General features: G+C 57.2%; 44 protein-coding genes and 1 tRNA gene (1 of these 45 only partly in view). 13 read left to right on the top strand and 32 right to left on the bottom strand.

Annotated elements, in window-relative coordinates; all coding sequences use genetic code 11:
* Nucleotides 1-142, top strand: a 142-nt coding sequence (locus ACN0VD_RS11880; protein WP_417594495.1) for a LexA family protein, incomplete at its 5' end; no start/stop codon positions are given.
* Here the strand turns inward: ACN0VD_RS11880 and ACN0VD_RS11875 are convergent.
* Complete coding sequence (locus ACN0VD_RS11875) at nucleotides 136-2,358, bottom strand: ComEC/Rec2 family competence protein (protein ID WP_417594482.1); 2,223 nt, start codon at nucleotides 2,356-2,358, stop codon at nucleotides 136-138. The two genes, ACN0VD_RS11880 and ACN0VD_RS11875, sit on opposite strands and share 7 nt — an antisense overlap.
* Before the next feature lie 70 nt (nucleotides 2,359-2,428).
* On the opposite strand from ACN0VD_RS11875, the gene gltX reads away from it, so the two are divergent.
* Nucleotides 2,429-3,832, top strand: coding sequence for a glutamate--tRNA ligase (gltX, locus tag ACN0VD_RS11870; protein WP_417594480.1), 1,404 nt, complete (start codon nucleotides 2,429-2,431; stop codon nucleotides 3,830-3,832).
* A 27-nt stretch (nucleotides 3,833-3,859) separates the two neighbouring features.
* Complete coding sequence (locus ACN0VD_RS11865; RefSeq protein WP_417594478.1) at nucleotides 3,860-5,143, top strand: citrate synthase; 1,284 nt, start codon at nucleotides 3,860-3,862, stop codon at nucleotides 5,141-5,143.
* Between the two features lie 51 nt (nucleotides 5,144-5,194).
* On the opposite strand, the gene ACN0VD_RS11860 is transcribed toward ACN0VD_RS11865, so the two are convergent.
* From ACN0VD_RS11860 to ACN0VD_RS11845, 4 genes are all read right to left on the bottom strand, one after another.
* On the bottom strand, nucleotides 5,195-6,577 hold the full coding sequence (locus ACN0VD_RS11860; protein WP_417594476.1) for a sensor histidine kinase: 1,383 nt from the start codon (nucleotides 6,575-6,577) through the stop codon (nucleotides 5,195-5,197).
* Nucleotides 6,574-7,614, bottom strand: coding sequence for a hypothetical protein (locus ACN0VD_RS11855; protein ID WP_417594474.1), 1,041 nt, complete (start codon nucleotides 7,612-7,614; stop codon nucleotides 6,574-6,576). Before ACN0VD_RS11855 ends, ACN0VD_RS11860 begins: the two co-directional genes overlap by 4 nt.
* A 71-nt stretch (nucleotides 7,615-7,685) precedes the next feature.
* Nucleotides 7,686-8,891, bottom strand: a complete 1,206-nt coding sequence (locus tag ACN0VD_RS11850; protein WP_417594472.1) for a hypothetical protein — start codon at nucleotides 8,889-8,891, stop codon at nucleotides 7,686-7,688.
* A 120-nt stretch (nucleotides 8,892-9,011) separates the two neighbouring features.
* Nucleotides 9,012-9,320 carry an Hpt domain-containing protein gene (locus ACN0VD_RS11845; RefSeq protein WP_417594470.1) on the bottom strand — a complete coding sequence of 103 codons (309 nt, stop codon included), beginning with the start codon at nucleotides 9,318-9,320 and terminating at the stop codon, nucleotides 9,012-9,014.
* A 68-nt stretch (nucleotides 9,321-9,388) separates the two neighbouring features.
* Between ACN0VD_RS11845 and ACN0VD_RS11840 the strand changes: the two genes are divergently transcribed.
* Complete coding sequence (locus ACN0VD_RS11840; protein WP_417594468.1) at nucleotides 9,389-11,725, top strand: hypothetical protein; 2,337 nt, start codon at nucleotides 9,389-9,391, stop codon at nucleotides 11,723-11,725.
* Nucleotides 11,726-11,727: 2 nt separating this feature from the next.
* On the opposite strand, the gene ACN0VD_RS11835 is transcribed toward ACN0VD_RS11840, so the two are convergent.
* The 20 genes from ACN0VD_RS11835 to efp all read right to left on the bottom strand — a co-directional run bounded on the left by ACN0VD_RS11835 (nucleotide 11,728) and on the right by efp (nucleotide 32,332).
* On the bottom strand, nucleotides 11,728-12,012 hold the full coding sequence (locus ACN0VD_RS11835; RefSeq protein WP_417594466.1) for a DUF1467 family protein: 285 nt from the start codon (nucleotides 12,010-12,012) through the stop codon (nucleotides 11,728-11,730).
* Between the two features lie 6 nt (nucleotides 12,013-12,018).
* Nucleotides 12,019-13,659, bottom strand: a complete 1,641-nt coding sequence (locus ACN0VD_RS11830; RefSeq protein ID WP_417594464.1) for a ribonuclease J — start codon at nucleotides 13,657-13,659, stop codon at nucleotides 12,019-12,021.
* The gene (locus ACN0VD_RS11825) at nucleotides 13,656-14,438 is read right to left on the bottom strand and encodes a type III pantothenate kinase (RefSeq protein WP_417594462.1); all 783 of its coding nucleotides are present in this window, start codon (nucleotides 14,436-14,438) and stop codon (nucleotides 13,656-13,658) included. The genes ACN0VD_RS11830 and ACN0VD_RS11825 overlap by 4 nt, the downstream gene beginning before the upstream one ends.
* A 15-nt stretch (nucleotides 14,439-14,453) precedes the next feature.
* Nucleotides 14,454-15,155 (bottom strand): biotin--[acetyl-CoA-carboxylase] ligase, encoded by a 702-nt coding sequence (locus tag ACN0VD_RS11820; RefSeq protein WP_417594493.1) that lies wholly within the window; start codon nucleotides 15,153-15,155, stop codon nucleotides 14,454-14,456.
* Between the two features lie 8 nt (nucleotides 15,156-15,163).
* Nucleotides 15,164-16,618 (bottom strand): NADH-quinone oxidoreductase subunit NuoN, encoded by a 1,455-nt coding sequence (gene nuoN / locus ACN0VD_RS11815; RefSeq protein WP_417594460.1) that lies wholly within the window; start codon nucleotides 16,616-16,618, stop codon nucleotides 15,164-15,166.
* Entirely contained in the window at nucleotides 16,618-18,159 is a 1,542-nt protein-coding gene (locus tag ACN0VD_RS11810; RefSeq protein ID WP_417594458.1) for an NADH-quinone oxidoreductase subunit M, read from the bottom strand. The genes nuoN and ACN0VD_RS11810 overlap by 1 nt, the downstream gene beginning before the upstream one ends.
* The gene (gene nuoL, locus ACN0VD_RS11805; protein ID WP_417594456.1) at nucleotides 18,159-20,162 is read right to left on the bottom strand and encodes an NADH-quinone oxidoreductase subunit L; all 2,004 of its coding nucleotides are present in this window, start codon (nucleotides 20,160-20,162) and stop codon (nucleotides 18,159-18,161) included. Before nuoL ends, ACN0VD_RS11810 begins: the two co-directional genes overlap by 1 nt.
* A gap of 115 nt (nucleotides 20,163-20,277) precedes the next feature.
* A complete protein-coding gene (gene nuoK / locus ACN0VD_RS11800) occupies nucleotides 20,278-20,583 on the bottom strand; it encodes an NADH-quinone oxidoreductase subunit NuoK (protein ID WP_417594454.1) in 306 nt (101 codons plus the stop codon).
* The gene (locus tag ACN0VD_RS11795; protein WP_417594491.1) at nucleotides 20,580-21,194 is read right to left on the bottom strand and encodes an NADH-quinone oxidoreductase subunit J; all 615 of its coding nucleotides are present in this window, start codon (nucleotides 21,192-21,194) and stop codon (nucleotides 20,580-20,582) included. Before ACN0VD_RS11795 ends, nuoK begins: the two co-directional genes overlap by 4 nt.
* Nucleotides 21,195-21,341: 147 nt before the next feature.
* Nucleotides 21,342-21,827, bottom strand: a complete 486-nt coding sequence (gene nuoI / locus ACN0VD_RS11790; RefSeq protein ID WP_417594452.1) for an NADH-quinone oxidoreductase subunit NuoI — start codon at nucleotides 21,825-21,827, stop codon at nucleotides 21,342-21,344.
* Nucleotides 21,824-22,873 (bottom strand): NADH-quinone oxidoreductase subunit NuoH, encoded by a 1,050-nt coding sequence (gene nuoH / locus ACN0VD_RS11785; RefSeq protein ID WP_417594450.1) that lies wholly within the window; start codon nucleotides 22,871-22,873, stop codon nucleotides 21,824-21,826. Before nuoH ends, nuoI begins: the two co-directional genes overlap by 4 nt.
* 154 nt (nucleotides 22,874-23,027) lie before the next feature.
* Nucleotides 23,028-25,043, bottom strand: coding sequence for an NADH-quinone oxidoreductase subunit NuoG (gene nuoG / locus ACN0VD_RS11780; RefSeq protein ID WP_417594448.1), 2,016 nt, complete (start codon nucleotides 25,041-25,043; stop codon nucleotides 23,028-23,030).
* A gap of 228 nt (nucleotides 25,044-25,271) precedes the next feature.
* Nucleotides 25,272-26,594 carry an NADH-quinone oxidoreductase subunit NuoF gene (gene nuoF, locus ACN0VD_RS11775; RefSeq protein WP_417594446.1) on the bottom strand — a complete coding sequence of 441 codons (1,323 nt, stop codon included), beginning with the start codon at nucleotides 26,592-26,594 and terminating at the stop codon, nucleotides 25,272-25,274.
* Between the two features lie 209 nt (nucleotides 26,595-26,803).
* Nucleotides 26,804-27,469, bottom strand: a complete 666-nt coding sequence (locus ACN0VD_RS11770) for a complex I 24 kDa subunit family protein (protein ID WP_417594444.1) — start codon at nucleotides 27,467-27,469, stop codon at nucleotides 26,804-26,806.
* Nucleotides 27,469-28,701 (bottom strand): NADH-quinone oxidoreductase subunit D, encoded by a 1,233-nt coding sequence (locus tag ACN0VD_RS11765; protein ID WP_417594442.1) that lies wholly within the window; start codon nucleotides 28,699-28,701, stop codon nucleotides 27,469-27,471. The genes ACN0VD_RS11770 and ACN0VD_RS11765 overlap by 1 nt, the downstream gene beginning before the upstream one ends.
* A gap of 154 nt (nucleotides 28,702-28,855) precedes the next feature.
* Nucleotides 28,856-29,638: an NADH-quinone oxidoreductase subunit C gene (locus ACN0VD_RS11760; protein WP_417594440.1), complete on the bottom strand. Its 783-nt coding sequence runs from the start codon at nucleotides 29,636-29,638 to the stop codon at nucleotides 28,856-28,858.
* Between the two features lie 142 nt (nucleotides 29,639-29,780).
* Nucleotides 29,781-30,296, bottom strand: a complete 516-nt coding sequence (locus ACN0VD_RS11755) for a NuoB/complex I 20 kDa subunit family protein (protein WP_100095721.1) — start codon at nucleotides 30,294-30,296, stop codon at nucleotides 29,781-29,783.
* Nucleotides 30,297-30,343: 47 nt separating this feature from the next.
* Entirely contained in the window at nucleotides 30,344-30,718 is a 375-nt protein-coding gene (gene ndhC, locus ACN0VD_RS11750; protein ID WP_417594438.1) for an NADH-quinone oxidoreductase subunit A, read from the bottom strand.
* Between the two features lie 105 nt (nucleotides 30,719-30,823).
* A complete protein-coding gene (locus tag ACN0VD_RS11745) occupies nucleotides 30,824-31,642 on the bottom strand; it encodes an inositol monophosphatase family protein (protein ID WP_417594436.1) in 819 nt (272 codons plus the stop codon).
* Nucleotides 31,643-31,768: 126 nt separating this feature from the next.
* Nucleotides 31,769-32,332 carry an elongation factor P gene (gene efp / locus ACN0VD_RS11740; protein WP_417594434.1) on the bottom strand — a complete coding sequence of 188 codons (564 nt, stop codon included), beginning with the start codon at nucleotides 32,330-32,332 and terminating at the stop codon, nucleotides 31,769-31,771.
* A 71-nt stretch (nucleotides 32,333-32,403) separates the two neighbouring features.
* Here efp and ACN0VD_RS11735 point away from each other — a divergent pair, with 71 nt between their 5' ends.
* Entirely contained in the window at nucleotides 32,404-32,730 is a 327-nt protein-coding gene (locus ACN0VD_RS11735; protein ID WP_417594432.1) for a hypothetical protein, read from the top strand.
* A 6-nt stretch (nucleotides 32,731-32,736) separates the two neighbouring features.
* Here ACN0VD_RS11735 and thiE read toward each other — a convergent pair whose 3' ends face one another.
* Genes thiE through tkt form a run of 5 tightly spaced genes read right to left on the bottom strand, consistent with a single transcriptional unit; the run spans nucleotide 32,737 to nucleotide 38,537 of the window.
* Nucleotides 32,737-33,369: a thiamine phosphate synthase gene (gene thiE / locus ACN0VD_RS11730; RefSeq protein WP_417594430.1), complete on the bottom strand. Its 633-nt coding sequence runs from the start codon at nucleotides 33,367-33,369 to the stop codon at nucleotides 32,737-32,739.
* Nucleotides 33,370-33,390: 21 nt separating this feature from the next.
* Nucleotides 33,391-34,278, bottom strand: a complete 888-nt coding sequence (locus ACN0VD_RS11725; RefSeq protein ID WP_417594428.1) for a fructose bisphosphate aldolase — start codon at nucleotides 34,276-34,278, stop codon at nucleotides 33,391-33,393.
* Between the two features lie 20 nt (nucleotides 34,279-34,298).
* A complete protein-coding gene (locus tag ACN0VD_RS11720; protein WP_417594426.1) occupies nucleotides 34,299-35,507 on the bottom strand; it encodes a phosphoglycerate kinase in 1,209 nt (402 codons plus the stop codon).
* A 19-nt stretch (nucleotides 35,508-35,526) separates the two neighbouring features.
* The gene (gap, locus tag ACN0VD_RS11715) at nucleotides 35,527-36,531 is read right to left on the bottom strand and encodes a type I glyceraldehyde-3-phosphate dehydrogenase (protein ID WP_417594424.1); all 1,005 of its coding nucleotides are present in this window, start codon (nucleotides 36,529-36,531) and stop codon (nucleotides 35,527-35,529) included.
* Between the two features lie 38 nt (nucleotides 36,532-36,569).
* Nucleotides 36,570-38,537, bottom strand: coding sequence for a transketolase (gene tkt, locus ACN0VD_RS11710; protein WP_417594423.1), 1,968 nt, complete (start codon nucleotides 38,535-38,537; stop codon nucleotides 36,570-36,572).
* Nucleotides 38,538-38,737: 200 nt separating this feature from the next.
* On the opposite strand from tkt, the gene ACN0VD_RS11705 reads away from it, so the two are divergent.
* The 4 genes from ACN0VD_RS11705 to ACN0VD_RS11690 all read left to right on the top strand — a co-directional run bounded on the left by ACN0VD_RS11705 (nucleotide 38,738) and on the right by ACN0VD_RS11690 (nucleotide 40,339).
* Nucleotides 38,738-38,926 (top strand): hypothetical protein, encoded by a 189-nt coding sequence (locus tag ACN0VD_RS11705; protein ID WP_417594422.1) that lies wholly within the window; start codon nucleotides 38,738-38,740, stop codon nucleotides 38,924-38,926.
* Nucleotide 38,927: 1 nt separating this feature from the next.
* Nucleotides 38,928-39,251: a cell division protein ZapA gene (locus tag ACN0VD_RS11700; RefSeq protein WP_417594420.1), complete on the top strand. Its 324-nt coding sequence runs from the start codon at nucleotides 38,928-38,930 to the stop codon at nucleotides 39,249-39,251.
* Between the two features lie 228 nt (nucleotides 39,252-39,479).
* A complete protein-coding gene (locus ACN0VD_RS11695; RefSeq protein ID WP_417594418.1) occupies nucleotides 39,480-40,046 on the top strand; it encodes a 5-formyltetrahydrofolate cyclo-ligase in 567 nt (188 codons plus the stop codon).
* A gap of 14 nt (nucleotides 40,047-40,060) precedes the next feature.
* On the top strand, nucleotides 40,061-40,339 hold the full coding sequence (locus ACN0VD_RS11690; RefSeq protein ID WP_417594417.1) for a DUF2842 domain-containing protein: 279 nt from the start codon (nucleotides 40,061-40,063) through the stop codon (nucleotides 40,337-40,339).
* Here the strand turns inward: ACN0VD_RS11690 and ACN0VD_RS11685 are convergent.
* A tRNA-Asp gene (locus ACN0VD_RS11685) sits at nucleotides 40,318-40,394 on the bottom strand. The two genes, ACN0VD_RS11690 and ACN0VD_RS11685, sit on opposite strands and share 22 nt — an antisense overlap.
* Before the next feature lie 359 nt (nucleotides 40,395-40,753).
* On the opposite strand from ACN0VD_RS11685, the gene ACN0VD_RS11680 reads away from it, so the two are divergent.
* From ACN0VD_RS11680 to ACN0VD_RS11665, 4 genes are all read left to right on the top strand, one after another.
* The gene (locus ACN0VD_RS11680) at nucleotides 40,754-41,794 is read left to right on the top strand and encodes a hypothetical protein (protein ID WP_417594415.1); all 1,041 of its coding nucleotides are present in this window, start codon (nucleotides 40,754-40,756) and stop codon (nucleotides 41,792-41,794) included.
* A 22-nt stretch (nucleotides 41,795-41,816) separates the two neighbouring features.
* Nucleotides 41,817-42,281, top strand: coding sequence for a hypothetical protein (locus ACN0VD_RS11675; protein ID WP_417594413.1), 465 nt, complete (start codon nucleotides 41,817-41,819; stop codon nucleotides 42,279-42,281).
* A gap of 62 nt (nucleotides 42,282-42,343) precedes the next feature.
* Nucleotides 42,344-43,414, top strand: a complete 1,071-nt coding sequence (locus ACN0VD_RS11670) for a hypothetical protein (RefSeq protein WP_417594411.1) — start codon at nucleotides 42,344-42,346, stop codon at nucleotides 43,412-43,414.
* A 63-nt stretch (nucleotides 43,415-43,477) separates the two neighbouring features.
* Nucleotides 43,478-48,592 carry a hypothetical protein gene (locus tag ACN0VD_RS11665; protein ID WP_417594409.1) on the top strand — a complete coding sequence of 1,705 codons (5,115 nt, stop codon included), beginning with the start codon at nucleotides 43,478-43,480 and terminating at the stop codon, nucleotides 48,590-48,592.
* 148 nt (nucleotides 48,593-48,740) lie between these two features.
* Here ACN0VD_RS11665 and ACN0VD_RS11660 read toward each other — a convergent pair whose 3' ends face one another.
* On the bottom strand, nucleotides 48,741-49,145 hold the 3' portion of the coding sequence (locus ACN0VD_RS11660) for a dihydrolipoamide acetyltransferase family protein (RefSeq protein WP_417594407.1). The gene runs 915 nt beyond the window's last position; 405 of the gene's 1,320 nt are visible here — the last part of the coding sequence; the start codon falls outside the window, past its right edge — the gene reads right to left on this strand; the stop codon is at nucleotides 48,741-48,743.

Here is a 49,145-nt window from a genome sequence, read left to right as displayed (position 1 = left end):
AGAAGCGACGCTGAAATATCTGCACAAAAACGGCGGTGGCGTGCGGCTTGATCCCGCCAACGCGGCCTATGAACCACAGATATATGGTCCGGGCGAAGTGCGCATTCAGGGCAAAATGGCCGGACTGCTGCGGCGCTACTGATTTTTGTTGCGGGGGACGCGTTCCCTCGCAACCGCCTCCCGAGGCCGATAGCGGGTCCAGTCATGCCGGCCTGTCCATGCAACCGCTGTAGCTACCCTCTGCCTTTCCAGATCGATGGTCATTCCGCCTACCTGCGATAACAAATCCCGATCCGCCTTGAGCCAGCGCGGCTGACAGCTGGTCGGCAGGCGCCGGTCACTGACGACAATATCCACACGGCGACATGCTGCTGATAGCGCCAATGCGGAAATATAGTGCGAGCTGCGGGTGGCCAGCACCTGCCATTGGCGGTCCTTTCCGGCCAAAGTTACAAGACAGGAATCGGGGTTGCAATCAGCATTGGGCCAATCCTCCAGCGCCAGCACCTCTCCTTCGACCCCGGCATTTTCCAATATCATGCTCCGAATGAAGTCACCGCTGCGGGTACGCAGCATAGCCAATTCTCCCCGATCGTTGCGGATGCCGACATGGCGACCATCGCCGGTGATATAGATATCGGGCGCGCGGGTGGTGAAGATCAGCAAGCCCCCGATGGCGGCGGGGATCAGGCCCCAATAGCGCCAACGCTCCCGCCACAGACAGAGCCAAAGCCCGCCCGCGATGACCAGAGCAAAGGCGGCAACCGGCATCGTCGGCAACATGGTTACCGCGCCCGGCTGGCCGGAGACGAAATGAGCCAGCGCGATCAGGCTGGTCAACGCCTTTTCGCACAGCCACCAAAAGGGCGCTCCCAGTCCGGCGCTATCGAATATGAGGGCCAATGCCTCCAGCGGCATGATCACGAATGTTGTCAGCGGGATAGCGATGATATTGGCGAGCGCCCCATAGATTCCGGCCTTGTGAAAATGGTAGAGGGCTATCGGCATCAGCGCGATTTCAACCACCAGACCGGTCAGAAACAGCGAAAATATGAAACGGCCGATACGGCGCAACAGGCTTTCGTCGCGCAACATCACCAGCGCCTTTATCCGCGGATGTTCGTGCAGCGCGATAATCGCGGTGACCGCCGCAAAACTGAGCTGGAAGCTCGGGCCGACCAGCGACTCCGGCCAGAAGACCAGCACAAACAGCGCCCCCGCCGCGACCATCCGCAGGGTGATCGCGCTGCGCCCCATCATCAGCGCCGCCAGCACCAGCAGGGCCGCGACGCAGGCCCGGATCGTTGGCACCTGCGCTCCCGTCATCAGCGTATAGGCGACCGCAGCCAGCGCCGCGCATCCCGCTGCCACGATCGGCAAACGAAAGCGCAGAGCGAGCGCGGGCGACAAGGCGAGCGACTTGAGCACCAGCAGATAGATTGCGCCGACCACCGCGGTGACGTGGAGGCCGCTGATCGACAGCAGATGCGCCAGCCCGCTGCGCCGCATTGCCTCGGCATCCGCCTCATCAATCGCGCCCCGGTCCCCGGTGGCCAGGGTTGCGCCAATCGCACCGGCAGCGCCGGACATTTGCGACTGGACATGGGCCGACAGCTGCTGGCGATAGCGCGACAGCGCGAAGAGCGGATCGGCGGGACGCAATATCCGGATATCCCCCAGCGCCTGCCCGGTCGCGCCGAGCCCCTGAAACCAGGCGCGCTCGGAAAAATCATAGGCACCGGGCAGTGCCGGCATCGCCGGCGGCATCAAGCGGGCCCGCAACTGGATCAGCGCGCCTTTTTGTAAAGCGGGACCAGCATGATCAAAGGGCACGTTTACCCTGACACGCGGCGGCAGGTGCTGATCTTGTCCGGTTATCAGCGTAAGCCGGACCATATCCCGGGCCAGAACCGGCTCGACCCGCTCGATTTCGGCGTTGAACAGGATGACCAAGGGCCGCTCGAGCACCGGCGCGGCGACTTGCCACGACCGAAACCAGATCAGGCCACAGCCGACAGCGGCGCACAGACAAAACCAGAAAAGCGCATTTTCTGTACGACGTGCGTTGCCGCGCATGACGGCGAGACACGCGAATGCGCCGCAAAGACAGATAAAGCCAAGCCACATGGCTGGAGACGCAAGATCGAACCAGACGGCGATCCCGAAGCCGAGCGCGACCGGCAACCACAGGGGCAATTGATCTCGCTCCCTTTCCAGCAGCGATTCAAGCTTTTCCACCAGCCTTTGCCAATGTATCAATTCAATGAATTGTCGCGGATGAAACAGCATGCTAAGGCCGAGCCTGATCGAACCGGAACCGGTGCCTCTGGTGCCATTCGGGCTCAATCCATCCCGCATTTCCCACGTCTATCACAGGGGCCAAGCAAGCGTGAATTCAAATGAGGCAAATCAGCCGAAACAGACAAATATGGTCGTAACCCGTTTTGCGCCCTCCCCGACCGGCTTTCTCCACATCGGTGGGGCTCGTACCGCAATGTTCAACTGGCTGTTTGCCCGTCATCACGGCGGCAAGGCGCTGCTCCGTATAGAAGATACCGACAAGGCCCGCTCAACCCAGGAGGCGATTGACGCAATTATCGAAGGTCTCGACTGGCTGGGCCTCGACTGGGACGATAAACCGGTTTTCCAGTCCGCGCGCGCTGCGCGCCATGCCGAAGTCGCCCATGAATTGCTGGCCTCGGGCAATGCCTATAAATGTTTCGCCACTCAGGAAGAACTGGCCGCCATGCGCGAGCAGCAACGCGCCGAGAAAAAGCCGATGCGCTACGATGGACGCTGGCGCGATCGCGATCCCTCTGAAGCACCGGAAGGCGCGCCTTATGCGATCCGGCTGAAAACCGAAATGGCCGGCAAGGTCACGATATCCGATATGGTGCAAGGCAATGTTTCGGTCCAGAATAGTGAGATTGATGACTTCATATTGCTGCGTTCGGACGGCACGCCGACCTATATGCTCGCGGTGGTGGTCGATGATCATGATATGGGGGTCACCCATCTGATTCGTGGTGACGATCATCTCAACAACGCCTTCCGGCAGCTTGCGCTGATCAGGGCGATGGGCTGGGCCGAACCGGAATATGCGCATATCCCGCTGATCCACGGAAACGACGGCGCAAAATTGTCGAAGCGCCACGGCGCGCTGGGCGTCGAGGCCTATCGCGACATGGGCATATTGTCCGACGCGATGTTCAACTATCTTCTGCGTTTGGGCTGGGGCCATGGCGATGACGAGATCATCTCCCGCGAACAGGCGATCGAATGGTTTGACCTGTCGGGCATTGGCAAATCCCCGTCGCGTTTTGATACCAAGAAGCTGCAAAATCTGAATGGCCTTTATATGCGCGCTGCCGCCGACGCGGATCTGGTTCGGCTCGCAGCCCCCTGGATCGAGCAGGAATTGGGCACAACAATTTCCGCTTCGGACCGGGATTTGCTGGCCCAGGCCATGCCCGTTTTGAAAAGTCGGGCGAAAAATCTGATTGAATTGGCCGGATCCAGTCTTTTTCTCTTTAAAAAACGTCCACTTGACCTCGACGAACGGGCAGAAAGCCTGCTAGACGCCGATGCACGGACACTGCTGAAATCGATTCACCTTGGCTTGGCTGATCTGGAAAACTGGACACTCGAGACAACGGAAGAAGTCATAAAAGCGATCGCAGAGTCTGCCGAATTGGGGCTGGGGAAGCTCGCACAACCTATGCGCGCCGCCTTAACAGGAAGCACCAGTTCACCCGGAATTTTTGACGTCCTGGTCCTTCTTGGCAAAGAAGAATCGCTGGGACGTCTTGCAGATCAAATAGAAAAAACCTGAGTTTTCAGGAGCAGAAAGGACAATATCGTGGGCGATAACGCAAAATTCAGCATCAACGGCGAAAATTACGAATATCCGGTTCTGAAGGGTACTGTCGGCCCGGATGTCGTCGATATCCGCAAATTATACGGCCAGACCGGTGCCTTCACCTATGACCCCGGTTTCACCTCGACCGCCAGTTGCGAATCAGAGCTGACGTTCATCGACGGCGGCGAAGGCGTCCTGCTGCACCGCGGCTATCCGATTGAACAGCTCGCCGAGAACAGCAGTTTCATGGAAGTGGCGCATCTGCTGCTTCGCGGCGAACTGCCGACGGCGGACGAATATTCGGACTTCACCAACACGATCACCCGCCACACCATGGTGCACGAGCAGCTGCGCGGTTTCTATCAGGGTTTTCGCCGCGACGCGCACCCGATGGCGATCATGTGCGGTGTTGTAGGAGCGCTGTCGGCTTTCTATCATGACAGCACCGACATCAACGATCCCGCCCAGCGAATGATCGCCAGCCACCGTCTGGTCGCCAAGATGCCCACCATTGCCGCCATGGCCTATAAATATTCGATCGGCCAGCCGTTCGTCTATCCCGACAATGAACTGTCCTACACCGGCAATTTCCTGCGCATGACCTTTGGTGTTCCTGCCGAGGAATATGAAGTGCACCCGGCGATTGAAAAGGCGATGGACCGGATTTTCATCCTCCACGCTGATCACGAACAAAATGCGTCGACCTCGACCGTCCGGCTCGCCGGTTCTTCGGGCGCCAACCCGTTTGCCTGCATCGCGGCCGGCATTGCCTGCCTCTGGGGTCCTGCCCATGGCGGCGCCAATGAAGCGGCGCTCAACATGCTCCACGAAATCGGTCATCCCGACCGTATTCCTGAATATATCAAGCGTGCGAAGGACAAGGACGACCCGTTCCGCCTGATGGGCTTTGGCCACCGCGTCTATAAAAACTACGATCCGCGAGCATCTGTGATGCAGGAAACAGTTCGGGAAGTGTTTGACACGCTGAAGGTCAAGGATCCGGTCTTTGACGTTGCATTGCAGCTCGAAGAAATGGCGCTCAACGATCCCTATTTCATCGACAAGAAGCTGTTCCCGAACGTCGATTTCTACTCGGGCATCATTCTGTCAGCGATTGGTTTCCCGACGTCGATGTTCACGGTGCTGTTCGCCCTCGCCCGTACCGTCGGCTGGGTTGCGCAGTGGAACGAGATGATTTCCGATCCCGGCCAGCGCATCGGTCGCCCGCGCCAGTTGTACACGGGTCCGGCCAAACGCGATTATGTGCCGATCGACAAACGCTAAAGGCTATAGACATTGATGAAAGAGGGGAGCTTTACGCTCCCCTTTTTTTGGCTATTCCCGGTATGGGAGTGACAGGATGAAGGTAGAACCTTTGCCGGCGGCACTCTCCACGATCAGACTGCCGCCCATTGCATGCGCCAGTCGGCGAGAGATAAACAGCCCCAAACCGCTGCCGCCGTCGCCCGACCGCCCCAGTCGCTCGAACTTCTCAAAAATCCTGGCCTGATCTTCCGCAGCGATACCATCACCTTGATCGGTCACCGAAATCCGGGCAAATTCCTCGTCGGCAGCAACACGCACCTTGATAACCGAGCCATCGGGTGAATAGCGAATTGCATTGCCAATCAGATTGACGAGAATCTGCAAAGACCTGCGAAATTCGCCGCGAGCTGGCAGTTTCCCGCCCTCGTCGGGAAGATCGATCCGTATCTGGTGATCGGAAGCCTTGACCGCCAGCAGGCCCGCCGCGCGGTGGGCCAGATCAACAAGATCAATATCGTCCGCCGCGACCGTAAATTCTGGACGCTCGATCGCCTCGAGATCGGAAAGATCATTGACCAGATCGAGCAAATGGCGACCCGCCGAGGCGATATCCTTGGCATAGCTGGCATAGTCTCCCCGCAGCGGCCCTTGCAATTTGCTGCTGATCGTTTCGGCATTGGCGATGATTTTGCCCAGTGGCTGGCGCAGGGCTGGACCGAGCTGGAAACCGAACAGATTGTCGCTAATCAGTTTCCCGGTCATAGGCTTCGCATCCTGGCCGCTTGCTTCCGGACCGTCAGGCACAGCCGTAAAACGGTAGCCGGCAAAAATGCCTACTTTGTCTATCAGCGGTTGCCCCTGAAACAGAAACAAACGCTGGCTTCCGCTTTTCTCCCGCATCCGCTGGTTCCGGATCGGTTGCCGTTCGGCCACCGCTTCGAGCAACCGTGAGTGAGCTGAGGGAGGGAAGACGTCATATATCTCAAGCAGAGACTGCCCGATGGCATCGGACAGATGTCCGGACTCGACAGGCATTTGCAGCGAAATGATCCGCAACGCCGCATCGGTCCTGATCGCACCGCGCCCTTCCAGACGGTCAAAATCCCGCTCGCGCGCCGGGTCTACTTTATCGGAGTCATCATACAGCCGTTCTTTCCAGTCGATAATCGCAAGACTGACCTGCGGTTCCTTGTCCGACGCGACAAAACGTGTTTCCACCCACATATCGATCCGGCAGTCATCGTCGGACGCCTGCACCGCTCGCGACAGATTCATCCTCAACCGCCTGCTTATCCGGCAAATTTCTGCCAATTCGGGAACGGCCAATGGCCCCCCTTCTGCACCACCGCTGCGCAAGTGAAGGCGCATCAGCAAAGGATCCGCCGACAAAAGCATACCGTCGGCGTCCACCTGTCCTCGGACCGGTTCGGCCAGTTTGCCCGATGCCGTCATTTTCCTCGATCATCCAGGCTGTCGTCGGCCAAAATCCGCTTGGCATTTTGATAGGTATCGGGGGCGGTCCAGCTTGACACCAACGCCAGCGCCCGGTCGCGATCAGTCTCCCGATAGGTTGCGGCGGTCAAAATATGGTCGCCGCCATCCAGCGCTGAAAAGACTGACAATGCCTCCTGGACGGGGAAATCTGCTGCGCGCATCGCGACAACGAAGCGTGCCATATTCGGCTCGGCCGTAAAGCTCACGATCTGATCACTGGTCAATCCGGTTTGTCGCGCCAGTCGCGCAATGAACAGCGACAGGCCATCTCTCATCGGATGCGGGATATTGTCTTCTGCTGTGCCTGACTGCTCGACCAGCTGGGCAAGACGGCTGGCCTTGCGCGCGACCCCGGCGCTCTCGTCATGCGAAGCAAGAAATCGTTCCGTTGCCTGTTGCAGTTGTGGACCGGACAAGCCGGAGAGCCTGACAAGCGAAGCCGTCACCGGCCAGGCGAAAGCATAGGCAATTTCAGCAGACAAATCTGCGAGGCTCGCAGAAATCTCTCCCGCGGCACCCGTCGTTTTGGATTGGGCGACCAGCAATCCCATGGCGGCTTCGGCAACAACGGGGTCTTGATGATCGAGATGACGCGTCAGAGTCGCTTCGAGATCCTGCTGCGAAATCTTTTGCAGCAATCGTGCCGCCAGTTCGCTTTGCTGTGCTTTGATAAACAGGTGCTGGACGATCTCCACCGTGTTGAGCAAACCGGAATCCGCCAGCAGTCGATAGCTCCGGCCTTCTCCGCCATTCGCTATCTTCTGGAGCACGTCCTGCGCGACGCCAAATTCACGGACTGCGATCACACATATCTGCTGTTCGAGCTGACCGACGACACTGCGCAGATATTGCAGCGCATTGGACCGCATACGATCGTTGAAAATGACGCTGGTTTTGGGAAACAGGACCTGAGCAAAATCCTCAGCAATGAACGAGGTTTTGTCTGCCATTGCCGATGCAAATCGGATGATATCCATATTCATCATTTCGTTCATCTGAATATCTTGCTGTGCCATAGATTGGCCGTACCCTAATGTGGTTAACAAGCCACTAAGCGAGATATCCGCTATTCATCCGACGTGGCCGGTTTTCCCGGCGAATCCTTCGCCAGATAGCGATCAAGAACGAGGAATAAGCCGGAGTAAAGCGCTGCGCCATAGAGGCCATACGCAAAATGTCCGAAAACAGTTCCCAGCAGCAAGCCAAGCACAACCAGTCGCAAGTCCGGTCGGGCCAGCGCCAGCGGTCTGTTGACCGGTTTCCTGCTCGACAGCAACAGATGGGCGAGCAACAACACTCCAATCACGATATTTGGCACCAGTGTCCCGGCGTCGGACGCATGGAAGAGCAATATCCCCACTCCGGTTGCGGCAAGCAAATCCAGCACCAATGCGGTCCAGTCCCGGATTGGCAGAATAGCGTCAAACTGTACCATCGCTATCCGGGCAAATTGCGCCGTGCTGCCGATGAAAAGCAGCGACAGCGATGCAACAGGATAGCCGAGTACCGCTGTCAGAATCGCCGCGATCCCAGCTGTCAGGGAAAAAATCCCCAGATATTGCGGCGCCGCCTTCTTTTTCCACAGCCGGGGCAGGCTGCGCTTGGTCAGGGGGTGCAGCATAAACCGGTTCAGGAAATTGTCCCGTTTTACAGGCATTTCTCTCAACTTGCGTCGGGTGAACTGCTCCGCGCTGATTTCGCTTTGCACATGGGCGATCGCGCCAGAACCCATTTTGCGATCAGATATTATCGCACGCGGACAATCGGCCTGAACGGCGGTTCTGAGCAAGGCCGAACCGACTTCCCAGTCATCTGGGATATCGATCATTGCGCTCAGACGGGATGTCTTCAGAGAGACGATCCCGAGCCAGCGCTGGTTGAGGTCGATACGCTCAAACTCCTGATATTCATCGGCATGGAGCACGGTGAAGAGCAATTCCTGTGGTGTTCCACTCAACTGCTCGACAACCTCGGCATTCGGCAATATGCCATCGGCTATATAGACCACGTGATCCTGGTCGCTTGCATATTGTACCAGATCACTGGGGCTGCGGACATATTCGGCATCCAGTCCCTGCTGCTTCATCGCATCGATCTTCTGCAGCAGCGCACCATGGGTTACCGGACAGAGGAATATATATTTTTCGCAGCCAAAGCGTTGCGCCGCGCTAATCTGCAAATCGAGCAGAGTTCCGCCGAACAATGGCAGCAACGCAATTGGTCCGTTTCCGTCGAGATCGTCTTTCGCCAGAGAAATCAGTGCCAGTTTCACGGATATTGGGGTCCCGATCAATGAATAGGAAGGTCATTTCCGTCCATAGATGGTGCCGCCCAGACATGCCAAGCGATAATCTGGAGAAGACGGCGCGTTCTGTGCACCGGAAAGGCAGAGTCAGTCCCGGTGGCGCTCGACCTCGGCAACAGCGCTCTGCAATTTACGCAATATTACCGGATCGCCCGGTGCCGAATGGGCTGCCTCGTCCGCGAGTTTCAGAATTTTGGTTGCTGAAAAACTGGCCGCCAGTCCTTTTAGACGCCATGCGGCATATTCCCAATTGGCATCGCAACGCGATCTGCCCAAAAGGTCGACCTGCCGTCTTGCACTTTCCAGGAATGCCTCTCGCAACTCGACGACAAGCGACTGGTCGTCCCCTACTGCAGCCGTCAAAGCGGCATCCAAAGCTCCGTAATCAAAAGACATTTGGCCGGTTTACATCCGACATGGTTAACTTATGGTTTATATGATTCCATTTTGTGTTAAATAGCCTCATGGCAGGTGAAAACAAGATTATCGGGATGTGGCGTGATCGGGACGAAACCCCCGATGACAACCATGCAGAATCAACCGCAGGTATCGAAAGCGAAGCGCTCGATCCGGAAATCGAGCGACAGGATTTTTCCGAAGAAACTCCGCAAAATAGCGGCGGTTCTTCAGATGACGGCTGGAGTCATTATGCCGCAGATGAACCGGCCTCGGCCGCGCGCTCCCTCTATATACCCCCGCTGTTGCTGGCCCTTTCCATAGCCAGCTGGACCGCATTTTACCTATGGGCAAACCGCGACATTTTTACGACAATGCCGACAGCGAAATATGGAATAGACCTGCTCACCCAATGGTGCCTGCCTGTCGTCACCCTAGGTATTTTCTATCTGCTCTATATGCGCAACAGCACCAAAGAGGCACATCGCTTTGCCGATGTATCATCATCACTGCGCACCGAGTCCGAACTATTGGAAACACGGCTGAAAACCATCAACAATGAGCTCAGCGTTGCGCGTGAATTTCTCGGTCAGGAAAGCCGGGAACTGGAATTTCTCGGGGATCAGTCTTCGGTCAAGCTGACCAATGCTGCCGAATTGATCAAGAGTTCGCTGGCAGATGGTCTCGGAAAAATGCAGAAGCTCGATAAGGTCGGTGACGCGGCCTACAAGAATCTTGAGCAGTTGCGCGAACATCTTCCGGTCATCATCAACACCGCCAAGGACGTCACCAATCAGATCGGCAATGCAGGACGCACCGCCCAGACCGAAATGGCAGCCATGGTCTCAACCCTCAGAAGAATCGCGGAAGTCGGCGCAGCAGCCAAAAAGAGTCTTGATGATCTGACCGACAAGTCAGCCCTGTCGGTAGAAAGTCTCGCGGGCGAAGCCGAAAGAATCAAATCCAGTCTGATGAAACAGCTTGACGATGCGGGCACCGGATCGAGCCAGCTGGCGGACTTGTTGAAAACGACGACTGCGGAAACGATCGAAGCCCTCCGCCAGACACGCACCGAGCTGGCGACGGAAACATCGGAATCGGCGCAGGCAATGCGCGCGGAGCTGGACGATCTGGAAGCCGCCTTGGCGTCAGCCGGACAGGTTGCTGACAACGAAGAAGCGCGCCTGAAAGTGCTGGCAGAAACGCTGAACCGGACGGTTTCGGACATCTCCGACCATATCAAACAGCTCGACAATCAGAGCGGTGACAAAACCGCGAAACTGGCCTTTGCGATGACCGCAATGGAACAGAATAGCGCCGCCCTCCAGCAGTCACTGGAAAACGGACATGGCCTCGCCGATGGCATGATCGAAAGGATGGAACGCCTGCTCGTTGCGCTTGACAGCAGCGCGCGGGAAATGGACGAGACCTTACCCAATGCTTTCGAACGGGTTTCCGAAAAGTCCAGGGAAAGCCTCTCCCTTTATAATCAGATCGCCAGCGAAGCGCACAAGGCGCAGGAAGATGCTGCCCAAATAGCGGCACAAATTGCCCAAACGGACCTGTCCATCAGCCAGCAACAGGAACAGATCAAAAAATTGCAGGAAGATGGAGGCGTGGCGAGCCAGTCCATTGTCGAACAGATATCCGATATTTCCCGAGCGATCGACGAAGTGCGGGAGCAGAATGAATCTCTTGCCGAAAGCGCCGGCGAGAAGCTGATCAGCGCGCTCCTCCGCGTGAAGGAAACAGCCAAACAGGCTTCCGAACATTCTCGGGAAGTTCTGGAAAATTCCATTACTGGTTCGACCCAAGCCTTTGAAAAGGTAAGCGAAGAAGCGCTGAATCGGATCATCGACGACAAGATCGCCTCGATAGCGCCGAAACTGGAGCAGGCCGTATCGGGTGCCGTCGCCACGACCCAGTCCACCGCCGCACATCTCACCGATCAACTGGCTGCTATCGAGGATATGACCACGAAACTCGAGCAACGCATCCTGTTTGCAAAAGAAAAAGCGGAACAAAGCAACGACGAGAATTTCACCCGACGAGTGGCGCAGTTGACCGAGTCTCTCAATTCCATCTCGATTGATGTCGGAAAAATCCTGTCAAACGATGTCACCGACACCGAATGGGCGGCCTATCTGAAGGGTGATCGCGGTATCTTCACGCGGCGTGCCGTTCGCTTGCTCGACAATCGTGAAGTGCGCGAAATCCTGGCCCAATATTCTGGCAATGACGAATTCCGCGAGCATGTTAACCGCTACATCCATGATTTCGAAGCGATGTTGCGCGGTGTGCTCGCCACCCGTGATGGCAGCGCTATCAGCGTGACCCTGCTGTCATCGGATGTCGGCAAGCTTTATGTCGCTCTGGCCCAGGCGATCGAACGCTTACGCAGCTAGGATCAGATGTCTTTCATCCGTTCCCGGCTATCGAAGAAATCAATCGTATCTATGCTGATCCAGCCATAGACATAGTTGAGATAGAATAGGCCAAACATCGCCGTCGCCAGCAGGGTGGTCAGCAACAATACCCGCCAGGGCCGAAAATTGGCCGGAGCACCGTCCGCCTGCCCTTTCACCATTTTTTCGCCGGTTTCATGATGGCTGCGGATGCCGATAGGCAGGATGATGAATGCGGCTGTCACCCAGAATAATATATAGATCGCGAAAACGGAGTAGAGTTCCATGGTCGGCTAAGCCTCCACAGTGAGCACCGAAACGACCGGTTTCTTGCCAGTCCACTCGGTCGCTGCCCGCCGGACAAGTAGGCGGATCGCTTCATTGAACTTGTCGATGTCGCCAACCGGCTTGGAATATTTGCCGACGATCTTGTCGACCACTTCATCAAGGAAATCTTCCTCGTCTTCTTCCAGCGGAACACCGTGCATTTTCAGCACCGGTTGTCCGAAGATCTTGCCTTTCTGGTCCAGACCGATAGCGACCGATATCATCCCGTTATGCGCCGTCTTACGCCTTTCGTTCAGCGTTTTTCCGTCCGCCGGGATGATCACGTCGCCATCAAGGACGAGCCGGCCGGTGCGTTCCTGTCCCACTATTTTTGGTCCGTCGGGAGCCAGTCGCACGACATCGCCATTCTGCTGGAATATCGCTTTCGGAATACCCTGTTCGAGGCCGAACCGAACCTGCGTTTTCATATGCCGGATTTCGCCATGGACCGGCACCAGAATTTCCGGCTTGATCCATTTGTACATCTGCGCCAGCTCCGGCTGTCCAGGATGACCCGAAACGTGGATATGTTCCTGACGCTCGGTGATCATCACGACTCCCTTGGCCGCAAGCTGGTTCTGGATCCGGCCAATCGCGATTTCGTTGCCCGGGATCTGTTTGGACGAAAAGAGCACATGATCGCCTTCGGAAAGTTTGATCTGGTGGCTATCACTGGCAATCCGGCCCAGCGCAGCTCTCGCCTCCCCCTGACCGCCGGTTGCAATGATCATGACCTTGTCGCGTGGCAGGCTCATCGCCTCCTGAAAGTCCACGGTCGGCGGAAAATCCTTGAGATAGCCGTTTTCGCGGCAATTATCGATAATCCGGTCGAGCGAGCGGCCAGCGACACAGAGCTTACGCCCGGCATGGATGGCGACTTCACCGAGCGTCTGGAGCCTCGCAGCGTTGGATGCAAAGGTCGTCACCACGATCCTTGTATCAATCTCTTCGACGACCCGCATAAGGTTGCGACGCACTTCGCCTTCCGAACCGGATGCGCTTTCATTGAATACATTGGTCGAATCGCACACCATCGCCAATATGCCCTCATCACCGATTTTGGTATAATCTTCGGGAGTTGATGGAACACCAAGCACTGGTTCGGCATCCAGCTTCCAGTCACCGGTATGAAAAATACGGCCATAAGGCGTGTCGATCAGCATCGCATTACCCTCGGCAATAGAGTGCGCGATCGGCAGATAGCGAAACCCGAATGGACCAAGATCAAAACTGCCCTCATTGGGGATGATGTTGAGCTTGACTTGTTTTTCCAGTCCGACCTCTTCTAGCTTGCGACGGATCAGGCCTGCCGTGAAAGGCGTGGCGAACAGCGGAACATCGAGGTCGGCGGCGAAATAGGGTACCGCGCCAATATGATCTTCATGGCCATGGGTCAGCACGATACCGAGCAGATCCTTGCGGTTCTTCTCGATAAATTCAAGATCGGGCAGAATCAGGTCGATCCCCGGATAGCTGGGGTCGGCAAAGGTCATGCCGAGATCGACCATCACCCATTTGCCGTCACAGCCGTACAGGTTGACATTCATGCCGATTTCACCCGAACCGCCAAGGGCCAGGAAGAGAAGTTCTTTTTTAGATTTTGTCATGAAGCGTTTGTTGCTCGCTGATAGAGGAAATGCAGGCCCTGAAGAGTCAGATCTGCTTCCAGATGATCGAAAATATCTGTGTGTTCGTCAAAAAGTACGGCTAATCCGCCGGTAGCAATGATCTTGGTCGGTCGGCCGATTTGCGCCTTGGTGCGAGCCACCAGCCCTTCGATCATCGCGACATAGCCCCAGAAAATGCCAATCAGCATCTGGCTTTCGGTCGTTGTTCCGATGACATTGTCGCTTTCGGGCGATTCCAGCGCGATACGCGGCAATTGCGCGGTTTTTCCGACCAGTGCATCAAGCGAAAGATTGATCCCGGGGGCAATGATGCCGCCCTTATAGGCGCCTTCATAATCAGCAACGTCGAAGGTCGTCGCCGTACCAAAATCGATGATGACAATATCCTGATTATATTTCTGATGCGCTGCGATCACATTGAGCACACGATCGGCACCGACGCTGTCGGGTTGTTCGACATCCAGCGCGACACCCCAGTCTGCCGCTCCCCGGCCCGCAACCAACGGGACCACGCCGAAATATTTCTCCGACAGGACCGTCAGATTATGCAGGGCACGCGGAACCACCGTACCGATGATCACAGCGTCAACGTCGCCAATCGCAAGGCCTTCCAGTTCCAGAAGCTGCCGCAGCCAGACGACATATTCATCCGCGGTGCGGCGAGCATCGGTGGCGATGCGCCAGCGCGCGCGAATGTCGTCGCCGTCGAACAGCGCGAACACAACATTGGTGTTACCAGCATCTATGGCCAATAGCATGAGCGACTCTTCTTTCTATCCGATGGAAATATCACCGGCGCGTATTTCGATAAGCGTTCCGTCGCCTTTTCTCAAGCAAAGTGCGCCATCAGCGGTAAGGCCGGCATATTCGCCGCTGGTTGTTTCACCCCGTTCATCGCTGGTCGTGATGATACTACCGACCGGATGGGCCAGTTTCTGCCATTCGGTCAATATATACGGAAATCCCTGATCACGCCATTCATTCATGACAACGGCAAAGGTCTCGGACAGGCGAGCGAGGAAACCGGGAGCGTCGATCGTCGCCCCTTCCGCCGCCAGACTGGTCACCGCCCTGCCCTCGATCTCCGGCTTGACCGCGATATTCACGCCAATGCCAACCACGACCTGATCCTTCATCCGTTCGAGCAGGATACCGCAGATTTTTGCTCCTGACACCAAGATATCATTCGGCCATTTCAGGATCATCTCGGCGCCTGGAAGAAAGGAACGGATGGCCTTGTAAACCGCCACCCCCGCGACAAAAGAAAGGCTTGATGGTAGCGGGTCACCAGAGCGTATGTCGACGACCGTGCTGCAATAGAGATTACCCGCCGGGCTCTCCCATTTGCGTCCCAGACGTCCGATCCCTCCCGATTGTGTCTTCGCCCGCAGCCAGAATCCTTCGGCGACGCTGCCCTGCATGGCAAGCGCCTTCACGTCCGCATTGGTGGACGCGGTCCTGCCGACAGTTTCTATCCTGATGGTCAGAAAAGCGACGCCGCAGCAGCAGCGGTGATCGGTGCAACAAACGGTATTGTCAGATAACCGAGCGGCGATACCAGCAGCGCCATAAGGGCAATCAAACCGTTTTCGGTCTTGTGTCCCGTAGCAACAATCTCACCGGCAGGATCATCAAAATAGATGATCTTGACGACCTTGATATAGTAGAAAGCCCCGATCACAGAAGCGGCAATACCGATGACCGCGAGAGGGAACATGCCCGCTGCGACGGCGGCGTCGAATACCAGGAACTTGCCCCAGAATCCGAACAGCGGCGGAACACCCGCGAGCGAGAACATGAAGATCGCAAAAGCGGCGGCAAGACCCGGACGCGATTGCGACAATCCGGCGAGGCTCGACAGACTTTCCAGAGGCTTGTCGTCCTTGTCGCGCATTTCCAGCACGCAGATAAAGCTGCCCAATGTCATCGCGACATAGATAGCGAGATAGAACATCATCGCGGAAATGCCCTGCGCGGTACCCGCGGCGAGCCCGATCAGCATGAAACCGACATTGTTGATCGAACTATAGGCAAGCAGCCGTTTGATATTCTTTTGGCCGATTGCTCCGACCGCGCCGAGGACAATTGATGCCAGCGCGACAAATATGATGATCTGCTGCCAGGCCGAAGTCTGGCCGCCGAAGGCTTCGATTATGACCCGTGCGGTCAGCGCCACAGCGGCCACTTTCGGCGCGCTGGCGAAGAATGTGCTGACCGGCGTCGGTGCGCCTTCATACACGTCGGGCGTCCACATATGGAACGGCACGGCGCTGATCTTGAACGCCAGACCGGACAGGACAAGCACCAGTCCGATCAGCGGCCCGGTGGAAATATTCCCGCTCAGGGTCTCACCAATGACCGCAAAACTCGTTGAGCCGGCAAAACCATAGACCAGAGATATGCCGAATAGCAGCATTCCGCTAGCCAGTGCGCCGAGAACGAAATATTTCAGCCCGGCTTCGGAAGACCGCACATCGGTACGAATGAAACTGGCCAGAACATATGAAGACAGACTGTTGAGTTCCAACCCGATGTAGAGCGTCATCATGTCCGTTGCCGACACCATCATCCCCATACCGACGCAGGCAAAGAGGATCAGAACCGGATATTCCGGCCGATATTTGCCCCCGCTCTGGAAAAAGCGCGGCGAAACCATCAGACATATGATCGCCGCAATATAGATCAGGAATTTCGCGGTGCTGCCAAAGGCATCCATGCGATATTGATCGCTAAATGCAGAAGCCCCGTCCTTGAATTCGGGCAGATGCGCGAGAGCCATAAGCAGGATCGACGCGCCAAACAGCGCGGCCGCCGCCAATATGGTCACCAAGCGCGCTGATTTTTCACCACCCCATGCGGAGATCATCAACAGAATCAGACTCGATATGGAGAGAAAGACTTCTGGTGAAACCAGCCAAAGGGAATTTCCGATACCCATCAGTGTGCCTCCCCTTCGGCATGATCTTTGGCGACGGCTTTTTTCGCCTCACCCATTTTGAGATGTGCGTCCCCCTCCGGCGCCGCACGGTCGATACGGGCAACCAGCGATCCGACGTCACCGCGAATCGGTGCCATGAAGCTTTCGGGATAGACGCCCATCCACATGACAGCGGCCGCAATCGGCGCAAGCAGCGCCAGTTCCCGTGCGGAAAGATCAGGCATGGCTTTGACATCCTCGTGAACAAGCTCGCCAAAAGCGACGCGGCGATAGAGATAGAGCATATAGCCAGCCCCCAATATGATCCCGGTCGTTGCAACCAGCGTGACCCAGCTATTGACCTTGTAGAGGCCCACCAGCGAGAGAAATTCGCCGACGAAGCCGCTGGTTCCCGGCAGGCCGATCGAGGCCATGGTGAACAGCATGAAGAGGATCGCATATTTCGGCATGTTGATCGCAAGTCCACCGTAGCGATCGATTTCCCGTGTGTGCAGACGGTCATAGATCACACCAACGCACAGGAACAGCGCGCCGGACACCAATCCATGGCTCAGCATCACGATGACAGCGCCCTCGATACCCTGACGGTTGAAGGCGAACAGGCCGAGCGTGACGATCGCCATATGGGCGACCGAACTATAAGCGATCAGCTTCTTCATGTCCTGCTGCACCAAAGCAACCAGTGACGTGTAGACCACGGCTACCATCGACAGCGCGAAGACCAGCCAGATGAACTGTTCGGATGCCTCCGGGAACATAGGCAGCGAGAAGCGCAGGAAGCCGTAGCCACCCATTTTCAGCAATACACCAGCCAGAATTACCGAACCGGCGGTTGGCGCCTGAACGTGCGCGTCGGGCAGCCAGGTATGAAACGGCCACATCGGCATCTTGACCGCAAAGCTGGCGAAGAAGGCCAACCACAGCCATGTCTGTGCCTCGGGCGCAAAATCATAGTTGAGCAGGGTCGGAATATCGCTGGTTCCGGCATCCTGTACCATCCACAGCATAGCAACCAGCATCACCACCGAACCGAGCAAGGTATAGAGAAAGAATTTATAGCTGGCGTAAATCCGGTTCGCCCCGCCCCAGATACCGATGATCAGATACATCGGGATCAGGCCCGCCTCGAACAGGATGTAGAAGAGGAAGATATCCTGCGCCGCGAACACGCCGATCATCAGCACTTCCATGAACAGGAAGGCCGCCATATATTCGCCGACGCGGGTCTGGACGGACTCCCAGCTGGCACCAATACAGATTGGCATCAGGAAAACAGTGAGCATGATCAGCAGCATCGAAATACCGTCGATACCCAGCGCCCAGGCAAAATTGCCGAACAGGTCGGCCCGTTCGACATATTGCCATTGCGGACCGCCTATGTCGTAATTGGCCCAGAGAACCACGCCGAGCACGAACAGCACCAGCGTCGTCACAAGCGCCAGCCAGCGTGCCGCCTGCGCATTGAGGAATAGACAGATAATCGCTGCCAGCATCGGCAGGCCCATCATCAGGGACAGGATTGGGAAATCAAGCTGGTTCATTAGCTGGCTCCCTGCACGATAATCCAGGTCGCGGCGGCGGCAAGACCGAGCAGCATGACCAGGGCATAGGTATAAAGATAACCGCTCTGGAAGCGTTTCATCGCGCCCGAGCCGCTGGCGATCACCGAAGCGATACCATTGGGGCCGAAGCGGTCGATCGTGCCTTCGTCACCAGTCTTCCAGAATTTCCGGCCCAGCCAGAAGGCGGGACGGATGAAGATCAGGTTGTAGAGCTCGTCGAAATACCATTTATTGAAGAAGAAATTGTACAGCGGGCTGAAGGTCGCGGCCAGTCTTGCCGGACGGTCGGTTCCGCGGAAATACATGAAATAGGCGGTTGCGAGACCGGTGAGCATGGCCACCGTAGCGGACAATTTCACCCACAGCGGCACTTCGTGCATCGCGTGCATCAGGCCGGCGTCATAAGCGATGGATCCGTTCCAGAACGCGCCATCATCGATGAAGGCATGGCTGAACACAAAGCCGGCAAAGACGGCGCCGACGGAGAGAACGCCGAGAGGAATCAGCATAGATAACGGACTTTCATGCGGGTGATAGCCACCGGTCTGGTCGGCGCCGGCTTCTTCGGGTGTCTTGTGAACGCTGTGCTGGATATGCTCGGACTGGATCCAGCGCGGCTTGCCCCAGAAGGTCAGGAACATCAGGCGCCAGCTGTAGAAGCTGGTCAGCAGAGCCGCAAGCACGCCGATGAAGAAGGCGAACTGGCCGGCTTCGCTACCCGAGGCAAAGGCCGCCTCGATGATCGCATCCTTGGAATGGAAGCCGGCAAAGCCCGCGTGCAGCCAGTAGATACCGACACCGGTGATCGCCAGCGTACCGGCCATCATCGCCCAGAAGGTCAGCGGGATTTCTTTCCGCAGTCCGCCATAATAGCGCATGTCCTGTTCGTGGTGCATCGCGTGGATCACCGAACCGGCGCCGAGGAACAGCAACGCCTTGAAAAAGGCGTGGGTGAACAGGTGGAACATCGCGACATTATAAGCGCCAACGCCAGCGGCGAAGAACATATAGCCGAGCTGCGAACAGGTCGAATAGGCGATCACGCGCTTGATATCATTCTGGACGAGGCCGACGGTCGCGGCGAATATCGCGGTGCAAGCGCCGACAATGGTGACAACGGTCAACGCGACATCGCTGGTTTCGAACATCGGCGACAGGCGGCAGACCATGAACACGCCTGCGGTCACCATCGTGGCCGCGTGGATCAGCGCCGACACGGGGGTCGGACCTTCCATCGCGTCCGGCAACCATGTGTGCAGACCGAGCTGCGCCGACTTGCCCATCGCGCCAACAAACAGCAGCAGGCAGATTATGGTCATCGTATCGAGACGCATGCCGGCGAATGTGATGGTCGAACCAGCCATCGCAGGAGCGGCTTCGAGAATTTCGGGGATCGACACCGTGCCGAACACCAGGAAGGTACCGAAAATACCGAGCATGAAGCCAAGGTCACCGACGCGGTTGACGACGAACGCCTTGATCGCGGCGGCGTTGGCGCTGGGTTTCTTGAACCAGAAACCGATCAGCAGATAGGATGCAAGCCCCACGCCTTCCCAGCCAAAGAACATCTGTACAAGATTGTCGGCGGTCACCAGCATCAGCATGGCAAAGGTGAAGAGCGACAGATAGGCGAAGAAACGTGGCTGGTCCGGATCTTCATCCATATAGCCCCAGCTGTAGAGATGCACGAGCGCAGAGACCGTGGTCACCACGACCAGCATCACGGCGGTCAGCGTGTCGACCCGCAAAGCCCAGTCAAAAGTCAGGTCACCGGACACAATCCAGGTCAGGACCGGCACGACCTCGGCGGTGCTGGTTCCGCTCAGGAAACCGATGAATATCGGCCAGCTCAGTCCACAGGCAGTGAATAGCGCGCCCGTAGTGATGACTTTCGCCGGCACATTGCCGATGATACGGTTGCCGAAACCGGCGACGATCGCTGCCAGCAGCGGCAGGAATACTATGAGGGTGATACTGTTCACGAACTAACCTCGTCGCCCCAGCGAAGGCTGGGGGCTAACCCGCCTGCAGTGGGAGCACATGATTTGGGTTGGATCCCAGCCTTCGCTGGGATGACAGAAATAAAACTCACCGGCGCTACCCCTTCATCCGGTTGACATCATCGACGGCAATCGTGCCGCGCTGACGGAAATAGATCACGAGAATGGCCAGTCCGATAGCAGCTTCGCCTGCGGCCACGGTCAGAACAAACATGGCGAATATCTGCCCGGTCATATCGCCAAGAAAGGCGCTGAACGCGACGAAGTTGAGGTTCACCGCGAGCAGTATCAGTTCGATCGCCATCAGGATGATGATGACATTTTTCCGATTGAGAAAAATGCCGAGCATGCCGATCACGAACAGGATCGAGCTGACAACGAGATAATGTTCAATGCCGATCACAATTCCACTCCCTTGCCGATTTCGGGTTGTGTGTTGCGCGTTGCATCTTCAGGACGGCGCGCGATCTGGTCGGCGATATTCTGTTTACGCACACCACCGCGCGTCCGCAGGGTCAGCACGATCGCGCCGACCATCGCGACCAGCAGGATCATCCCCGCCGCTTCAAACAGGAACACATATCGGGTGTAGAGCAAAGCACCCAGCTGTTCGATATTGGAAGGCGCTCCGGCAGGCGGCCCGACCGCCGCTGTCGCCTCTCCCATACCAGACGACTGCCAGGCACCGACGCCAAAGATAATTTCCACGACGAGCACCAGAGCCAGCAGCAATCCCAGCGGCAAATTCTTCATAAACCCGGCCCGCAATTCAGCAAAATCGATGTCGAGCATCATCACGACAAACAGGAACAGGACCGCAACCGCGCCGACATAGACGATCACCAGCAAGGCGGCGATAAATTCGGCTCCGACCAACAACATCAGCCCCGCTGCGTTGAAAAACGCCAGGATCAGCCACAAGACACTATGCACCGGATTGCGCGCAAAGATGCAGAAAGCACCACTGGCAAGCACGATGGATGCGAATAGATAGAAAGCAAATATTTGCATTATATTCCCACTCCGTCACCCCAGCGAAGGCTGGGGCCTAACCCGCCTGTGGTGGAAGAGCATATATTGGTTTGGATCCCAGCCTTCGCTGGGATGACGAGTATGTCAGAATCGTGTGAAATTATCATAATCCCCGTGTTCCCCCGCCCATTACCGATAAGGCGCATCGGCGGCAAGGTTTGCCGCGATTGCCCGCTCCCATTTGTCGCCGTTTTCCAGCAGTTTCGACTTGTCGTAAATCAGCTCTTCGCGCGTTTCCGTCGCATATTCGAAATTCGGTCCCTCGACGATCGCATCGACCGGACAGGCTTCCTGACAGAAACCGCAATAGATGCACTTGGTCATGTCGATGTCATAGCGCGTGGTGCGGCGCGAACCGTCTTCGCGCGGCTCAGCCTCGATCGTGATCGCCTGCGCCGGACAGACCGCTTCGCACAGCTTGCAGGCAATACAGCGTTCCTCGCCATTGGGATAGCGCCGCAGCGCATGTTCCCCCCGGAACCGCGGCGAAATCGGGTTCTTCTCATAGGGATAGTTGATCGTCTTCTTCGCCTTGAAGAAATATTTCAGCGTCAACAAATGCGCGCCGAGAAATTCCCAAAGCGTGAAGGCCTTGATGGTTTGTGCAATATTCATAGCGGCAATCCAAACTTGTCAATCATCACATAGCCGCTGACCAGGAACACCCAGAGCAGGCTGAGCGGCAGGAATATCTTCCAGCCCAGACGCATCAGCTGGTCATAGCGGTAGCGCGGTACCGTCGCCATCACCCAGCTGAAGATGAAGAAGAAAAAGAACATCTTGCCAAACAGCCAGAAGATGCCCGGTACCGCGTAAAGCGGTTCCCAGTCGATCGGCGGCAGCCAGCCACCCCAGAACAGGATCGCGTTGAGCGCGCACATCAGCAGGATATTGGCATATTCACCGAGCCAGAACAAAGCGAAGGACATCGAGCTATATTCGGTCTGATAACCGGCGACCAATTCGCTTTCCGCTTCGGTCAGATCAAAAGGATGACGCGCCGTTTCCGCCATCGAGGCAATCAGGAACACCACCGCCATCGGGAACAACAGCGGGTTCAGACCATAGGCATTGACCATCCCGAAAATATGGCCTTCCTGCGCCATGACGATGTCGGACAGATTGAAGGTTCCGGCAAACAACACCACCGAAATCAGGATGAAGCCGATCGAGACTTCGTAGCTGATCATCTGCGCGGCGGCGCGCATCGCGGAGAAGAACGGATATTTCGAGTTACTCGCCCAGCCGGCGATAACCACACCGTAGACGCCGAGCGAACTGATCGCGAGAATATAGAGCAAGCCGATATTGATATTCGCGAGCACCATATCCTCGCCGAACGGGATAACCGCCCAGGCCAGCAGGGCTACGGTGAAGGTGATAATCGGTGCCAGCAGGAACAGGCCCTTATTGGCGCTCGACGGAATGATCGTTTCCTGCAGGAAAACTTTCAGGCCGTCGGCAAAGGACTGGAGCAGGCCGAAAGGCCCTACGACATTGGGTCCGCGCCGCAACGCCATTGCTGCCCAGACCTTGCGGTCGACATAGATGATCATAGCCACAGCCAACATCAGCGGCAGCGCGATCAGCAGGATCAGCGCGAGCGTGGCGACAAACCAGCCGAGTTCAAAACCGATAAGGGACTGGAGATATTCGGTCATTATATCCTCCCTGCTTGCGGGGAGGTGGCGCGCGCGTAGCGTGTGACGGAGGGGGCGCTAGGCCAGACGCAAAGTTGGCGTGTGAGGCGAGCCCCCTCCACCACTTCGTGGTCCCCCTCCCCGTTCCGGGGAGGATTTGAAAACAGCATCGTCATCATTCCGCCGCCTCCATCAATTCATCATCGGCGTGCAGCAGTTCCGCCGAACAGCGCTGCATCGTCGCGCTGGCGCGGGCGATGCTGTTGGTCAGGTAGAAATCCTTGATCGGATGGACACCCTGCCCCTTTGGCTTGTCAGGCAATCCGGTTGGCGGCGACCATTCGAACGTCAGCAGGCCTTCTGCAGCCAGTTCGGGATGATCCTTCGCCATTTTAGCGCGCAGTTCCTCAAAACTGTCAAACGGCAAGGTCTTGCCGATCACATCGGACAGGGCCCGCAATATGCTCCAGTCCTCGCGCGCATCGCCCGGCGCAAAAATCGCCTTGGTGGAAAGTTGGACACGGCCTTCGAGATTGACATAAGTGCCATTTTTCTCGGTATAAGCAGCACCCGGCAGGATCACGTCCGCAGCATGGGCACCGGCATCGCCGTGATGGCCGATAAACACTTTGAAGCTGTCCGCGAACAATCCATAATCCATTTCATCGGCACCAAGCGCAAAAAGCAATTTCGGCTTTTTCGCCGCAATCGCCTTGATCCCGCCGTCGGTGGCGTAGCCGAGCATAAGCCCGCCGGTGCGCGAGGCACCGATATGCAGGACGTTGAAGCCGTTCCAGTCATCACGAATCAATTTATATTTGCTTGCGAGCTTGAGAGCCGCGCCATGCGCGCCTTCGACACTAAGCGCGCCACCGCCGAGAATGATCGCTGGTCGTTCTGCGCCTTTCAGCGCGTCGGCAAGAGCCTTGGGCAGTTTAGCCAGCAGCCCCATATCATCCCCCAGCCATTCGACCGGATAAGTCTGATCCGCTTCCGGACCGATACCAAAGACTTTCGTGTCGCCCTTGCGAACAGCCTTGCGGATACGGGTGTTGACCAGAGACGCTTCCCAGCGCGGGTTGGTCGAGACCAGCAGGATCACGTCCGCTTCCTCGATACCCGCGATGGTGCTGTTGAAATTTACCGCAGCCAGATTGGACACATCGTAGGAAAGCCCGGTCTGGCGCCCTTCCAGCATCTCCGATTTCATCGATTTCAGCAGCTTTTTCGCGGCATACATAGTTTCGCAGTCAACCAGATCACCGGCGATCGCAGCAACAGAGCTGCCAGCCTTCACATCGGCAATCGCCTGAAACGCTTCGTTCCAGCTCGCTTCTTCCAGCTTGCCGTTCTTGCGCACATAAGGCTTGTCGAGGCGGCGCTTCATCAGGCCGTCGATCGCATGGCGGGTCTTGTCGGTCGCCCACTCCTCGTTCACGTCATCGTTGACGCGCGGCAATGCGCGCAACACTTCGCGGCCACGGCTATCGATCCGGATATTGGTGCCGACACCGTCCATCACGTCGATACCCAGCGTCTTGGTCAGCTCCCAAGGACGCGCTTCAAACGCATAAGGCTTGCTGGTCAGCGCGCCGACCGGGCAGAGATCGACAACATTGCCGGACAATTCACTGTGCACGGCATGTTCGAGATAGGAGGTAATCTGCATATCCTCGCCACGACCGATTGCGCCAATTTCCTCGACGCCGGCGATTTCCTCGGCAAAGCGCACGCAACGGGTACAGTGGATACAGCGGGTCATCACCGTCTTGACGATCGGACCCATATATTTTTCGGTGACCGCGCGCTTGTTCTCTTCGTAGCGCGATCCGCCTTTACCATATGCAATGCTTTGATCCTGAAGATCGCATTCGCCGCCCTGATCGCAAATCGGGCAATCAAGCGGATGGTTGATCAGGAGAAATTCCATCACCCCTTCGCGGGCCTTCTTGACCATCTCGCTGTCGGTGCGGATTTCCTGCCCTTCGGTAGCGGGCAAGGCACAGCTCGCCTGCGGCTTCGGCGGTCCCGGCTTTACCTCGACCAGACACATGCGACAATTGCCGGCGATGGACAGCCGCTCATGATAGCAGAAACGCGGGATTTCCTTGCCAGCAAGCTCGGCGGCCTGCAACACGGTAGCGCCCTGCGGCACTTCGATTTCGATGCCATCTACGGTAACTTTAGGCATGAATAGACTCCGAAAAACAATCGTCATGCTGAACTTGATTCAGCATCCAGGGTGAGCTGCCCCGTATTTCAGCGCTTGCCGCTCTGGGCCCTGAATCAAGTTCAGGGTGACGGGATAAAGAAGTGTCGAGCCTAAGCCGTTCGTGCTGAGCTTGTCGAAGTATGAATGGCGTGCGCGCGAGCTGTCCTTCGACAGGCTCAGGACGAACGGTGCTGCAAGACGTTAGTATCACTCTGCCGCCTCCATCAACTCTTCACCCTTATGCTCGCGAATGCGGCGCTCCATTTCGGGCCGGAAATGGCGGATCAACCCCTGGATCGGCCAGGCCGCAGCGTCGCCGAGCGCGCAGATGGTATGGCCTTCGACCTGTTTGGTGACCTCATACAGCGTATCAATATCCTCGATATCCGCATCACCATCGCGCATTTTTTCCATCACGCGCCACATCCAGCCGGTGCCTTCGCGGCACGGCGTGCACTGGCCGCAGCTTTCGTGCTTGTAGAAATAGCTGAGCCGCGAAATCGCGCGAACGATATCGGTCGACTTGTCCATCACGATGACCGCCGCGGTGCCGAGACCAGAGCCCAGATCCTTCAGGCCATCAAAGTCCATCGGCGCGTCCATGATCTGTTCGGCCGGCACCAAAGGCACCGACGAACCGCCGGGAATCACTGCGAGCAGATTGTCCCAGCCACCGGTGATACCGCCGCAATGTTTCTCGATCATATCCTTGAACGGGATCGACATCGCTTCCTCGAACACCGCCGGCTTGTCGACATGGCCGGACACCTGGAACAGTTTCGTACCGTGATTGCCCTCGCGGCCGAAGCTGGCGAACCAGCTGGCGCCGCGCCGCAGGATCGTCGGAACGACCGCAATAGACTCGACATTGTTCACCGTCGTCGGGCAACCGTAGAGACCTGCACCGGCAGGGAAAGGCGGCTTCAGGCGTGGCTGGCCCTTCTTGCCTTCCAGGCTTTCGATCATCGCAGTTTCTTCGCCGCAGATATATGCGCCGGCGCCGCGGTGGACGAAGACGTCGAAATCATAGCCGGATTTGGCGGCATTTTTGCCGATCAGTCCAGCATCATAGGCTTCCTTGACGGCCGCCTCCATGACCTTGGCTTCGAAAATATATTCGCCGCGAATATAGATATAGGCGGCGCGCGCGCGCATCGCGAAACCGGCGATCAAGGCGCCTTCGATCAGCTTGTGCGGATCATTGCGCAGGATTTCGCGGTCCTTGCAGCTGCCCGGCTCGGATTCATCGGCGTTGATGACGAGAAAGCTCGGCCGCGGATTGCCCTGGCTATCCTTCGGCGCTTCTTTCGGCATGAACGACCATTTCAGACCGGTCGGAAAACCCGCCCCGCCGCGACCGCGCAGGCCGCTGGCCTTCATTTCCTCGATGATCTTGTCATTGCCGCGCTTGATGATGTCGGCAGTATTGTCCCAGTCACCGCGATGCTGCGCCTCTTTCAGCCCCCAGTGCTGAAAGCCGTAGACATTGGTAAAAATGCGATCCTTGTCCTGAAGGAAATCAAACGCCATTATTTTTTCCTCCAACGGCCCCAGAGGCCGCCAATAATGCCAAGGATGACCACGGCGAGCCCGATCCAGCCTGCATATCCGTCGACTTGCATGGCATTAGAGCTCCCTTCCGACGCCGTTCGTCTCGAGCGAAGTCGAGAGACCGGTTGTCGCGCAATGTGTCTCGACTACGCTCGACACGAACGGAAAACGGTTCACAGAAAAACCCATCACCATTCCCCCCGGTAATCGTGATTTTCCTCGACCATCGCGTGCAGGTTTGTCGGACCGCCCTCGGCTTCACTGGTCTTGCGACCGATTTGCGAACCGACCTTGATATCCTTGCCCTCTGCCAGATCCTCGAGGATCCGGGTCATGATATCATAATCGAGATCTTCATAATTATCGTCGTTGATCTGGACCATCGGCGCGTTGGAGCAGTTGCCCATACACTCCACTTCGGTCAGCGTGAACAGGCCGTCGGGTGTGGTCTTGCCCTTGGCCATGCCCTTGTTCTTGCACGCCGCAATCACATCGTCGCTGCCGCGCAGCATGCAGGGCGTGGTGCCGCAAACCTGAACATGGAAACGACCGACCGGCGCGAGATTATACATGGTGTAGAAGGTCGCGACCTCATAGACCCGCATATAGGGCATATCGAGATAGGCGGCGACATATTCGATCACCGGCACCGGCAGCCAGCCTTGCGTTTTCGTATCCGCGCCGACCTGCCGCTGGGCAATGTCGAGCAAGGCCATGACCGCCGATTTCTGCCGGCCAGCCGGATATTTCGCAATCTGCCATTTCGCCAGTTTCTCGTTTTCCGGCGTAAACGCAAAATCGCCCCATTTGGCACGGGTTTCGAGTTCGTCGGGGATATTGGGTGCTTCAGCCATTATCGGTCACACTCTCCAAATACGACGTCGATCGCGCCCAAAATGGCGGTGGCGTCGGGCAGCATATGGCCCTTGGTCATGAAGTCCATCGCCTGCAGATGCGAGAATGCGGTTGGCCGGATCTTGCAGCGATAGGGCTTGTTGGTGCCGTCGCTGACCAGATAGACGCCGAATTCGCCCTTCGGGCTTTCGGTCGCGACATAGACTTCGCCAGCGGGGACGTGAAAGCCCTCGGTGTAGAGTTTGAAATGGTGGATCAGCGCTTCCATCGACTGCTTCATCTCGGCGCGTTTCGGCGGCACGATCTTGCGGTCGGTGGAGGCAACCGGGCCATCGGGCATTTCATTCAGGCACTGACGCATGATCCGCGCGCTCTGCCGGACCTCCTCGACCCGCACCATGAACCGGTCATAGCAATCGCCCTTGGTGCCCACAGGCACCTCAAAGTCCATGCGGTCGTAAACGTCATAAGGCTGCGACTTGCGCAAATCCCAGGCGACACCGCTGCCGCGCAATACCGGACCGGAAAAGCCCCAGCGGATCGCATCGTCCTGCGACACGGCGGCGATATCGACATTGCGCTGCTTGAAGATACGGTTGCCAACGACAAGGCTCATCGCATCGTTGAACAGGGTCGGAAATTCATCCAGCCAGTCGGCGATATCGGTGAGCAGTTTCAGCGGCACATCCTGATGCACACCGCCAGGCCGGAACCAGGCGCTGTGCATGCGGGCGCCGCTGGCGCGTTCGAAAAATTCCAGACATTGCTCGCGAATTTCGAACACCCAGATATTCGGCGTCATCGCGCCAACATCCATGACATGCGCGCCGATGTTGAGCATGTGATTGCATATCCGGGTCAATTCGGCGAACAGCACGCGCAGATATTGCCCGCGCAACGGTACTTCCAGATCGAGCAGCTTCTCGATCGCCAGCACATAGCTATGCTCCATCGCCAGCGGCGAACAATAGTCGAGCCGGTCGAAATAAGGCAGCGCCTGCAAATAGGTCTTGTGCTCGATCAGCTTCTCGGTGCCGCGGTGCAGCAGACCGACATGCGGATCGACACGTTCGACCACTTCGCCGTCCAGCTCCATCACCATCCGCAAAACGCCGTGCGCCGCGGGGTGCTGGGGACCGAAGTTGATCGTGAAATTCTGGATTTCCAGATCGCCGACCGTCGGATCGGCCTCGTCTGCGATATGATCCATTTCGTCGAGATAGTCAGACATTAGATGCCTACCTTTCCGGTCGCTTCGAGCGAAGTCGAGAAGCCGTGAGGCAGAGTTCCACTCTCCCGTTCGCTTCGAGCGAAGTCGAGAAGCCGGTTGTGGTGGATAGAGGTGTCTCGACTACGCTCGACACGAACGGCAGCGTTACTGGCCATCACTTGCCCTCCCCCTTCTTCTGCGTTCCGGACTTGGTCCGCTTCGGAGCAGGCTTTTTCGCAGCAACCTTCTTCCGCTTCGATGGCTTGGCTGCCGCCTTGTCCGCCTTCTTGCCCGCGCCGGTCTCGCTCTTCTTTTCGGTCGTCTTCGGTGTCGGTGGCGGCGCTTCGCCGCCCACTTTCTCGTCACCGGGCAATATGTAATCCGCGCCTTCCCATGGGGACATGAAATCGAAGCTGCGGAAATCCTGGGCCAGCTTCACCGGCTCGTAGACCACGCGCTTGTCTTCCTCGGAATAGCGCATCTCGACATAGCCGGTCAGCGGGAAATCCTTGCGGAACGGGTGACCCTGGAAACCGTAATCGGTCAGGATTCGCCGGAGGTCGGTATTGCCGTCGAACAGGACGCCATACATGTCGAACACTTCGCGTTCGAGCCAGCCGGCCACTTCCCAGATATGGGTGACGCTTGGCACCGCATTGTCCTCGTCGGTCGTGACCTTGACGCGGATGCGATGGTTCTTCGTCAGACTGAGCAGATGATAGCAGACCTCGAACCGCTCGGCGCGATCCGGATAGTCGACGCCGGCAATTTCCATCAACTGCTGATATTCATGCTTGTCGCGCAGCTTTTCCAAGACCGTGGCCAGCTTGGCGCGCTGCACGGTAAAGCTGATCTCGCCATAGGCTTCGACGGTATCAAGCAAGGCAGCGCCGATAGCTTTACCAAGCTTGGCAGCAACACCGGTGTTGCTGGAGATTGCGGGTGCGGAATGAGCCATTAGAAAACCCCGCTCGTCTCGAGCGAAGTCGAGAGATCGTTAGTTGAGATACCGTTCGGCCTGAGCCTGTCGAAGGACATCTCACGGCGATAAGCGCACTTCGACAAGCTCAGTGCGAACGGATTATAATGGAAGGCCATACTCACCGCTCGAACGTTCCGATGCGGCGGATCTTCCGCTGCAATTGCATCACGCCGTAGAGCAAGGCCTCTGCGGTCGGCGGACAGCCGGGCACGTAGATATCAACCGGAACGATCCGGTCACAGCCACGCACGACGCTATAGCTGTAGTGATAATAGCCGCCGCCATTGGCGCAGCTGCCCATCGAGATCACATATTTCGGATCCGACATCTGGTCATAGACCTTGCGCAATGCCGGTGCCATTTTGTTGCACAGGGTTCCCGCAACGATCATCACGTCCGACTGGCGCGGACTGGCGCGCGGTGCGGCGCCAAAACGCTCCATATCGTAGCGCGGCATGTTCACATGAATCATCTCGACCGCGCAGCAGGCGAGACCAAAGGTCATCCACCAGAGTGAACCGGTCCGGGCCCACTGGAACAATTCTTCGGTCGAAGTGACAAGAAAGCCCTTGTCATTCACTTCCGAATTCAGATCCTTGAAAAAAGCTTCATCGGGCTGTGTATCGGGACGCATCGGCGTACCATCGGCGTTGAGAATTGCCGTCCCCGTTGCGTTTGGCTCTAATCCCACTCCAGCGCTCCTACTTTCCAGGCATATATAAAGCCGATGACCAGTTCGGCGAGGAAGACCATCATCGTCGTCCAGCCAACCCAGCCGGTCAGATCAAGCGAAACCGCCCACGGAAACAGAAACGCCGCCTCGAGATCGAAAATGATGAAAAGAATCGCGACCAGATAAAAGCGCACGTCAAACTGGCTGCGCGAATCTTCAAAAGCGGGAAAACCACATTCATATTCCGAAAGCTTTTCCACACTCGGATTATGGGTGCCGGTTAACCGTGAAACGCCCATGGGCAGAAACACAAAGGCCGCTGACATGCCTGCTGCGACAAACAGGAACAGTAAAATTGGCGCATATTCGGAAAGATCGACCACAGATGACTCGTTTCGCTAATATTCGGGGCCGCTTTTAGGCAGTGGCTCCCCTTGCCGCAAGGGCGAAATGGCTTAAATTTGTGGCCTTTTGCGAGGCGTTCGCAGTTACAGCAGCGACTTGGCCAATATTCGGTGCAGCTTGCTGTGCAAGGCTTCGTTTGATGCCAGGATTTCGCGCTGGCCAATCGGCTGGTCACCACCGGTATAGTCGGTGACGAAACCGCCAGCTTCGCGCACCATCAAAATCCCTGCGGCAACGTCCCAAACCTTCAAGCCCGCTTCCCAGAACCCGTCATAGCGACCGGCCGCAAGCCAGGCGAGGTCAAGTGCTGCCGAACCATTGCGCCGGATACCCGCAACTTGCGGCGCGACCGCCCCAAAAATTCGCGCCCATTCACCCAGATCGCCATGGCCCTTGAAGGGAATGCCGGTTGCAATCAGCGATTCCGACAGATCGCGCCGGGCCGATACGCGCAAGCGCTTCTCGCCGCGCCAGGCGCCCTTGTCCATTTCCGCCCACCAGGTTTGGTCGTTAAGCGGCTCGTAAATCAGTCCGCTGGTAATTTTGCCCCAGCCGCGGCCGTCGAGCGAGGGTTCCTGGACGGCGATCGAAATCGCAAAATGCGGGATGCCGTGAAGAAAATTGGTGGTGCCGTCGAGCGGATCGATGATCCAGCGCGGCTTGCCTTCCTCCCCATCGATCATGCCGCCTTCTTCGAGCACAAAGCCCCAGCCGGGACGGACTTTCAGCAATTCGTCATAGAGAATCCGTTCGGCGCGCATATCGGCCTTGGATACAAAATCCGCCGGGCCCTTTTTCGACACCTGCAGATGTTCAACTTCACCGAAGTCGCGGCGCAGGCGCGATCCGGCCTTGCGCGCGGCGCGTTCCATAACGGTTATAAGGGCGGAATGTGCTGGCATTTCTATATCTCCCCCCTCCCGTGTACGGGAGGGGCTGGGGGTGGGTCTATCTGTTTTTCAAAGAGCGGGCGAGCGGCCTGGTCGTGCCCGCCCCTAACCCCTCCCGCGAGCGGGAGGGAAAAATGATTAGCTGGCCTTGCCGACATATTCACGAGCATAGACGTCGACGATGATCCGGGTGCCGGCCGAAATGAACGGCGGCACCATCACGCGAACGCCATTGTCGAGAACAGCGGGCTTGTAGCTTGAGGATGCGGTCTGGCCCTTGACCACGGCATCGGCTTCGACAACCTCGGCCTCGATCTGGTCCGGCAATGCCACCGAGATCGGCTTTTCCTCGTACAGTTCCAGTTGTACGTCCATACCATCCTGCAAAAATTCGACTGCCTCACCAAGCAGATCGGCGGGCAGCGTGATCTGCTCGTAATTTTCCTTGTCCATGAAGGTCAGCAAATCGCCATCGGCGAAAAGATACTGAAAGGTCTTGGTATCCAGACGAACCTTTTCCAGCGTATCGGCGCTGCGGAAGCGGACATTGGTCTTGCGACCGTCGACGAGATTTTTCATCTCGACCTGCATATAGGCGCCGCCCTTGCCTGGCTGTGTATGCTGAATTTTGGCAACCTTCCACAAGCCGCCCTCATATTCCAGAATATTGCCGGGACGAATATCCACACCGCTAATTTTCATTGCTAGTCTCGCTTGCTAGATTGTTTGATTGAGCGGCCCTGTAATCTGCTGACCGATATTAGGCAAGCCCGGTGACGATGAAAGCCTCTTTCATGGGGCGCAGGTCTTTTTCATACAATACGATGAAACGTGCGGCGCGCTATAGTCGGTGGATGGCGCAGTTAGAAATCGATCCGTCCGAACGCGAAGACACAAGTCCGGCCCCGTGTACAAAATGCGCGCTGGCCGCTGGCTTGTTCGGCTATTCAATTTCCGGTGGAAAAACGCGGTCGTTCAAGCCAACCGAAGGTTATTTGCGCGACATAGAACAGATGCCCAGCTTTACACCGCCTTCGGTCCGCAAATTTGTCACGCAATATCTGGCATCGAATATCGGCAAAACCCAAAGCTCTTCGTAACAGTCTCTAGCGGCTTTCCAAAATAGCACTGAAACGGCTGATCGCTTGGGCTGGTCCTTCGGGATCATTCCACACGCCACCACTTACCGCGATGAAATCTGCACCTGCGTCGATCAGCGGCCTGCAGTTTTCCGGCGTGATCCCGCCAATTGCGACGCAGGGTATTTCCATAATCGCCGACCACCATTTCAGAATGTCCAGTTCCGGCCTGTGGTACGTTTCCTTGGTTCGGGTGGGAAAGAAAGCGCCAAAAGCGACGTAATTTGCGCCACCCTCACCCGCTTCCATGGCAAGGTGCCGACTGTCATGACAGGTGATGCCAATCTGGATATCATGCCCCAGTTCCGTCCGGGCAGTTTTCAGACTCTCGTCACTCTGCCCCAGATGCACGCCATCCGCGCCCAATTGCTTCGCCAGATCGATATCGTCATTGACGATGAAGGCGACGTCAAATTCGTCGCAGATGGATTTCAAAGGAGCGGCCAGCCGGGCAGCTTCCTCGGGATCAATATCTTTCACCCGAAACTGAAACGCAGCAACCGGCCCGGCTTCCAGCGCCTTCCGGAGCTGTTGCGCGAAATCACCGCCGGTTTCCAGCGGTGAAATCAGATAGAGCTGGCAAGGCAGACTATCACTCACGACGTCAACAATAGCAAACGATCAGGTAATCGAAGCGCGATAGATCTTGTCGATCGCATTTCCGAGCACGGCGTCGAATTCCTCATCGCTTTGCGAAACCCGCAAATCCTGAAGCAATCCACGGCTGAAGCTGGCAATCATACCTTCATTCTTGGCCAGTTCTGCGCAAGCCTCCTCGGTTGAATAGCCACCCGACAGCGCCACCAGACGAATCACCTTCGGATGATCAATCAGCGGTTTGTACAGATTGGGCTCGACCGGAATGGAAAGCTTGAGCATCACCCGCTGTTCATCGCCGAGAGCGTCGAGCTGCTTGGTCAGTTCGCCCAGCAATATCTTGTCGCATTCCGCCCGCTCGTCGCTCTTGATATTCACTTCCGGTTCGATGATCGGCACCAGTCCGTGGCTCAATATCTGCTTGCCGAAATCAAACTGCTGCGCGACAATCGCTGCGATGCCTTTCGCATTGGCCTTGTTGATGACCGAACGCATCTTGGTACCGAACATTCCCTTGTCGACGGCATGTTTGCACTGTGCGTCAAGATCAGGAATTGGCTTCATCAACTGAACGCCGTTTTCTTCGTCCGCCAGTCCCTTGTCGACTTTCAGAAAAGGCACGACGCCGCGATCCCACAAAACTTCGGGCACGGGCTTGCCGTCAATTTCACCGTTCATCGTCTTTTCGAACAGGATTGCGCCAATTACCTTGCCATTGCCGAAGCTGGGCGAGGTGATAATGCGGCTGCGCATCTTGTGGATCAGTCCGAACATTTCCTCGTCATTGGAAAAAGAATCGGCGCCGATCCCATAACCGGCGAGCGCCTTCGGCGTCGAGCCGCCACTCTGGTCGAGCGCCGCGATAAAACCCTGGCCGTTTTCAATCTTGTTCAACATTTCACTATTCGCCATTTTTCTGTTCCCATTAATTTTTAATCGGATTGTTTGAGTGCTTCGACGCCGGGCAGGACCTTGCCTTCCATCCATTCGAGAAAGGCGCCACCGGCGGTCGATACAAAGCTGAAATCATCCGCAACACCAGCATGATTGAGCGCGGCAACCGTGTCTCCACCGCCCGCGACCGAAAGCAATTGGCCTTCCTTGGTCAGGGCCGCTGCCGTTTTCGCCAGGGCGACCGTTGCGACATCGAAAGGCGGCGTTTCAAACGCGCCCAGCGGGCCGTTCCAGACCAGCGTCTTGCAGGTCTTGAGCACGTCGGACAGCGCCTCGACCGCAGCCGGACCTATATCAAGGATCATTTCATCCGGTCCCACTTCGTGCACGTTGACGGTGCGGGTTGGCGGATTGGGCCTAAATTCCTTGGCCACCACCACGTCATAAGGCAGATGAACCGTGCAATGAGCCTGATCTGCGGCTTCCAATATAGCATTGGCCGTATCGGCCAGATCATGTTCGCACAGGGATTTGCCGACATCGACTCCGCGGGCGGCCAGAAAAGTATTAGCCATGCCGCCGCCGATGATCAGATGATCGACTTTTTCAACCATCTGGCGCAACACGTCGAGCTTGCTCGAAACTTTCGCGCCGCCGACAACCGCCGCAACCGGATGTTCCGGATTGCCCAGCGCCTTGTCGAGCGCGTTGAGTTCCCGTTCCATTGAACGGCCGGCATAAGCGGGCAGCAGTTTCGCCAGTCCGACGGTCGATGCATGCGCGCGATGCGCGGCTGAAAAGGCGTCATTCACGAAGATATCGCCCAGTTTCGCCATCTGCTCGACCAGCGCGTCGTCATTTGCCTCTTCGCCCGGATGAAACCGGGTATTTTCCAGCACGCAAATCGAGCCATTGGCAAGCTTGCCGGTCTCGTCTGCCATGTCCTGACCGGCGCAACCTGGCAGAAACGAGACGTCGCGGCCCAATATCACGGAGAGCGCCGGGACAACCGGCTTCAACGAAAATTCCGGTCTTTCCTCTCCCTTGGGCCGCCCGAAATGCGCGAGCAACAGCACTTTTGCGCCCTTGTCCGCCAATTCGGTGACCGTCGGAATGAGCGCCCGCAACCGGGTATCGTCGGTAACTTCACCATTGGCCATCGGGACATTCAGATCCACCCGCACCAATATGCGTTTCGATGTGACGTCACCGATATCATCAAGTGTTTTAAAATCGTTATCCGACATTACCCAGAACCTTTGCGCGTTAGAGCAAGCCTGCCATGACCTTGGCCGTATCGATCATGCGGTTAGAGAAACCCCATTCATTATCATACCAGCTGACAACACGGACCAGCTTGCCGTCCATCACGGTCGTTTCCAGACTGTCGACCGAGCTGCTTGCCGGCTGATGGTTGAAATCGCTGGAAACCAGCGGTTTGTCTTCAAAGACCATTACACCCTTCATCGGACCGTCAGCCGCGGCTTTCAGCGCGCCGTTGATTTCCTCGACGCTGGTATCGCGGCTTGGCGTGATCACCAGATCGACCAGACTGACATTCGGTGTGGGTACGCGGACAGACGAACCGTCGAGCTTGCCGTTCAGTTCCGGCAATACCAGACCGACCGCACGGGCAGCACCGGTTGTCGTCGGGATCATGTTGACCGCACCGGCCCGCGCACGGCGCATGTCGCTGTGCATCTGGTCGAGCATCCGCTGGTCATTGGTATAGCTGTGGATGGTGGTCATGAAGCCGCGCTCGATGCCGACCGTGTCGTTCAGCACCTTGGCCACTGGTGCCAGGCAATTGGTGGTGCAAGAGGCGTTGGAAACAATGATATCCTCCGACGTCAGAACATCGTGATTGACGCCATAGACGACCGTTTTCAGATCACCCTTTGCCGGGGCCGAGATCAATACCCGCTTTGCGCCTGCATCGATATGCGGCTGCGAAGCGTCTTTCGACTGGAAGAAGCCGGTGCATTCGAGCACGATATCCACGCCCATTTCCGCGTGCGGCAGATCGCCGGGATTGCGTTCGGAGGTCACGGCGATTTTCTTGCCATCGACCATGATATGATCGCCATGCGCGCTTACTTCGCCGGGGAAGCGGCCATGCACGCTGTCATAAGCAAAAAGCAGTGCGTTGGATTCGGCGTCCGCAAGATCGTTGATCGCAACCAGTTCCATATCATCATCGGTGCGTTCCAATATTGCACGCGCTACGAGACGACCGATCCGGCCAAATCCGTTAATTGCTACTTTTGTCATCGCTATTGCTCCTTTGAATTCAAAATTACCGGTAAGTTTCAGCTAATTTTCTTCATTATCTGCGGCGTGATCGCATCCACGGTCAGACCGAAATGCGTGTAAAGATCATCAATCGGCGCCGATGCTCCGAAACTGTCGATCCCGAAACGCAGGCCGTCGAGACCGGTATATCGCTCCCAGCCAATGGTCGTTCCGGCTTCAATAGAAACCCGAAGTATAGCATTATCGCCGAGCAGGTCATTCCGGTATTCCACGGATTGCGCATCGAATAATTCGGCACATGGCATGGATATGACATCTGCGCCGGTACCGGCTGCTTCCAGCTTCGCCGCAATATCCATCGCCAGAGACACTTCAGAGCCCGTTGCGATCAGCACGACACGTTTTTCGCTTTCCGCTTCTTTCAGACGATAAGCGCCTTTTTCACAAAGGTTTACGCTGACGTCATGGCGCAACGGTGGAAGACCCTGACGAGTCAGAGCAAGGGTCGAGGGACCATCGGCCCGCTTGATCGCCAGTGCCCAGCATTCTGCCGTTTCAATCGCATCGGCGGGCCGATAGATGTGCATGTTCGGCATCAGACGAAGACTCTGGATATGCTCGATCGGCTGGTGGGTCGGGCCATCTTCGCCCAGACCGATGCTGTCATGGGTCATCACATAGACGACTCGCGCGTTCTGGATGGCTGAAAGCCGCATGGCTCCGCGACAATAGTCGGTGAAGACCAGAAAAGTCCCGCCATAAGGAATGATGCCACCGTGCAAAGCCATCCCGTTCATCGCTGCAGCCATGCCGAATTCGCGGATGCCATAATAGATATAGCGACCAGAATAATCGTCTTTTGTCAGTGGCTTGGTCGAGGATGTTTTGGTATTGTTTGAACCGGTGAGATCGGCGCTACCGCCGACCATTTCCGGCAAGGCGGCCGTGATCGCGCCCAAGGCCATTTCGGAAGCCTTGCGCGTCGCCCATTTCGGCGGATCGCTGGCCAGACCTTCGAGATAATCCTGCATCGCGCGGCCATCCGGAAGCGCGCCGGCCATGCGCCGCTGAAACTCGGCGCCCTGGGGATGGCCGCTCAACCGCTTGTCCCAAGCCGCCCGGGCTGCAGCACCCTTTTCACCCAATTGACGCCAGGACGCCAGGATATCATCCGGAATCACAAAAGGTTCATGATCCCAGCCCAAAGCGGCGCGGGTACCGGCAATCTCTTCGTCACCGAGCGGGGCGCCATGGGTTGCGGACGTGCCCTGCTTGGTCGGGGCGCCAAAACCAATCACGGTCTTGCATGCGATCAGCGACGGCCGCGGATCGGCTTCCGCCTCACTCAACGCCTTGCGGATATCGTCAAAATCATGGCCATCGCAGGAAACGACGTGCCAGCCGGATGCGCGATAGCGTGCCGGAATATCCTCACTTGTCGATAAATCCGTTTTACCATCGATAGTTATACCGTTATCATCCCACAGAACGTTAAGTCGTCCCAAGCCGAGATGACCAGCCAGACCAACCGCTTCGTGGTTGATCCCTTCCATCAGACAGCCGTCACCGGCGATCACCCAGGTCTTGTGATCGACCAGATCGTTGTCGAAGGTCGCATTCAGGTGCCGTTCGGCAATCGCCATACCGACGGCGGTGGCAAAGCCCTGCCCCAGCGGGCCGGTTGTCGTCTCGACGCCTTCCAGTTTGAAATTCTCCGGATGACCCGCGCAAGGCGAACTCAACTGACGGAAATTCCTGATATCTTCCATCGTTGGCCGTGCATAGCCGGTCAGATGGAGCAGCGAATAGATCAGCATCGAGCCATGACCCGCGGAAAGAACAAACCGGTCGCGGTCCGCCCATTTCGGTGCTTTCGGATCATATTTCAGAAAGTCGCTGAACAGAACCGTAGCAACATCGGCCATACCCATCGGCATGCCAGGATGGCCGCTGTTTGCTGCTTGCACCGCATCCATGGCAAGCGCTCTGATGGCGTTCGCCATATTTTTTTCGGAAACGGTCATGGCTATTATATTCCCCCGGATAGACGTGTGCATGGGCACAGCAAAATGCTGCGATTCGCTATTTTGCCCCTTCCTTTGATGATCCAGCAAGGCGGCGTCAAGGACCGCTTTTCATGATCCGGTGTTTACGGCGCCGGAATAGATTGATAGCAACGCCACACAGGACCTTACCTGTTGGAAGCAAGCTATGGAAAACGCTCATGGACAATGAACCAGTCATCCTTGCCATCGGCCGGATTGAACGCGCTTTAAGTCGCATAGAATCGGCAAACAGGACAAAGAAGACCGAAATCGACCCCGCATTGGCAGAGCGCCATGAAGCATTGAAAGCAGAACTGAAGCAGGCCATCGAGACGATTGACGGCCTGATTGAACGGCGGGAACGCTGATATGGCACAAATGAAACTGGAAATCGGCGGTCGGACCTTCCTGGTAACCTGTCAGGACGGTGAAGAATCGCATTTGACCAAGCTGGCCGCGATGGTCGACCGGAAAGCACGCGAATCCGGGGATCCGGCGGGCCTTACCGAAAGCCGGATGCTGCTGTTCACATCTTTGCTGCTGGCCGACGAACTGCACGGCGCACAAACCGACCCCAATACGGATGCTGCCCCGCCTGCCCCGCCGCAAACCAACCCTGTCAGTGATCAGGTTGTGGCAGCGCTGGAAAAACTTGCTGATCGCGCAGAACAACTGGCAAATAGCCTTGAGTAACACCTCTATCACGCCTAGATAACTATTGACGGGTACTGTCTGGCACGAGCTTGATACGAACATCCCTGAGGCGATATAACTTCCTAGGGAGCTGTCCCTGCCCGGATTGCGGACTGTTTTGCAGTCGGGTCCGATGCATATGGCGCCCACCTGACGTAATAGGCGTCAGAGGATTTTCCGGCAAACGACCAAGACGGTCCCGTCACTTTTCCAAAGAAAGATATTTTTTTGAGTAGTTTGAAAGATACAAAGAAGAAACTACGTGAAGAATATAGAAGACGGCGGAACAGCTTTGTCGGACAATTGGACGGCGCAAGCCGCAATCTGTCTTTCCGCCGCCCGCCCTCGCCTTTAGCCCGCCTCTTCCATCAGGGTCAGAGCGTCGCGCTCTACCGCAGCATCGGGTCCGAAGCGCCCACCGAGCGGCTGATCGAATATCTGACGGAAATCGGTGTCAATATTGCCTTGCCGCGAGTCCGGGATGACGGCTCGCTGGAATTTCGGCTGCTTTCCAATCTGGAATTGCTGGAGTCGGGATTCCGGGATATCCCCGAGCCCGGCGAAACATGCGAATTAACAGACCCGGACGTGATTATTGCGCCTCTTGTTGCCTTTGACCGCTCGATGCGTCGTCTCGGCCAGGGTGGTGGCTATTATGACCGAAGCTTCGCAAAATATCCCGACGTGCCCCGTATCGGTCTGGCCTGGTCGGTTCAGGAGGCAGACGAAATACCGGTCGAGCCACATGACCTGCCTTTGCACATGATCGTTACGGAATGTGAAATAATTGAATAGCTTGGGATGACGTCATGACATCAGAAATCGATAGAGATATGAAGAATCGGCCAAGCTGGCGCAAGCCGGTCGGCATGATTTTGATATTATTGCTGATTCTGCTGTGGTGCGGCATTGCCGTGACCCTGATCGATCAACTCAGCGATCTGAACTTCTGGCTGCAATTGCCAGTCTATGTGATTCTCGGGATTGCATGGATTTTCCCGATCAAGCCATTGTTGAGATGGATGAATAGGGGGTCTTTGCGCCATCTCCCCGAAAATAAGGGAAATGGCGCGAGTGACGAGACTTGAACTCGCGACCTCCGGCGTGACAGGCCGGCGCTCTAACCAACTGAGCTACACCCGCTTACGTGCCTCTATAGGCGGTGGAGCAGCGCAAGTATAAGAGCGCTGCATTCCTGTCAACAACACTCTTTCGATTATCCGAGATATTTCTCAAAATGGTCAACCTGGCAGCGATTTATCGCCCGATCAGATAAGGGCGCCTGACATCGATCCGGGAAAAATTGCAAAACCTCATATCAACGGCAACAAATACTGATAGTTACATCTCGTTACGGTTAACATCGCCTAAAGCAGAGCGAAACAACTGATTAATTAACTAAAATATTTGGCAGTTTTCCAACGGTTTTGACGGTGAAAAATGCATGGCGTCATCCCGCGCCCGTTTACCAAATATTTTTCTTTCTTTGCCATATGGACTGGATGACCAGACAACAACATCAGGCTTGCGGATGGCCTTCGCATAGCTTTGCAGACATTTCGGTTCGACGACGATTGACGCTTGCGGCGGGTGCTGCAGCTCTCTTGTTGACACCAGCATCTGCACAGGCGGCCGGTACGGTTGCGGGAACCGATATCGTCAATGTCGCACAGGCTTCGTTTGACGGACCATCGGGCGGGCCACCCGTCACTATTGATTCCAATATCGTCACCATCAAAGTGGATGAGCTTCTGGATGTCACGGTCGTTTCCAGCGACCCCGGCGATGTCGCCACTTCGCCCGGATTGACCGGACAGGCGACCACTTATCAGGTCACCAACACCGGAAACGGGTCAGAGGCATTCACGCTATCGGCAGATACGGCGAAGCCTGGCGATGAATTTGATACGACATTCGAACAGATCATTCTCGATACCAATGGCAACGGGGTTTACGATCCGGGCGTCGACACCATTTACTCGCCCGGCACCAATGACCCGGTGCTAGCGCCCGATGAAAGCGTCACCGTTTTCATCCTTTCCACCATTCCCGCATCCGCCGGCGATGCCGATCGCGCCGAAATCGAACTTTCTGCGGTGGCCAAGACCGGTAGCGGTACGCCGGGCGATATATTCGCCGGCCAGGGCGATGGCGGCGGCGACGCGGTCGTTGGTTCAACCGGCGCGAGCGACGAAGCCAGCGGCTTTTTCGTAATCGAGGCGGCAGAGATCACTTTGGTCAAAAGCGCGACGATCATCGATCCGTTTGGCGGAACAGAAGCCGTACCGGGTGCGGTTATCCGTTATCAGCTGGTTGCAACAACAACCGGCACCGGCAATCTGACCAATCTGGCGATCACCGACGATATACCCGCTGACACGACATATAATGCCGGGAGCATCACGCTGGAAGGCGCGGCACTGACCGACGCACCGGGCGATGCCGACGCGGGCGCTTTCGATGGCAGTGCGATTGTCGTGGCCCTGGGGACGGTTCCGGGCGGACAGACGCGCACCATCACCTTTCAAGTAACCATCGACTGATAATTTTCAGGGGGACAGCCACATGTTTAAGAGATTTTTCCTTGCCATAGCACTGATCGTTCCTGGCACCGCCATGGCGGCCAACAATGTCAGCCTGTCGAGCGATGTCTATATCGAGCGCAAGGTCGCAAAGCCGAACGGCACGACCGCTCTGGTTCTCGAGCAGCCAAAAACCGTGATTCCCGGCGACAATCTTGTGTTCGTCGTCAAATATAAAAATGTCGGCAGCACGCCGGCTTCGGATTTCTCTGTCACCAACCCGCTGCCTAAAGCGGTGGCGTTCAATGGAACGTCTGATGGCACTGAAATTGTCTCCGTTGACGGAGGCAAAACATGGGGGCCGCTCTCGGCTCTCACCTACGCGAGGGAAAATGGCGAAACCCGCCCTGCCCTCATGACTGATGTGACTCACGTAAAATGGAAATTCAATCGTGCTCTTTCTGCAGGATCCGGGGGAAAATTAATTTTCCGCGGCACTGTGAAATAATCGCGACCGCACCGGATTGTCGCGGGGTTAGGCAGTCCAAATAAGTGAAACAGGAGACAGTTATGACCAGTATACTGAAACTTCTCGTTGCCACTAGTACCATTTCTGTAGCGGCGCTCGGTGTAAAGCCGGCGTTCGCTGCAGATTTGGGCACTGATGCCGGCACGAGCATTACCAACAACGTAAGCGTTGCGTTCAATGTGGGGGGGACGGCTCAGACCGCAGAAACCGACAGCGACACATTCGTGGTCGACAGGATCGTCAACCTTGTCGTGACCAAAAGCGACGCGGTGAACACCTCCGTCGCGCCAGGCTCAACACAGCAAGCCGTGACCTACACGGTCAGCAACCAGACCAATGACACGATTGACGTGTTGCTGACCTCGGAACAGCTCGGCGGCGATGATTTCAACGTCACCGGCACGGTCACCTATTATCTTGATGATGGCGACGGGGTTTATGATGCCGGCGACACGATCATTACATCGATCGACAATTTGGCCGAAGATGAAACGGTTGTCGTGCACGCTGTCGCCAATATCCCGGGCACCGTCGTGACCGGCGATGTTGCTGATCTCGTCCTGATCGGCCAGGCCGCCGATTCGGCAACCGGCCTGGCCTTTAGCAATGACTCGGGTGATGCGGATGACGCCGCGACTGTCCAGAACGTCTTCGCCGACGGCGCTGGCACGGGAACCGGTGATGTCGCAGGCGATGGCTATCACAGTGACACAGATCGCTACGAAGTGGCTGCCGCTGATATTACCGTAACCAAGACCAGCACGGTGCTGTGGGACCCGATCAACGGAAGCACCAATCCCAAAGCCATACCGGGTGCCGTTCTGGAATATTGCATCGCAGTGGCAAATGCTTCTGGTGGTGCGGACGCAACAAGCGTTGCGATATCGGATACGATTCCGGCCAACCTGACCTATTACGACTCGCTGGTCACCGGACCAGCCACGGTTCCGGGGCTCATTGGCGTGGTAACCGAAGGAACGGTGACGGGATCCGTCTGCAACGCTGATGGCGGAGGCACCGGTGCGGAATCCGGTGGCGCCGTTACCGGCAACCTTGGCACGGTAGCCTCGGGCGATACAGAAACCCTGATCTTCCGTGTAACGGTCGACTAGGCATCTTGAAACAGAGCGGCAAACCGGTGTTTTCCGGTTTGCCGCCAGGTTTCATTCATCGCTGTGGGTATCTTTACCACCTTTTTCAGGCCAATCGGTCTGGCCTTTGCTGCAGGCGCATTGACCGTGTCTGCCGGTGTGGCACTTGTACAACCCGCGTTTGCCGGGGAGCAGCCGCTTGCCGGAAATCTGCCGCTGATCAGCAATGTTGCGCAGGCGGAATGGGATATAGGTGGCCAAAGGCTGCAGAAACCCTCCAACCGGGTCGACATCCAGGTCGTTCCCGCGCCCGACGCCCCGCCAGAGATCACCACCTTTCAGTTCAGTGACCCGCCGGGCGCCGAACAAGTGCCCATTCCGGGTACGATGTGCCGCGGTTCGGCAGGCAGTATACCGGTCGAACTGCACGGGGTCTTTGCCGGAACGCCTATGAATCCGGGATCGATCACGCCGACCGACAAAATCCGCGCTGGCGCGCCGCTGATTGTGTCCATTCTGGCGCCGGGCAAGAATTTGAACCCGCTATCGGTCGACAGTTTCGAAATCGTCCTCTCGACGCCTGCAGGCGACCGCGAACTGATCCTGATTGCGGAAACCGGCCCCAATACATCCCGCTTTGTCGGGATGATCAACACCGCCGCAATACCACCCGATCCGGTGCAGGGTGATTGCAGACTGTCGGTCCATCCCGGCGATACGCTGGATGTTGCGATTGACGAGATGGCGGGAAATCCGCTGGGCAAGGTGGCTCTGGGAATATTGATCGATCCCTTTGGAGAGACTTTCGACAGCGGCGATGGGGCGCCAGTATCGGGAACGCGGGTTACCCTGATCGATGATGCAACCGGACAACCGGCCGAAGTTTTCGGTGATGACGGCGTATCGACCTTTCCCAGCACGGTGATTAGCGGCAGCACGGTGACCGATAGCGGCGGCACCGTCTATAATTTCACCGAAGGCTTTTATCGCTTCCCGTTCGCACGGGCGGGGCGCTACCGCCTGCTGGTCGAGCCCCCGCAGCCCTACAGCTTCCCATCGGCCTCCACGCCCCAGCAACTCGCATCCTTGCGGCGGACCGACGGAATGCCCTTCACCATTGTCGATGGCTCCTATGGTGGAGTGATAATCCTGAATGACCCGGCTCCGGTGCGTGTCGATGTACCGCTGGACAGGCCGGGAGCAGCATTGGCGATCACCAAAGCCGCCTCCACCGCACAAGCCGTGCCGGGAGACGCCGTGCAATATCGAGTCACGGTGCAGAATAGCGATGCTGATCGCAACACCGGCCAGATCACGATCTCTGACCAGTTACCGGCTGCCATGCGCCTGAAAACCGGCACGATCCGCTATAATGGCGATCTGATCACGGCCGCTGTTCAACCCAATGGTCGGGACTTTAGCGTCGAAATACCACCCCTTTCCCCCGCAGGATCCGGTCTGCTGACCTATATCGCGGAAGTGCGTCAGGATGCACAGCCGGGCGACGCGCTCAATCTCGCCTCGGCAAGCGATGATCGCGGTGCGACCAGTCCGGTCGTTGATGCGCTGGTTCGCGTGGAACGCGACGGTATTTCCGAACGGTTCACGCTGATCGGCCGGATTACCGACGGCGGCTGCTCGACCGACCCCGAACAAGCCGCAGGAATTGGCGGGGTGCGCGTGATTTTACAGGACGGGACCTATACGGTCACCGACAGCGACGGTCGTTATCATTTTGAAGGGCTGAAACCCGGCCTGCATGTGGTTCAGGTCGATCCGTCCACCTTCCCCGCCGATCTCGCGCCGGTCGACTGCGCGCGGAACACCCGGACCGCCGGCAGCAACATCTCCCGCTTTGTCGAAGGCCGTGGCGGCGCACTGAAACGCGCGGATTTCCGGGCAAAAACCGTTGCGCCGAGAGAAGTCAGCGAGAAATATAGCTATAACAAGCCAGCGGTTCTGTCTGACCCGGAAGCGGCCGGAGCCGGTCAGGACTGGTTAAGTGGTCAGGAGTCCGGCATCGCGTGGCTCTTCCCCGAGGCAGACCATAATCCGCGCGTCAAGGCATTGCGCGTCGCGGTCAAGCATCTTGCTGGCCAGAAGGTCGAATTGGCGGTCAACGGCAAGCCGGTTAATCCCCTTGCCTTTGACGGAACGAAAAAGAGCGCGGACGGAAAAATCCGGGTGAGCACCTGGCGCGGCATAGAAATCGAAGAGCGGACAAATGTCTTCGTGGCACGGGTGGTTGATCAGAATGGCGCGCTCGTCCAGCAATTGGAACGCAAGGTCCATTATGCCGGCAGTCCGCTGAACGCACAATTGCTCAAGGACAGGTCGGTCCTGATCGCCGATGGGGTTACGCGTCCGGTGATAGCGGTGCGGCTGACCGATCGCACCGGCAAGCCTGCCCGCAACGGAATGGTCGGCGACTTCAGCGTCCCTGCGCCTTATGCACCGGCGATTGAAATCGATGCCCAGCAGGCCAACCAGCTCGCCGGTCTCGAACGGGGTGCGCCGGTATGGCGGGTCGAGGGCGAGGAAGGCATCGCCTATATCGAGTTGGCACCGACCACGGCTTCCGGTTCGCTCAGTATTTCCTTCCCCTTCCGCGATGGCGAAGTGGAACGGACCCAGCGTATCGAGACTTGGCTTGATCCGGGTGACCGTCCCTGGACCGTTGTCGGCTTTGCCGCGGGTACGCTTGGCTTCAACACGCTGGACGAACGGCTCGAGGATCTGGTCGAGGATGAGGACAATATCAACGTCGATGGCCGGATCGCGCTTTATGCCAAGGGCCGCGTGACCGGAAAATGGTTGATGACCCTCGCCTATGACAGCGACAAACAGGAAGACGAGACCAGTTTTCAGGGCGTGATCGATCCGCGCCGCTATTATACCGTTTACGCCGATCGCAGCGAGCAACGCTATGACGCCGCTTCGGTCCGCCGCCTCTATCTCAAGCTCGAACGGCCGCAATTTTATGCGCTGTTCGGTGATTATGAAACCGGCATCAGCGAGCCCGAACTGGCCCGATATCAGCGCGCTTTCAACGGCATCAAGGCGGAATATAAAAGCGATCAGGTCCATCTCAACGCCTTTGGCGCGGACTCGCCCAACCAATATCGCCGCGAAGAGATTCAGGGCAACGGTCTGTCCGGCCCCTATGCGCTCGCCGCACGGGATATCCTGGCAAACAGCGAACGGATCATGCTGGAAACGCGCAACCGCTTGCGTTCGGACCAGATCATCGAGCAGCGCGAACTGACCCGGCATATCGATTATGACATCGACTATCTTGCCGGCACCTTGCGCTTCCGCGAACCGATTCTCAGCCGCAGCAGCGGGCTCGATCCGCAGTTCATCATCGCCGAATATGAAGTTCTCGGCATTGGCGGCCGCAATCTCAACGCCGGTGGCCGCGCCACCTACCAGACCGCCGACCGGAAACTGAAAATCGGCGCGACCGCCGTGCATGACGAGGACGAAATCGTGAAAACCGACCTGCTCGGCGTTGATGTCCGCTATCGGTCCGACGTCAGAACCGAATTCCGCGCGGAACTCGCTGTCACCGACAATGAAGCGAAAGCGGTCACCGCGACGAACAGCGGGCAAGCCGCCACCGCCTGGCTGGTCGAAGCCGAGCATCACGGTTCGAAATTCGATCTGCTCGCCTATGTCCGGCGTCAGGCGACTGGCTATGGTCTGGGCCAGCTCAACGCCGCCGAAACCGGCACCCGGAAATTCGGGATCGACGGCCGGGTACGCATTCGGGAGAATCTTTCGCTCGCGGTCACCAGCTATCAGGAAGATTTCCTGACGTCGGGTGCCCGCCGCCGTGCCGGTACCGCGGAACTGGAATATCGCACGAAGGACAGGTCGTTCCGCGCCGGCATGGTCTATGCCAATGACCGGCTATCCGATGGTAGCGTGAACGAATCCACGCTTGTCCGTCTCGGCGCGACCCAGCGGCTGTTTGACGGCAAGCTGGAGCTGGACGCGCAAACCGAATTTGCTTTGGGCGGTCAGGACGAAAGCATCGATTTCCCGGCGCGGCACAGCTTCTCGGCCCGCTATGCGATCGCAAAAGATATCAAGATCATCGGCACTTATGAAATTGCCGATGGCGAGAATATCGATGCGCGGACAGCCCGGATCGGCGTCGATGTGACGCCCTGGGATGGCGGACGCATCGTCAGCAGCATGAACCAGCAGGAAATCACCGAATATGGCCCGCGCACCTTTGCCGCCTATGGCCTGACGCAGAGCATTCCGCTCGACGACAAGTGGACGATCGACTTCTCGCTGGACGGCAACGAGACCGTCAGCGGCTTTGATCGCGCAGACGTTATCAATGAAGAACAACCGGTCGCTTCCGGTGGTTTTCTGGGCAATGACACAACGCTGACCGAAGATTTTCTGGCGGTCACCGCGGGCTTCACCTTCCGTCATGACGACTGGAGCTGGAACGGCCGCGCCGAATATCGCGACGGCGACATCAGTGAACGCTATGGCTTTACCACAGCGCTCCTCAAACAGATCAGCGAAGGCAGCGCTCTCGGCGCGCTCGCCAGCATCTTTGTCGCGGAGGACGAAACCGGGGTTAGCACAAGGGTCATCGAAGCGGAAGCCAGCTGGGCCCACCGTCCTGCCGACAGCCAATGGTCTTGGCTCGCAAAACTCGAGTTCCGCGAAGATAGCGTACGCAATGCCGTTTCCGGCACATCCGGTCCGATCGGCGGCGCTCTGCTTCTCGTCGATGGAGATGTGACTTCGCGTAGAATTATCAACAGCCTGAGCGTGAACTACACGCCGGTTGATGCCGCCAACGGCCTGTTCACCGAAGCGGGCGAATATGGCTTCTTCTGGGGCAGCCGCTATGTGTTTGACCGGTTTGGGCAAGATGATGTCGAGGGCTGGAGCAATGTCGTCGGCGCCGACATCAAGTTCGACCTGTCCGACACGATCGATGTCGGCGGTCAGGCCACGGCGCGCATCGGCAATGGTTTTGACAGCATCGCTTATTCCGGCGGGCCGAGCATCGGCGTCACGCCGTTCAAGAATGGCTATATTTCGGTCGGCTATAATGTCGCCGGTTTCGCGGATCGCGACTTTGAAGAGAGCCGCTACACCAGAGACGGCCCGTTCATCACCTTCCGCCTGAAATTCGATCAGGAAACGCTAGGCAGCCTCGGTCTTTAAGGGTTCACGACGTATCGCTTTCCCTTCTCCCCTGAGGGAGAATAATTGCAATTGCCTCTTTCCGTTCGCACTGAGCCTGTCGAAGTGCACCTATCGGCGCGCGCTGTCCTTCGACAAGCTCAGGACGAACGGTAGCTCCCCGCCCTCTTCAATCCGCGAACAGCAGCACCGGCGTTTCGAGCAGATGTTTCAGCGCCTGCACATAGCTGGCGGCATCATAGCCGTCGACCACACGGTGATCGCACGAAATCGACAGATTCATCAGCTTCCGCGCATGAATTTCGCCGTCGATGATCATCGGCCGTTCGACAATCTTGTTCGGACCGATGATCGCCACTTCCGGACGGTTGATCACCGGCGTCGTCGCGATACCGCCCAACGGGCCCAGCGATGTCAGCGTCAGGGTGGACCCCGTCAGCTCTTTTGCCGTCGCCGTGCCGTCGCGCGCCGCGCTTGCCAGACGGGCTATTTCAGACGCCAGTTGCCAGACATTCATGTCCTGGGCATTGCGCAGAACCGGCACCATCAGCCCCTGATTGGTCTGGGTCGCCAT

It is taken from the genome of Parasphingorhabdus sp., from assembly GCF_048267785.1.
GTDB lineage: Bacteria > Pseudomonadota > Alphaproteobacteria > Sphingomonadales > Sphingomonadaceae > Parasphingorhabdus.
Note: the sequence above shows the minus strand (reverse complement) of the source record. Positions and strands in the feature narration are given on the sequence as shown.

Excerpts from the sequence above, each read along its gene's own strand:
- ACN0VD_RS11875 (WP_417594482.1), bottom strand. The coding sequence starts at position 2,358 with ATGCGGGATGGATTGAGCCCGAATGGCACCAGAGGCACCGGTTCCGGT.
- gltX (WP_417594480.1), top strand. The coding sequence starts at position 2,429 with ATGGTCGTAACCCGTTTTGCGCCCTCCCCGACCGGCTTTCTCCACATC.
- ACN0VD_RS11860 (WP_417594476.1), bottom strand. The coding sequence starts at position 6,577 with ATGACGGCATCGGGCAAACTGGCCGAACCGGTCCGAGGACAGGTGGAC.
- ACN0VD_RS11855 (WP_417594474.1), bottom strand. The coding sequence starts at position 7,614 with ATGAACGAAATGATGAATATGGATATCATCCGATTTGCATCGGCAATG.
- ACN0VD_RS11845 (WP_417594470.1), bottom strand. The coding sequence starts at position 9,320 with ATGTCTTTTGATTACGGAGCTTTGGATGCCGCTTTGACGGCTGCAGTA.
- ACN0VD_RS11840 (WP_417594468.1), top strand. The coding sequence starts at position 9,389 with ATGGCAGGTGAAAACAAGATTATCGGGATGTGGCGTGATCGGGACGAA.
- ACN0VD_RS11835 (WP_417594466.1), bottom strand. The coding sequence starts at position 12,012 with ATGGAACTCTACTCCGTTTTCGCGATCTATATATTATTCTGGGTGACA.
- ACN0VD_RS11830 (WP_417594464.1), bottom strand. The coding sequence starts at position 13,659 with ATGACAAAATCTAAAAAAGAACTTCTCTTCCTGGCCCTTGGCGGTTCG.
- ACN0VD_RS11825 (WP_417594462.1), bottom strand. The coding sequence starts at position 14,438 with ATGCTATTGGCCATAGATGCTGGTAACACCAATGTTGTGTTCGCGCTG.
- nuoN (WP_417594460.1), bottom strand. The coding sequence starts at position 16,618 with ATGGGTATCGGAAATTCCCTTTGGCTGGTTTCACCAGAAGTCTTTCTC.
- ACN0VD_RS11810 (WP_417594458.1), bottom strand. The coding sequence starts at position 18,159 with ATGAACCAGCTTGATTTCCCAATCCTGTCCCTGATGATGGGCCTGCCG.
- nuoI (WP_417594452.1), bottom strand. The coding sequence starts at position 21,827 with ATGAATATTGCACAAACCATCAAGGCCTTCACGCTTTGGGAATTTCTC.
- nuoH (WP_417594450.1), bottom strand. The coding sequence starts at position 22,873 with ATGACCGAATATCTCCAGTCCCTTATCGGTTTTGAACTCGGCTGGTTT.
- nuoG (WP_417594448.1), bottom strand. The coding sequence starts at position 25,043 with ATGCCTAAAGTTACCGTAGATGGCATCGAAATCGAAGTGCCGCAGGGC.
- nuoF (WP_417594446.1), bottom strand. The coding sequence starts at position 26,594 with ATGGCGTTTGATTTCCTTCAGGACAAGGATCGCATTTTTACCAATGTC.
- ACN0VD_RS11770 (WP_417594444.1), bottom strand. The coding sequence starts at position 27,469 with ATGGCTGAAGCACCCAATATCCCCGACGAACTCGAAACCCGTGCCAAA.
- ACN0VD_RS11765 (WP_417594442.1), bottom strand. The coding sequence starts at position 28,701 with ATGTCTGACTATCTCGACGAAATGGATCATATCGCAGACGAGGCCGAT.
- ACN0VD_RS11760 (WP_417594440.1), bottom strand. The coding sequence starts at position 29,638 with ATGGCTCATTCCGCACCCGCAATCTCCAGCAACACCGGTGTTGCTGCC.
- ACN0VD_RS11755 (WP_100095721.1), bottom strand. The coding sequence starts at position 30,296 with ATGCGTCCCGATACACAGCCCGATGAAGCTTTTTTCAAGGATCTGAAT.
- ACN0VD_RS11745 (WP_417594436.1), bottom strand. The coding sequence starts at position 31,642 with ATGCCAGCACATTCCGCCCTTATAACCGTTATGGAACGCGCCGCGCGC.
- efp (WP_417594434.1), bottom strand. The coding sequence starts at position 32,332 with ATGAAAATTAGCGGTGTGGATATTCGTCCCGGCAATATTCTGGAATAT.
- ACN0VD_RS11725 (WP_417594428.1), bottom strand. The coding sequence starts at position 34,278 with ATGGCGAATAGTGAAATGTTGAACAAGATTGAAAACGGCCAGGGTTTT.
- ACN0VD_RS11720 (WP_417594426.1), bottom strand. The coding sequence starts at position 35,507 with ATGTCGGATAACGATTTTAAAACACTTGATGATATCGGTGACGTCACA.
- gap (WP_417594424.1), bottom strand. The coding sequence starts at position 36,531 with ATGACAAAAGTAGCAATTAACGGATTTGGCCGGATCGGTCGTCTCGTA.
- tkt (WP_417594423.1), bottom strand. The coding sequence starts at position 38,537 with ATGACCGTTTCCGAAAAAAATATGGCGAACGCCATCAGAGCGCTTGCC.
- ACN0VD_RS11705 (WP_417594422.1), top strand. The coding sequence starts at position 38,738 with ATGGACAATGAACCAGTCATCCTTGCCATCGGCCGGATTGAACGCGCT.
- ACN0VD_RS11700 (WP_417594420.1), top strand. The coding sequence starts at position 38,928 with ATGGCACAAATGAAACTGGAAATCGGCGGTCGGACCTTCCTGGTAACC.
- ACN0VD_RS11690 (WP_417594417.1), top strand. The coding sequence starts at position 40,061 with ATGACATCAGAAATCGATAGAGATATGAAGAATCGGCCAAGCTGGCGC.
- ACN0VD_RS11680 (WP_417594415.1), top strand. The coding sequence starts at position 40,754 with ATGACCAGACAACAACATCAGGCTTGCGGATGGCCTTCGCATAGCTTT.
- ACN0VD_RS11675 (WP_417594413.1), top strand. The coding sequence starts at position 41,817 with ATGTTTAAGAGATTTTTCCTTGCCATAGCACTGATCGTTCCTGGCACC.
- ACN0VD_RS11670 (WP_417594411.1), top strand. The coding sequence starts at position 42,344 with ATGACCAGTATACTGAAACTTCTCGTTGCCACTAGTACCATTTCTGTA.